Origin of the sequence: Streptomyces sp. GESEQ-35, from assembly GCF_017948485.1 — a bacterium.
GTDB lineage: Bacteria > Actinomycetota > Actinomycetes > Streptomycetales > Streptomycetaceae > Streptomyces.
Map to the genome: position 1 here is coordinate 228,949 of NZ_JAFFSX010000009.1, position 57,101 is coordinate 286,049.

General features: G+C 69.9%; 52 protein-coding genes and 1 pseudogene (2 of these 53 only partly in view). 31 read left to right on the top strand and 22 right to left on the bottom strand.

The window, feature by feature from the left end:
* From KCH87_RS19940 to KCH87_RS19950, 3 genes are all read right to left on the bottom strand, one after another.
* On the bottom strand, window positions 1–507 hold the 5' portion of the coding sequence (locus KCH87_RS19940) for an ABC transporter ATP-binding protein (protein ID WP_247196504.1). The gene continues 1,350 nt to the left of window position 1, outside the view; the window shows 507 of its 1,857 coding nt (coding positions 1–507); it begins with the start codon at window positions 505–507; the stop codon falls past the left edge of the window.
* 190 nt (window positions 508–697) lie between these two features.
* Entirely contained in the window at window positions 698–1,141 is a 444-nt protein-coding gene (locus KCH87_RS19945) for a hypothetical protein (RefSeq protein ID WP_210587517.1), read from the bottom strand.
* On the bottom strand, window positions 1,132–1,812 hold the full coding sequence (locus KCH87_RS19950; RefSeq protein ID WP_210587518.1) for an ATP-binding protein: 681 nt from the start codon (window positions 1,810–1,812) through the stop codon (window positions 1,132–1,134). Before KCH87_RS19950 ends, KCH87_RS19945 begins: the two co-directional genes overlap by 10 nt.
* Window positions 1,813–2,015: 203 nt before the next feature.
* On the opposite strand from KCH87_RS19950, the gene KCH87_RS19955 reads away from it, so the two are divergent.
* The 3 genes and pseudogenes from KCH87_RS19955 (at window position 2,016) to KCH87_RS19965 (ending at window position 3,784) form a co-directional block, all read left to right on the top strand.
* Entirely contained in the window at window positions 2,016–2,876 is an 861-nt protein-coding gene (locus tag KCH87_RS19955) for a helix-turn-helix transcriptional regulator (protein WP_210587519.1), read from the top strand.
* Entirely contained in the window at window positions 2,877–3,152 is a 276-nt protein-coding gene (locus tag KCH87_RS19960) for a DUF397 domain-containing protein (RefSeq protein ID WP_210587520.1), read from the top strand.
* A gap of 85 nt (window positions 3,153–3,237) precedes the next feature.
* Window positions 3,238–3,784: pseudogene (locus tag KCH87_RS19965) on the top strand (SAM-dependent methyltransferase).
* Window positions 3,785–3,800: 16 nt separating this feature from the next.
* Here the strand turns inward: KCH87_RS19965 and KCH87_RS19970 are convergent.
* The 4 genes from KCH87_RS19970 to KCH87_RS19985 all read right to left on the bottom strand — a co-directional run bounded on the left by KCH87_RS19970 (window position 3,801) and on the right by KCH87_RS19985 (window position 7,521).
* Entirely contained in the window at window positions 3,801–4,409 is a 609-nt protein-coding gene (locus KCH87_RS19970; RefSeq protein ID WP_374199009.1) for a dual specificity protein phosphatase family protein, read from the bottom strand.
* Between the two features lie 85 nt (window positions 4,410–4,494).
* Window positions 4,495–5,982 carry a glutamate synthase subunit beta gene (locus KCH87_RS19975; protein WP_210587522.1) on the bottom strand — a complete coding sequence of 496 codons (1,488 nt, stop codon included), beginning with the start codon at window positions 5,980–5,982 and terminating at the stop codon, window positions 4,495–4,497.
* A gap of 144 nt (window positions 5,983–6,126) precedes the next feature.
* Window positions 6,127–6,609: a DUF1772 domain-containing protein gene (locus KCH87_RS19980; protein WP_210587523.1), complete on the bottom strand. Its 483-nt coding sequence runs from the start codon at window positions 6,607–6,609 to the stop codon at window positions 6,127–6,129.
* Window positions 6,610–6,834: 225 nt separating this feature from the next.
* Window positions 6,835–7,521, bottom strand: coding sequence for a DUF2293 domain-containing protein (locus tag KCH87_RS19985; protein WP_210587524.1), 687 nt, complete (start codon window positions 7,519–7,521; stop codon window positions 6,835–6,837).
* Between the two features lie 414 nt (window positions 7,522–7,935).
* On the opposite strand from KCH87_RS19985, the gene KCH87_RS19990 reads away from it, so the two are divergent.
* The 3 genes from KCH87_RS19990 to KCH87_RS20000 all read left to right on the top strand — a co-directional run bounded on the left by KCH87_RS19990 (window position 7,936) and on the right by KCH87_RS20000 (window position 9,658).
* On the top strand, window positions 7,936–8,568 hold the full coding sequence (locus KCH87_RS19990) for a uridine kinase (RefSeq protein ID WP_210587525.1): 633 nt from the start codon (window positions 7,936–7,938) through the stop codon (window positions 8,566–8,568).
* Between the two features lie 48 nt (window positions 8,569–8,616).
* Window positions 8,617–9,069 carry a PPOX class F420-dependent oxidoreductase gene (locus KCH87_RS19995; protein WP_210587526.1) on the top strand — a complete coding sequence of 151 codons (453 nt, stop codon included), beginning with the start codon at window positions 8,617–8,619 and terminating at the stop codon, window positions 9,067–9,069.
* A gap of 160 nt (window positions 9,070–9,229) precedes the next feature.
* Window positions 9,230–9,658, top strand: a complete 429-nt coding sequence (locus KCH87_RS20000) for a CBS domain-containing protein (protein WP_210587527.1) — start codon at window positions 9,230–9,232, stop codon at window positions 9,656–9,658.
* A gap of 93 nt (window positions 9,659–9,751) precedes the next feature.
* Here KCH87_RS20000 and KCH87_RS20005 read toward each other — a convergent pair whose 3' ends face one another.
* Window positions 9,752–10,879 (bottom strand): magnesium and cobalt transport protein CorA, encoded by a 1,128-nt coding sequence (locus KCH87_RS20005; RefSeq protein ID WP_210587528.1) that lies wholly within the window; start codon window positions 10,877–10,879, stop codon window positions 9,752–9,754.
* A gap of 243 nt (window positions 10,880–11,122) precedes the next feature.
* Here KCH87_RS20005 and KCH87_RS20010 point away from each other — a divergent pair, with 243 nt between their 5' ends.
* Window positions 11,123–11,917, top strand: coding sequence for a methyltransferase domain-containing protein (locus KCH87_RS20010; protein WP_210587529.1), 795 nt, complete (start codon window positions 11,123–11,125; stop codon window positions 11,915–11,917).
* Window positions 11,918–11,966: 49 nt separating this feature from the next.
* Here the strand turns inward: KCH87_RS20010 and KCH87_RS20015 are convergent, their stop codons facing one another.
* Window positions 11,967–12,881: a carbohydrate kinase family protein gene (locus tag KCH87_RS20015; RefSeq protein ID WP_210587530.1), complete on the bottom strand. Its 915-nt coding sequence runs from the start codon at window positions 12,879–12,881 to the stop codon at window positions 11,967–11,969.
* Window positions 12,878–13,786, bottom strand: coding sequence for a pseudouridine-5'-phosphate glycosidase (locus KCH87_RS20020; RefSeq protein WP_308298867.1), 909 nt, complete (start codon window positions 13,784–13,786; stop codon window positions 12,878–12,880). The genes KCH87_RS20015 and KCH87_RS20020 overlap by 4 nt, the downstream gene beginning before the upstream one ends.
* 98 nt (window positions 13,787–13,884) lie before the next feature.
* Here KCH87_RS20020 and KCH87_RS20025 point away from each other — a divergent pair, with 98 nt between their 5' ends.
* On the top strand, window positions 13,885–14,313 hold the full coding sequence (locus KCH87_RS20025; RefSeq protein WP_210587531.1) for a VOC family protein: 429 nt from the start codon (window positions 13,885–13,887) through the stop codon (window positions 14,311–14,313).
* Window positions 14,314–14,362: 49 nt separating this feature from the next.
* Here the strand turns inward: KCH87_RS20025 and fdhA are convergent, their stop codons facing one another.
* From fdhA to KCH87_RS20040, 3 genes are all read right to left on the bottom strand, one after another.
* Entirely contained in the window at window positions 14,363–15,589 is a 1,227-nt protein-coding gene (gene fdhA, locus KCH87_RS20030) for a formaldehyde dehydrogenase, glutathione-independent (RefSeq protein WP_210587532.1), read from the bottom strand.
* Window positions 15,590–15,755: 166 nt separating this feature from the next.
* On the bottom strand, window positions 15,756–16,310 hold the full coding sequence (locus tag KCH87_RS20035) for a methylated-DNA--[protein]-cysteine S-methyltransferase (protein ID WP_210587533.1): 555 nt from the start codon (window positions 16,308–16,310) through the stop codon (window positions 15,756–15,758).
* A gap of 49 nt (window positions 16,311–16,359) precedes the next feature.
* Window positions 16,360–17,238 carry a glycerophosphodiester phosphodiesterase family protein gene (locus KCH87_RS20040; RefSeq protein WP_210587534.1) on the bottom strand — a complete coding sequence of 293 codons (879 nt, stop codon included), beginning with the start codon at window positions 17,236–17,238 and terminating at the stop codon, window positions 16,360–16,362.
* 282 nt (window positions 17,239–17,520) lie between these two features.
* On the opposite strand from KCH87_RS20040, the gene KCH87_RS20045 reads away from it, so the two are divergent.
* The 7 genes from KCH87_RS20045 (at window position 17,521) to KCH87_RS20075 (ending at window position 26,192) form a co-directional block, all read left to right on the top strand.
* Window positions 17,521–18,387: an MHYT domain-containing protein gene (locus KCH87_RS20045; protein ID WP_210587535.1), complete on the top strand. Its 867-nt coding sequence runs from the start codon at window positions 17,521–17,523 to the stop codon at window positions 18,385–18,387.
* A gap of 40 nt (window positions 18,388–18,427) precedes the next feature.
* Window positions 18,428–20,560, top strand: a complete 2,133-nt coding sequence (gene uvrB / locus KCH87_RS20050) for an excinuclease ABC subunit UvrB (protein WP_210587536.1) — start codon at window positions 18,428–18,430, stop codon at window positions 20,558–20,560.
* A gap of 185 nt (window positions 20,561–20,745) precedes the next feature.
* Window positions 20,746–21,324: a TerD family protein gene (locus KCH87_RS20055; protein ID WP_210587537.1), complete on the top strand. Its 579-nt coding sequence runs from the start codon at window positions 20,746–20,748 to the stop codon at window positions 21,322–21,324.
* Window positions 21,325–21,370: 46 nt separating this feature from the next.
* Window positions 21,371–23,332 (top strand): TerD family protein, encoded by a 1,962-nt coding sequence (locus tag KCH87_RS20060; RefSeq protein ID WP_210587538.1) that lies wholly within the window; start codon window positions 21,371–21,373, stop codon window positions 23,330–23,332.
* A 223-nt stretch (window positions 23,333–23,555) separates the two neighbouring features.
* Window positions 23,556–24,557: a TerC family protein gene (locus KCH87_RS20065; RefSeq protein WP_210587539.1), complete on the top strand. Its 1,002-nt coding sequence runs from the start codon at window positions 23,556–23,558 to the stop codon at window positions 24,555–24,557.
* Between the two features lie 131 nt (window positions 24,558–24,688).
* Entirely contained in the window at window positions 24,689–24,991 is a 303-nt protein-coding gene (locus KCH87_RS20070; protein WP_210587540.1) for a hypothetical protein, read from the top strand.
* 100 nt (window positions 24,992–25,091) lie between these two features.
* Window positions 25,092–26,192, top strand: coding sequence for a calcium:proton antiporter (locus KCH87_RS20075; RefSeq protein WP_210587541.1), 1,101 nt, complete (start codon window positions 25,092–25,094; stop codon window positions 26,190–26,192).
* A gap of 83 nt (window positions 26,193–26,275) precedes the next feature.
* Here KCH87_RS20075 and KCH87_RS20080 read toward each other — a convergent pair whose 3' ends face one another.
* Together KCH87_RS20080 and KCH87_RS20085 are read right to left on the bottom strand one after the other, a co-directional pair.
* The gene (locus tag KCH87_RS20080) at window positions 26,276–27,580 is read right to left on the bottom strand and encodes an MFS transporter (protein WP_247196447.1); all 1,305 of its coding nucleotides are present in this window, start codon (window positions 27,578–27,580) and stop codon (window positions 26,276–26,278) included.
* A 62-nt stretch (window positions 27,581–27,642) separates the two neighbouring features.
* Window positions 27,643–28,689: a S66 peptidase family protein gene (locus tag KCH87_RS20085; protein ID WP_210587542.1), complete on the bottom strand. Its 1,047-nt coding sequence runs from the start codon at window positions 28,687–28,689 to the stop codon at window positions 27,643–27,645.
* A gap of 103 nt (window positions 28,690–28,792) precedes the next feature.
* On the opposite strand from KCH87_RS20085, the gene aroQ reads away from it, so the two are divergent.
* Window positions 28,793–29,266: a type II 3-dehydroquinate dehydratase gene (aroQ, locus tag KCH87_RS20090; RefSeq protein ID WP_210587543.1), complete on the top strand. Its 474-nt coding sequence runs from the start codon at window positions 28,793–28,795 to the stop codon at window positions 29,264–29,266.
* 411 nt (window positions 29,267–29,677) lie between these two features.
* On the opposite strand, the gene KCH87_RS20095 is transcribed toward aroQ, so the two are convergent.
* Entirely contained in the window at window positions 29,678–30,334 is a 657-nt protein-coding gene (locus tag KCH87_RS20095; RefSeq protein WP_210587544.1) for an MBL fold metallo-hydrolase, read from the bottom strand.
* Window positions 30,335–30,378: 44 nt separating this feature from the next.
* Window positions 30,379–31,065: a maleylpyruvate isomerase family mycothiol-dependent enzyme gene (locus KCH87_RS20100; protein WP_210587545.1), complete on the bottom strand. Its 687-nt coding sequence runs from the start codon at window positions 31,063–31,065 to the stop codon at window positions 30,379–30,381.
* Window positions 31,066–31,290: 225 nt separating this feature from the next.
* Between KCH87_RS20100 and uvrA the strand changes: the two genes are divergently transcribed.
* Window positions 31,291–34,320, top strand: a complete 3,030-nt coding sequence (uvrA, locus tag KCH87_RS20105; RefSeq protein ID WP_210587546.1) for an excinuclease ABC subunit UvrA — start codon at window positions 31,291–31,293, stop codon at window positions 34,318–34,320.
* A gap of 71 nt (window positions 34,321–34,391) precedes the next feature.
* Here the strand turns inward: uvrA and KCH87_RS20110 are convergent, their stop codons facing one another.
* The 4 genes from KCH87_RS20110 to KCH87_RS20125 all read right to left on the bottom strand — a co-directional run bounded on the left by KCH87_RS20110 (window position 34,392) and on the right by KCH87_RS20125 (window position 38,048).
* Window positions 34,392–35,303, bottom strand: a complete 912-nt coding sequence (locus tag KCH87_RS20110; protein ID WP_210587547.1) for a carbohydrate kinase — start codon at window positions 35,301–35,303, stop codon at window positions 34,392–34,394.
* Complete coding sequence (locus tag KCH87_RS20115) at window positions 35,300–36,352, bottom strand: LacI family DNA-binding transcriptional regulator (protein WP_210587548.1); 1,053 nt, start codon at window positions 36,350–36,352, stop codon at window positions 35,300–35,302. The genes KCH87_RS20110 and KCH87_RS20115 overlap by 4 nt, the downstream gene beginning before the upstream one ends.
* Before the next feature lie 137 nt (window positions 36,353–36,489).
* Complete coding sequence (locus tag KCH87_RS20120; RefSeq protein ID WP_210587549.1) at window positions 36,490–37,464, bottom strand: hypothetical protein; 975 nt, start codon at window positions 37,462–37,464, stop codon at window positions 36,490–36,492.
* Window positions 37,465–37,676: 212 nt separating this feature from the next.
* Complete coding sequence (locus KCH87_RS20125; protein WP_210587550.1) at window positions 37,677–38,048, bottom strand: response regulator transcription factor; 372 nt, start codon at window positions 38,046–38,048, stop codon at window positions 37,677–37,679.
* Between the two features lie 171 nt (window positions 38,049–38,219).
* Between KCH87_RS20125 and KCH87_RS20130 the strand changes: the two genes are divergently transcribed.
* The gene (locus KCH87_RS20130; protein ID WP_210587551.1) at window positions 38,220–39,632 is read left to right on the top strand and encodes a sugar ABC transporter substrate-binding protein; all 1,413 of its coding nucleotides are present in this window, start codon (window positions 38,220–38,222) and stop codon (window positions 39,630–39,632) included.
* Window positions 39,633–39,811: 179 nt separating this feature from the next.
* Window positions 39,812–42,511, top strand: a complete 2,700-nt coding sequence (locus KCH87_RS20135) for a nitrate- and nitrite sensing domain-containing protein (RefSeq protein WP_210587552.1) — start codon at window positions 39,812–39,814, stop codon at window positions 42,509–42,511.
* Window positions 42,512–42,621: 110 nt separating this feature from the next.
* Here KCH87_RS20135 and KCH87_RS20140 read toward each other — a convergent pair whose 3' ends face one another.
* Window positions 42,622–42,783 (bottom strand): hypothetical protein, encoded by a 162-nt coding sequence (locus KCH87_RS20140; protein WP_210587553.1) that lies wholly within the window; start codon window positions 42,781–42,783, stop codon window positions 42,622–42,624.
* 200 nt (window positions 42,784–42,983) lie between these two features.
* On the opposite strand from KCH87_RS20140, the gene KCH87_RS20145 reads away from it, so the two are divergent.
* The 12 genes from KCH87_RS20145 to KCH87_RS20200 form a co-directional block, all read left to right on the top strand.
* Window positions 42,984–43,655 (top strand): response regulator transcription factor, encoded by a 672-nt coding sequence (locus KCH87_RS20145; RefSeq protein ID WP_210587554.1) that lies wholly within the window; start codon window positions 42,984–42,986, stop codon window positions 43,653–43,655.
* Window positions 43,656–43,708: 53 nt separating this feature from the next.
* Window positions 43,709–45,751 (top strand): excinuclease ABC subunit UvrC, encoded by a 2,043-nt coding sequence (gene uvrC, locus KCH87_RS20150; RefSeq protein ID WP_210587555.1) that lies wholly within the window; start codon window positions 43,709–43,711, stop codon window positions 45,749–45,751.
* Window positions 45,748–46,755, top strand: a complete 1,008-nt coding sequence (gene rapZ, locus KCH87_RS20155; RefSeq protein ID WP_210587556.1) for an RNase adapter RapZ — start codon at window positions 45,748–45,750, stop codon at window positions 46,753–46,755. Before uvrC ends, rapZ begins: the two co-directional genes overlap by 4 nt.
* Window positions 46,752–47,819 carry a uridine diphosphate-N-acetylglucosamine-binding protein YvcK gene (gene yvcK / locus KCH87_RS20160; RefSeq protein WP_210587557.1) on the top strand — a complete coding sequence of 356 codons (1,068 nt, stop codon included), beginning with the start codon at window positions 46,752–46,754 and terminating at the stop codon, window positions 47,817–47,819. The genes rapZ and yvcK overlap by 4 nt, the downstream gene beginning before the upstream one ends.
* Window positions 47,810–48,793 carry a DNA-binding protein WhiA gene (whiA, locus tag KCH87_RS20165; RefSeq protein ID WP_210587558.1) on the top strand — a complete coding sequence of 328 codons (984 nt, stop codon included), beginning with the start codon at window positions 47,810–47,812 and terminating at the stop codon, window positions 48,791–48,793. The genes yvcK and whiA overlap by 10 nt, the downstream gene beginning before the upstream one ends.
* 152 nt (window positions 48,794–48,945) lie before the next feature.
* Window positions 48,946–51,897 (top strand): M14 family metallopeptidase, encoded by a 2,952-nt coding sequence (locus KCH87_RS20170; protein WP_210587559.1) that lies wholly within the window; start codon window positions 48,946–48,948, stop codon window positions 51,895–51,897.
* 235 nt (window positions 51,898–52,132) lie between these two features.
* A complete protein-coding gene (gene gap / locus KCH87_RS20175; protein ID WP_210587560.1) occupies window positions 52,133–53,140 on the top strand; it encodes a type I glyceraldehyde-3-phosphate dehydrogenase in 1,008 nt (335 codons plus the stop codon).
* Window positions 53,141–53,283: 143 nt separating this feature from the next.
* Window positions 53,284–54,495 (top strand): phosphoglycerate kinase, encoded by a 1,212-nt coding sequence (pgk, locus tag KCH87_RS20180; RefSeq protein ID WP_210587561.1) that lies wholly within the window; start codon window positions 53,284–53,286, stop codon window positions 54,493–54,495.
* Between the two features lie 5 nt (window positions 54,496–54,500).
* Window positions 54,501–55,277, top strand: a complete 777-nt coding sequence (tpiA, locus tag KCH87_RS20185; protein WP_210587562.1) for a triose-phosphate isomerase — start codon at window positions 54,501–54,503, stop codon at window positions 55,275–55,277.
* Window positions 55,278–55,379: 102 nt separating this feature from the next.
* Window positions 55,380–55,610: a preprotein translocase subunit SecG gene (gene secG, locus KCH87_RS20190; RefSeq protein ID WP_210587563.1), complete on the top strand. Its 231-nt coding sequence runs from the start codon at window positions 55,380–55,382 to the stop codon at window positions 55,608–55,610.
* 199 nt (window positions 55,611–55,809) lie between these two features.
* The gene (locus tag KCH87_RS20195; protein ID WP_003957010.1) at window positions 55,810–56,145 is read left to right on the top strand and encodes an RNA polymerase-binding protein RbpA; all 336 of its coding nucleotides are present in this window, start codon (window positions 55,810–55,812) and stop codon (window positions 56,143–56,145) included.
* 133 nt (window positions 56,146–56,278) lie between these two features.
* Window positions 56,279–57,101, top strand: the 5' portion of a protein-coding gene (locus KCH87_RS20200) for an MFS transporter (RefSeq protein WP_210587564.1). It continues 446 nt past the right edge of the window; 823 of the gene's 1,269 nt are visible here — the first part of the coding sequence; the start codon lies at window positions 56,279–56,281; the stop codon falls past the right edge of the window.

Here is a 57,101-nt window from a genome sequence, read left to right on the forward strand (position 1 = left end):
CGAGATCATCGCGTTCACCACCCGGGTGCTGTACGAGATCATGCGCCGGGCCGACTGGGCGCCGTACTTGGCGGTGTCCAGCAGCTTGTGGAAGGTGTGGTCCTCGATCGCGGCCAGCTCCACGGCCGCCGCCCGTTCCAGATACCGCTCGGTGGCCACCCGCTCCACCTTCGGCTCAAGACGCCCGGTCGCATACGTGGACGCCGCCCGCAGCAGTGCCGATACGAACATCACGGCGGCCACCGTGACCAGCGCGGGCACGGCACCGCGCAGCCGGTCCCCGATGGCGCCGCCCGACAGTAGCCGGCCCAGCACATTGTTGACCGCGAGCAGACTCACCGCCTGCGCCAGGCCCCGGCTCACCTCGGCGGTCAGTACGGTCCGCGCCGCCCGCCGGTCGGCCTGCCAGGCCAGCCGGAAACTGGATGTCAGCATGCCGGGCAGCCGGGCCACCATGGCGCGGAAGTTCAGCTCCAGGAACGCGTCGCGATGCTGGTTCCAGCCCATGTCGTAGCGCAGCGGGCCGCCGAAGAGCAGCTGCTCCGACTCGGAGACCCCGGGTTTTTCCGCATCGCGCTTGTTGCTGACCACCGTGGACCTCCCCCGGACGTGGACGACGGCCACTATCGCGGGACGTATGCCTACGGGGGAGAGCGCAGACGAGAGAGGCAGGAGCGCGCGGGCGTACGCCCTGTGCCTACGCGGTCACCGACCGCGACCAGACGGGGGTCGTGCCCGTCACCCGGCACAGGGCCAGATACAGCGGGATCGGCGGGGTGTACGGCAGCTTGCCGTCCGGCCGGTGGATCAGGCCCGGCGCCTGCGGGGCGTCCGGGATCAGCGCGCCCGTGGCATACCGCACGGGGGCCGGCCACTCCAGGGCGTAGTCGGAGTCGGACGGGACGATCCACCACCAGTGCGCCTCGTCGGCGTAGACGCAGCCCACGCGGGGCAGCCGGGGCAGCACCAGCGGGCCGAGGCGGGCGGGTACCGCCACCGCGTCGCAGCCGAGGGGGGCGGTCATGCCCTCGGGGACGAGCAGCCGCCGGGGTGCGTTGGGGGTGTGCAGCCCGCGTTGGAGGCGGACCAGCGTGTCCAGGGTCAGCGCCCGGCCGGCGCCGAACCCAGCGCCTACAGCCATTCGGCACCCGCCCCGTATCCGTCGTGGGGACGCGCCGTGAGGCCGTGGCGCTGTTGCGCTTCGTGTCCGTCGCACCTCTCGTGCCGGTCGGCCTTCTCCTCGCCGCCGGTCGAGCCGCCGGACGGGCCCGGCTTCGGAGGGGCTCCCCAGCCGAGGTCGTTGCGCGGTCCCGGGATGTCCTCGGGGGTCTCGCGCGGCAGTTCCGCCCAGACCAGCAGGCCGAGGCCGTGTTCCTGGGCGCCCCAGGCCCGGCACAGCGCGTCGACGAGGAACAGTCCCCTCCCGTGCTCCTCCTCGGACCGCCCGCAGGCCGGGTGGGGCTCACTCGGAGCGCAGCCCTCGTCGCGGACGGCTATGCGCACCAGGTCCTCGCCGTCGTGCAGTTCGCACACTATGTGGGTGCTCGCGGTGTGCACGATCGCGTTGGTGACCAGCTCGGAGACCACCAGGACCGCCGAGTCGCAGGTGTCCTCACCCACCGACCAGCCGGTCAGCCGGGCGCGCGTCAGACGTCTCGCCTGTGCGGGAGAACCCGGATGTGCGGCCAGCTCGAAGCGGAACCGGCGCTCGGCAGCGGCCCCACCTGGACCGACTCCCGCGGCACCGCCCAGCCCGAGAGGGCCTGTGGCGGCGTCTGTTCCTAAAGGCGCGGACGGAATCACGCTTGCCACTATCGCCCCGCCGTGAACACTTGGCAAGTGTCACTCTGAAAATTGCAGAGTGCTGTGTGACGCCGTCGAGGGCCGTGGCACACTGCTCGCAACAGCACGTTGAGCGGCGCCACTTGAGACCACCGCAGGTCTGACCAGATCTTCGAATAGGTCTTCGAATGGCGCCGCCGGGCTGTCAGGATTCTTTTTTGTGGAGGTGGAGCGTGAGCGAGCCGCGGTCCGCGCCGACGGTCGGCCAGGTCGTCCTCGGCCGGCGCCTCCTCGACCTGCGGGAACGTGCGGGCCTCAAGCGTGAGGAAGCCGCCCGTGTCCTCCGCGTCGCCCCCGCCACCGTCCGCCGCATGGAGATGGCCGAGGTCGGGCTCAAAATCCCGTATCTCCAGCTGCTGCTGAAGTCGTACGGCGTCTCCGAGGAGGAGGCGGACGCCTTCGTGCAGTTGGCCGAGGAGGCCAACAAACCCGGCTGGTGGCAGCGCTTCCACGACATCCTGCCCGGCTGGTTCTCCATGTACGTCAGCCTGGAGGGCGCGGCCGCCCTGATCCGCGGTTACGAACCGCACTTCGTCCCCGGTCTGCTCCAGACCGAGGACTATGCCCTCGGGGTCCTGAAATCGGGCGCCATCGGCCAGACCCGGCCCGAGGACATCGAGCGCCATGTCGCGCTGCGCATGCAACGCCAGGATCTGCTCACCCGTCCCGACGCCCCTCGCTTCTGGGCGGTGATGGATGAGACCGCCCTGCGTCGCCCCATCGGGGGCCCGGAGGTGATGCGTGCTCAGATCGACAAGCTGCTCGAGGTCACGAAGCTGCCCAACGTGACGCTTCAGGTCGCCCCGTTCTACAGCGGGCCGCACCCCGGCACGTACGGGCCCTTCGTGCTGTTCCGATTTGCCATGCCCGAACTCCCGGACATGGTCTACAGCGAGTACCTGACCGGCGCCGTCTATCTCGACGCGCGTGAAGAGGTGGCGACCCACCTCGAGGTCATGGACCGCATGGCGGCGCAGGCCGCTACGGCACATCGCACGAAGGAGATCCTCCGGGATTTCCGCAAGGAGCTGTGAATGGAACGCATCAAGTCCCAGCCCAGGCCGCGGATCCGCGCTGAGCGGATCTACAACGGCATGCCCGCCCGGGAGCTGGGCAGCGAGGGCTGGCACAAGCCGTGGAGCGGCGGCAATGGAGGCAACTGCCTGGAAGCGATGAAGCTCGCCGACGGCCGGATCGCCGTACGGCAGTCCACCGACCCCGACGGGCCGGCACTGATCTACACCTCCGACGAGATGACGGCGTTCATCGAGGGCGCGAAGGCGGGGGAGGCGGATTTCCTGTTGTCCTGACTTTGTCTTGTGATTTGGTTCATCAACTTCCCTAAATTGGTACTGACTTGATTACTTTCTGTCCCACATGCTTACGGGGTGCCGTATGACCGGCCAGGACACCGGCCGCAACGCCGTCGAGATCGACACCGGCAGACCGCATCCCGCGCGGATGTACGACTGGTATCTCGGCGGCAAGGACAACTACCCGGTCGACGAGGCCATGGGCCGCCAGATGCGCTGGCCCAGCACGGCATACGGCAGTTCCTGGACGTCGGCACCGGCATCCCGACCGAGCCGTGCTCGCTCACGCCGGGGCCCTGCTGCACTTCGTTCCGGACGAGGACGGCGCCCACGAACTGGTCGGCCGGCTGCTGTCCGAGCTGCCGTCCGGCAGCTTCCTGACGGTCACTCATGCCACCGCCGACTTCGCCCCGGAGGAGTCGAAGGCGGCGGTGGAGAAGCTGGGGGCCGCGGGCGTGACGCTGGCCCTGCGCTCACGCGAGGAGTTCGGCCGCTTCTTCGACGGTCTCGAACTGGTCGAGCCCGGCATCGAGTTGCCGCATCAGTGGCACCCCGAGCTGGGTGAGCCGGTGCCCGGGCAGGACGACGGGGTCATTCCCGGGTACGGGGCGGTGGGGCGTAAGCCGTAGCAGGCTGGGGAGTTGCTCAGAACAGGGAAGCCATGCGACGCGGCGCGTCCACCAGACGGCTGACGACCACCGCCGGCACCGGCGGCTGCTCCGCCTTGTCGGGGCTGAGGTTCAGCCCGTAGTGGATCTGCTCGATCGACGGCGGTCCGACCGCGAGGTTGCGCCGGACCGCCTGCGTCGACGACTCCTCACCGGTCTGCACGAGGTAGGCCGCCGCCATCGTGCCCGTACGGCCGGCTCCCGCGGCGCAGTGCACGAACACCGGCCCGGACGCGTTCGCGACGATGCTGAGCAGATGCTGGACCTGCTTGGGCGCCGGCGTCTGCCCGTCACGGATGGGAAGGTGTACGGCGTTCAGCCCGGCCTTGCCGGGTGCGGCGAGCTGGGCCGCGCTCAGGTCCTCGGCGCGCAGGTCGATGACGGTGGTGAAGCCCATGCTCGCCAGCGCCCGGTACCCGGCGGGGGAGGGGGCGGCGCCCCGCCACAGCTCTCCGTCGGGGTCGACCGGCTGGAAGTTGTGGACGCCCTGGACGGTACGGGTTCCCGCAGGTGCCGGGGTCTCCGCCCGAGAGGAGCCGGTCGCGGAACTCCCCGTCGTAGTCGTCCTCCAGAACCACCCCGCCACGCGCGCGTGCCAGATATCCGGTGAGCGCCTCCCGCAACTCGCGCCGCCCGGCCGGATCGCCTGAACCGCACCCCAGGTCCAGCCTCTACACGACCATCGGCCGGTCATACGGCCCGATCGGCGCCGGCAGCCGCGAACTCCCCGTCAGATGACGGTCGACGGCCGCCGCCACCGCCCGTCCCTCCGCGATCGCCCACACGATCAACGACTGCCCCCGCGCAGCGTCCCCGGCGGCGAACACACCGGGGACGTTCGTGGCGAAGTCGGCATCCCGTGCGACCGTGCCCCGAGGCTCCATCGCCAGCCCCAACTGGTCGACGAGCCCGTCTCCCCGATCGGGCCCGGAGAAGCCGAGCGCGAGCAGCACGAGGTCGACGGGCAGCGCCCGCCCGGTCCCCGACAGCGGCCGCCGCTCCGCGTCCACCTCGACCAGATGCAGCGACCGCACATGCCCACTGTCGTCGCCGGTGAAGCGGAGCGTGGACGCCGCGAACAGCCGCGCGTCCGCATCCGCCGCCGGCGCCGTCCGCAGCTCACCGGCCTCCTCGTGCGCGGCCGACAGCCGGTAGATCTTCGGATACGTGGGCCAGGGCTCGGCGTCGTCGTCCCGCTCGCCGCCGGGCTGTGCGTAGATGTCCAACTGCGTGACGGACGCGGCGCCTTCTCGCACCGCCGTGCCCAGACAGTCCGCCCCGGTGTCACCACCACCGACGATGACGACATGCTTCCCGGCCGCCGACATCGGCGAGGACTCCAGATCCCCCTCGCACACCCGGTTGGCCAGCGGCAGATACTCCATGGCCTGCTGAATTCCGGCCAACTCCCGCCCCGGCACGGTAAGTTCTCGCCACGCGGTCGCTCCCGTGGCGATCACTACGGCGTCGTACCGTGCCCGCAGCTCCGCGGCACCGATGTCCCGCCCGGCCGCCGTCGACGTACGGAACTTCGTGCCCTCGGCCCGCATCTGCTCCAGCCGCCGCTCCAGATGCCGTTTCTCCATCTTGAACGCGGGGATGCCGTACCGCATCAGCCCGCCCAGCCGGTCGTCCTTCTCGTACACGACGACCGTATGACCCGCCCGGGTCAGCTGCTGTGCGGCGGCGAGCCCGGTGGGCCCCGAGCCGATCACCGCGACCGTCCGCCCGGAGAGCCGGTCCGGCGGCCGCGGCGGCGCGAACCCCTCCTCCCAGGCCCGGTCGGCGATGGCGCACTCGACGTTCTTGATGGTGACCGCGGGCTGGTTGATGGCCAGCACACAGCCGGCCTCGCAGGGCGCCGGACACAACCGGCCGGTGAACTCGGGGAAGTTGTTGGTGGCGTGCAGCCGGTCGGCTGCCGCCCGCCAGTCCTCCCGGGAGACGAGGTCGTTCCACTCGGGGATCAGATTCCCGAGCGGACACGCCTCGTGGCAGAACGGGACCCCGCAGTCCATACACCGGTCGGCCTGCTTGCTGATGATGGGCAGCAACGCCCCCGGGACATACACCTCGTCCCAGTCCCGGACCCGCTCCTCGATGGGCCTGCGGGGCCATTCCTCGCGGGGCGTCGTCATGAAACCCTTGGGATCGGCCATGGCCGTCTTCCTCAGATACGCGTGCGACAGGCCGTGCGTCATCGGGCGGCACTCTTTCGGCCACGATACGTCCCTCCGGCCACACCCGCAGAGTGCGGGACAGCGCTTTCTCCCGGGGTTCCGTGCGGCATGGCACGGGCTGCCTCAGGCGATGGCCAGCACGTACGACACCGCCGCGGCGGCCGAGGCGACCGTGCGGACGTGATTCCACGCGGTCCACTCGCGCACATACGTCGTCCAGTACGCGGCCGCCTCCGGAGTGCCCGCGTCCAGTTTGAGCAGGGCGTCGTTGCGCGGCACGTTCGCGACCATCGTCAGCCCGAACGAGCCGAACAGATACAGCCCGCTGCCCAGCAGCAACTCCACGGTGCCCTCGTCCGGCCACAGCACGAACGTCACCACCGCGATCACCGCGCACAGCACGGCCGAGCCGATGAACACCAGCATGAAGGGCGGCCGCAGCGCGGCCACGTTGATCGCCTTCATCGCGGCGACACCCTGCGCGGGCGGCAGCGCGGCCAACCCCCGCATCACAAAGGTCGAGAACGCGCAGAAGACCCCGGCCACCAGCCCGGTCCCCACCACACCCAGCGCCGTCAGCACGAAGTACGGCCCGTCGATCGCCATCTCAACATCAACTCCCGCGTCGGCCGAGATCCTGCCCGGCACCATCCGTCACCACAAGTGAAACCCCGTACGAGATCAGTGACCATGGCCGATCCGCGCGACGACATACGCGAGAGTCCAGAGCCCGATCCCACTCTGAGCCGTCGGCCGACCCCCGGCTCGTCGACACCTGCTCACCGGCAGTGGGAAGGCGCCGAACGACCGCACCCCCACTCCCACCCGACCTCAAGCCACCTCCGCCCGCCAAGCCCCCAGCCTCTCCTCCACGACCGCCGCGATCCGCCGCCGCGCCTCATGTCGCGGAACCCCGCTCATCAGCAGTTGGTCGTACGGCGTGTCCACATGCCGCACGGACGCCACGACCGCCGACGTCACCGCCCCCTCGGACAGCGCCCGTCCCGCCGCACTCCGCCCCACCCGTCCGCTGCCGCGCACGGACGCATGTGCCGCGACCTCCCACGTCCGCTCCTGAGGGCAGCCGGGAAACAGCCGCCGTATCTCGGCCGCGAACGCCGCTGTGAACCGCAGGTCCTCCGCCGCCCGCCGCGCGGCGTCCCGCACCCGTCGCCGCCGCCGTGCCTCCGCGTCCACCAGGCACCGCTCCTCGGCCCGGGCGAGCGCCTCCTCCTCGACCAGGACGCCCTGCCGCTCGTACCGACTCCTGCGCCGGTTGAACCGCACGACCACCGCCGACAGCCCACTCTCCTCCCGCGACCTACGCGTCAACGCCGTGTCACCGCGCGGCAGAAATACCAGATGCCCGAGGTCGGCACAGTCGAGACAACGTGGCGCACCCTCCTCCAGGACGAGCAGAGGCAGTGGCCCGCGGTGACATGCCGAGCAGCTCCGTCTCTTGATCGGCTGGAAGACCAGAAGCCCGGCGCGGCGCACGGGAGTTGCAAGGGGTGCCATATGCGGTTCATTCCCTCTGATGCCCCGCGACCCACGCCGGATTTCCGCCCGTCGTCACCGTTCCTACGCGCTGTGCCCAAATGCCTCCCCGGGGTCTGTGACCGTGCCACCCCGCAGGCCGCGACCATGCCACCCCGCCTCGCGAAGCAGCCGCAATACGGCGGTGGGTGCCGACGCGAACGGCCGCATCTCCGCCGGAAGACGCGAGTCTCCGCCAGGCCCCACTTCTCCCGGAAACCCCGACAAGAATCCGCCGCGCCTTCCACGTGCCCGCACCTCCCGCGGCCGCCCCCTGATCCCCCTCCTGAAAGCCGCCCACACCAGGGGCGAACCCCACCTCCCGCACCTGCTCCCTGCCCATCCGGGCCCATGAGGCCCACGTATCCTGACCGGGAACTGGCGCATCATGGCCGTGTGCGACTCGAAGCGATCACCTGGGACCGGCTCGGCGACCTCCTGGCCGAGCGGTTGCTCGACCTGAAGACGGCCGACGGCAGCCCGTGGCCGCGCATCGCTTTCGACGGCGCCTCTGCCGCCCGCCCGGGAGACCTCGCCGAGCGCGTCTCCGAAGCGCTGCGCATTCGCGGTCGCCCCTCGCTCGTCGTGAGCATGGAGGGCTTCCTGCGCCCCGCCTCGGTGCGCCTGGAGTACGGGCACCGGGACGTCGAGGCCTATTACAACGGCTGGTTCGACACCTCGGCCGTATGGCGCGAGGTCTTCGGCCCGCTCGAACCCGCCGGCGACGGCCGCGTCCTGCCCGACCTGTGGGACCCGGTCACCGACCGCGCTACCCGCAGCTCCTACGTCCAACTCCCGCCCGGCGGCGTCCTGTTGCTCCACGGCCCCCTCCTGCTGCGCCACTGGTTCCCCTTCGACCTGTCGATCCATGTCCTCCTCTCCTCCGGCGCCCTACGCCGCCGTACTCCCGAAGCCGAGCAGTGGACCCTCCCCGCCTTCGAGCGCTACGACGACGAGACCGACCCCGCCGGCACGGCCGACGTACTGGTGCGCGCCGACGACCCCCGGCATCCGGCCTGGAGCGGCTGACTCGGCAAACCGCTTTTGTATGCGTGTGCATTTAATTAGGGTGGTGTCATGACGACCTCCACCGGAGATTCCGCAGCCGCAGCCGCATCGGCTGCATCGCCTTCCCCTTTCCCCTCCTTCGACGAATCGGTCCGCACCCTCCTCGACGGCAGGAACTTCGCCAGCGTCGCCACCCTGGGTCCCGACGGAGCCCCGCAGAACTCGGTGGTCTGGATCAAACGCGAGGGCGACACCGTGCTGTTCTCCTCCACCGACGGACGTCAGAAGGTGCGCAACCTCCGTCGCGACCCCCGGATCAGCCTGTCGGTCTTCGAGCTCGCCAACCCCTACACCTCGGTCGAGATCCGCGGCACCGCCGAGATCCTCCCCGACGAGGACAAGCGGCTCCCGCACGAGCTCTCGCACAAGTACCTCGGCACCTACCCGCCCGCGGAGAAGGACGACGAGGTGCGCGTGATCATCCGGGTCGTCCCGCGAAAGATCGTGGGCTTCTCCGCCTGAGACCCTCCTGAAGCCATCGGTCCGAGGCCCGCCTCTCGCCCTCGAACGTCATCCCGACGTTCCGGGTGCATCCGCCGGGCGACACGGCGAGAATGAGGGACGCCGGGACTAGCGGTGCGTCCTGCGCCGCGCCGGCCGTCCGGCACCGGGAGGTACGCCCATGACCACCGCCGGAGACATCATGCACCGCGGTGCCCAGTGGATCCCCGCCCACGAAACCCTCGACCGCGCCGCCCAGCTGATGCGTGAGCTCAACGTCGGAGCCCTGCCCATCGGGGACCAGGACGACCGGCTCTGCGGCATCCTCACCGACCGCGACATCGTCGTCGGCTGCGTGGCCATGGGTCGCGACCCGGCCAAGGTCACCGCAGGGGAGATGGCCCAGGGCACCCCGCGCTGGGTTGCGGCGGACGCCGACGTCAGCGACGTACTCCACGAGATGCAGGAGCACCAGATCCGCCGGCTCCCCGTCATCGACAACAAGCGCCTGGTCGGCATGATCAGCGAAGCCGACCTGGCCCAGCACCTGACGGAGGACCAGATCGCCACCTGGGCCGGGTCCGTCTACGCGAGGACCACGACGCGCTGACCCCGCACGATCACCCCGATCGATCCACTCACACCGCTCCCGTCCGGACGACGGCGCCGGATGGGAGCGGCCCCCGGTCGGCCATGACGCCGATCAGAGCCAGCCGTTGCGCCGGAAGCCGCGGTACAGCGAGAAACAGGCGACGGATATCACGGCTATGACCAGCGGGTAGCCGAACTGCCAGTGCAGTTCCGGCATGTGATCGAAGTTCATGCCGTACACCCCGCAGACCATCGTCGGTACGGCGACGATCGCGGCCCACGCCGTGATCTTCCGCATGTCCTCGTTCTGCGCGACCGTGACCTGCGCGAGGTGCGCCTGAAGGATCGAGTTCAGCAACTCGTCGAAGGCGGCTATCTGTTCCTTGGCACGCAGCAAGTGATCGGAGACGTCGCGGAAATAGGCCTGTATCTCGGGATCGACCACCCGTATCGGCCGGGTGGCGAGGTCTTCGAGCGGGCGGCCGAGCGGGGCCACGGCACGCTTCAGTTCGAGGAGTTCGCGCTTGAGCTGGTAGATGCGCCCCGGGTCGACCCGCGCGCCGTTCTCCGCGAACACCGCCGTCTCGACCTGGTCGATGTCCGCCTGCACCGAGTCGGTGACGTTCACATAGTCGTCGACCACATGGTCCGCGATCGCGTGCAGCACCGCGGCCGGGCCCTTGGCGAGCTGCTGGGGGTCGGACTCCAGCTCCTCGCGGAGCGGGCCCAGCGAGCCGTGCCGTCCGTGCCGCACCGTGATCACGAATTCCCGGCCGACGAACACCATGATCTCGCCGGTGTTCACCACCTCGCTCGTCGCCGTGAGTTCCTCGTGCTCGACGTAGCAGACCGTCTTGAACACCGCGAACAGCGTCTCGCCGTAGGGCTCCAGCTTGGGGCGCTGGTGAGCCTCGATCGCGTCCTCGACCGCCAGCGGATGCAGGTCGAAGAGCTCCGCGATGCCCGCGAACTCCTGGTCCGTCGGCTCGTGGAGGCCGAGCCAGACGAAACCGTTCCCGTGCTTGCGCACCCGCTGCACGGTGTCGACCAGATCGCCGCCCGCGAGGTCCCGGGCGCCGTCCCGGTAGGTCACGCAGTTCACCACCGAGGAGCCCAGCGGAGACCGGGCAGGATGGCTCAGGTCGACGCGCGGGCGCCGCCGGGCCAGCCGTGCCACTCTGCGGAGACCGCCGACCCTGCCGAGGCCCGTGACCTTCCGCAGATTCCCTGCCATCGCCATCTGGATCTCCTTGCGTGGATCTCCGTGCCGCATTTCTGCGCCCTGGCGGCCAGTTTGCCAGTTCCGTCGGATCGGCGGGCGGGCCTGTGGGAACAGCGAATTCCGCTTTGTTCCCGGCTGTGGACAAGGGTTGGCGTCGCCCGCGACGCGGTGGAGAAGATGGACCACGGCCGTCTCTGAACTGATCGTCGCACCGGAGCGTCGACCGGTCCGGGCAAGTGGAACAAATGGGATGATCGCGGCATGACACGAAGCGATGGATATCTTCTCGACAACCGGCAGACCGAGGCGGCAGAGCGCTTCGACGCCTTCGCCACCCTCTTCGACCCCACGACGTTCCGGCATCTCGAGGGGTTCGGCGTCGGACCTGGCTGGCGCTGCTGGGAGGTCGGCGCCGGTGGCACCTCCGTGGTGTCCTGGCTGGCGAAGAAGGCCGGTCCGACCGGAAAGGTCGTCGCGACCGACATCGACACCTCGCGGCTCGCCCCGGCCGCCCGGCCGCCGGTAGAGGTCCGCGTCCACGACGTGGGCGCCCACGAGCCACCGGGGGAGGGGTTCGACCTGGTGCACGCCCGGCTCGTCCTCGTCCATGTGCCGGACCGGGAACGGGCGTTGGACTCGATGGTCAGGGCCCTGCGCCCCGGCGGACGGCTGCTGATCGAGGACGCCGACCCGGCCCTGCAGCCCTTGACGTGCCCCGACGAGTACGGCCCCGACCAGCAGCTGGCGAACCGGCTGCGGGGCGGCTTCCGTCAGCTGCTCGCCGACCGTGGCGCCGACCTCGCCTACGGCCGCAGGCTCCCGCGCCTGCTGCGCGAGGCCGGCCTGCGCCGCGTCGAGGCCGATGCGTACTTCCCGGTCGCCTCGCCCGCCTGTGCCGCCCTGGAGTCCGCGACGATCCGTCAGATCCGCGACCAGCTCGTCACCGCGGGCCTCGCCACGGACGCCGACATCGACCGCCACCTGGCGAACGTGGGCTCCGGCACCATGGATCTGACCACGGCCCCGATGATCTCTGCGTGGGGGCGCAGGGCGTAGGACTGGCAGCGGGGCAGCAGGAGCCATGACAAGGGAAGGTGGCCCGTCGTCAGTCGCGCACCGGCGGTCTGCCACCCACCCGTTCGACCGCCAGCGCACCCGCCCGGCACCCTGCCGCCGCCGCGTCTTCGGGCTCGGCGCCCGTGAGCAGCGTCGCGAGGAAGGCGCCTGTGAAGGCGTCTCCCGCTCCCGTGGTGTCCCTCGGTGTGGCCGACGCGGCGGGGACGTGGGCGAGCACGGAGCCGGACCGGGCCACCAGTGCGCCCTCCGCACCTTGCTTGGCGATCACCAGTGGGACTTGACGGCTCAGTTTGGCCGCCGCGTCCGCCACTTCGGGCAGCCCCGTGAGGAGGCACGCCTCGTCCCGACTGGGCAGCAGGACGTCCACACCCTCCACCAGCGCCAGGAACCGGTCGACGCCCAGGTTCACAAGAAATCCGGCGGACGCCGGATCCAGGCTCACCGGCACGCCACGCGCGCGAGCCGTCTCCAGGGCCACCTTCACCAGCGCCCGGCTCGGTTCGGAGAACAGCAGGTAGCCCGACAGATGCAGCCATGCGACGCCGTCCAGCAGCGCCTCCGACCAGTCCCGGGGCTCAAGCCGCAACGATGCTCCGCTGTCGGTGAGGAACGTCCGCTCGGCCGCGGCATCCGTGTCGACCAGGCAGATCACCGTTCCGGTCGGGGCCTGCGGGTCAATGACGAGGTGGGGCCGTACGCCGCAGCCGACCAGCTCCTCTTCGTGCCACGCGCTCGCGTCCGCACCCACCCGACCGAGCAGCCGCACCTCAGGACAGCCCCAATGAGCTGCCCAACAAGCCACATTGGCGCCCGCGCCGCCCGGCACCGTCCGGATCGTCGCGGTCGTGTCCGTACCGGAGGCGAGCGGCCCCTGGTGGCGGGCGACAACATCCGTGACGACATCCCCGACGACCAGTAGCGCGCCGTGCGCCCGCGCGGTCACGCCCCGGCCCAGGCCGCCGCGATCCGCGCCGCCAGCCGTACGTTGCCGCGTACCGCCGCCAGATTGGCGCGCAGCGAGGCACCGTCCGTGTGCCGCACCAGGTAGTCGAGCAGGAACGGCGTGACCGCCTGACCGCTGACCCCCTCCTCCTCGCACGCGTGCAGCGCGTCGGCCAGCACGCGCGCGTGCAGCTCGGGATCCAGCTGCTCGTCCTCGGGCACCGGATTGGCGACGATCAGCGACGACGCGGGCCCGTCGAGCGCGTCCTGCGCTCGCATGACGTCCGCCACCTGCTCCGGCGTCCGAAGCGCCCAGTCCACCGGATGCCCCGAGTCGGACAGATAGAAGCCGGGAAAGCGGTCCGTGCCGTACCCCGCCACGGCGACGCCCAGCGTCTCCAGCCGTTGCAGCGTCGCCGGCACGTCCAGGATCGACTTCACGCCCGCACACACCACGGTGATCCGCGTCCGCGCCAGCAGCCCCAGGTCGGCCGACTCGTCCTGCGTCGCCGTCCACTCCCGGTGCACTCCGCCCAGACCCCCCGTCGCGAACACGCGGACACCGGCCAGGGCCGCCAGCAGCGCCGTCGCCGACACCGTGGTCGCGCCACTCGCCTCCGCCGCCACGGCGAGCGGCAGGTCGCGATGGCCGAGCTTGCGGATTCCGTCCTCGTTGGCGACCCGCTCCAGCTGCTCCTTGTCCAGGCCGACATGGGGCCGCCCGTCCAGCACGGCGATCGTCGCCGGTACGGCCCCCTGCTGCCGTACGACGTCCTCCAGCTCCAGCGCCACCTGTAGATTGCGTGGGCGCGGCAGCCCGTGCGCGATGATCGTGGACTCCAGGGCCACCACCGGTCGACGCGCGTCGATCGCCTCGCGCACTTCCTCGGACACCGTCAGCACCACGCGCCTGCCTCCTGTCGTTCGGTCTTCCCTCATCTCTGGCGGGCGGCACACCCGGTCAAACCCTTGCGGCCTGTGGGGGACGACACCAGCCTGGGTGCATGACGGACAACACCACACGTCTCGACCATGTCGTCCTCTGGGTGAACGACCCGATCGGTTCGGCCGACTTCTACGAGAAGACCCTCGGCATGGAGCCCCTGAGGCTCACCGACTTCGCCACCGGCCAGGTGCCCTTTCCCTCCGTACGCCTCAACGAGGAGACCATCCTCGACCTGATGCCGCAGACCATGGCGGAACGCATGAAGATGCTCCCCGGCGCTGCGGACAGCGCCGGACATCCGGTCAACCACGTCTGCGTCGCCCTGTCCACGGACGACTTCGACGCCCTCCGCGGCCGTCTGGAAGAACGCGCCGTTCCCGTGTCGGACATCTCGTACGACTCCTTCGGCGCCCGCGGCCTGGCGAAGCGCAGCTTCTACTTCCGCGACCCGGACGGGAACGTCTTCGAGGCCCGCCACTACGACTAGGACCGCAAAAGGGGTGCCCACGCGTGCGTGGGCACCCCTTGCCGGACGCTCAGACCGGTCGTACGTCCTTCAGCGCCCCGTGCGGATCGAGCACGTACTTGCGGCTTGCGCCCTGGTCGAACTCGGCGTAGCCGCGCGGTGCGTCCTCAATACCGATGACGGTCGCGTTGACGGCCTTGGCGATGTGCACACGCTCGTGCAGGATCGCCATCATCAGGCTCCGGTGGTACTTCATCACCGGGCACTGCCCGGTCGTGAACCGGTGGCTCTTGGCCCAGCCGAGGCCGAGCCGTACCTTCAGCGTGCCGGACCTCGCGTCCTCGTCGACTCCGCCCGGGTCGTCCGTGACGTACAACCCGGGAATGCCCAGGGCACCGCCTGCGCGCGTGATGCCCATCAGCGAGTTGAGGACCGTCGCCGGCGCCTCAGGGGCATCCGGACCGTGGGCCCGGGCTTCAAAGCCGACCGCGTCTACCGCGACGTCCACCTCGGGCTCTCCGAGGATCTGCGTGATCTGTTCGTCCACGCTGCCGCGCGAGACGTCGACGGTCTCGCAGCCGAAGCTCCTCGCCTGGGCGAGACGCTCGGCATTGAGATCGCCCACGATGACCACGGCGGCACCCAGCAGCTGTGCCGACGCGGCCGCCGCCAGCCCGACCGGGCCCGCCCCGGCGACGTACACCGTCGATCCGACCCCGGCGCCCGCGCTCACGGCGCCGTGGAAGCCGGTCGGGAAGATGTCCGACAGCATGGTCAGGTCGAGCAGCTTTGCGCGTGCCTGGTCCCGGTCCGGGAACTTCAACAGGTTGAAGTCCGCGTACGGGACCATCGCGTACTCGGCCTGCCCGCCGACCCAGCCGCCCATGTCGACATAGCCGTAGGCGGCACCGGGGCGGGCCGGGTTGACGTTCAGACAGATGCCCGTTTTGCCTTCCTTGCAGTTGCGGCACCGCCCGCAGGCGATGTTGAACGGTACGGAGACGATGTCGCCGACGTCGATGTATTCGACGTCCGGACCCCGTTCGACGACTTCGCCGGTGATTTCGTGTCCGAGGACCAGCCCTTCGGGCGCGGTCGTCCGCCCGCGCACCATGTGCTGGTCGCTTCCGCAGATGTTGCTGGCGAGCACCTTGAGGATCACTCCGTGCCGGCACTTGCGGCCGACGTTCTCGGGTGCGACCCCCGGCCCGTCCTGGAGTTCAAGCGTCGGGTAATCGATGGTCCTGACTTCCACCGCGCCCGGCTTGAGATACGCGACTGCCCTGTTTCCGCTCATGCGTGATCGCCGTCCCTTCGGCTCCGAGCTTCTCGGATGCCAGTGGCTGTGCGCATGTTCGAGTCTGCTACTGGCTCAGCCTTCCGGCCAGCCTTCGCGCGGGACCGCAGCAGCGGACTCGACGCCTTCGCCTCGACCCCTTGGAAACGGCTACCTGCCCGGACCCTCAGAACAGCGGCTCGGGCAGCACTCCCTCCAGCGCCAGCAGCTTCCGCTTGGTCTCCAGGCCACCTCCGAACCCTCCGATGCCGCCGTCGCTCTCCACGACCCGGTGGCAGGGCACGACGACCGGCAGGGGATTGGCGCCCATCGCCAGCCCGACCGCCTGGGCGGCGCCGGGCTGACCGACCCGCCCGGCCAGATCGCCGTAGCCGACGACCGAGCCGTACGGCACGCCGGAGGCCAGCTCGCGCAGCACCTGTCGGTTGAACCCCGAGATCAGCGACCAGTCCAGCGGCAGCTCGAAGGCGCGCCGCTCACCCGCGAAGTACGCCTCGACCTGACGTATCACCTCGGTCAGCAAGGGGGAGTCCGGTGCCTCGACGGGCTCGCTGCCCAGCCGGGACCCGAGCCGGTCGAGGGCCTTGTCGCGCACCGCCTCCGTGGCGTGGAACACGACGTTCACCAGGCCGTCGCGGGTCGCGGCCAGCAGCAGCGGACCGATGTCGGTGCCGACCACGGTCCACACGGCCTGCTGCTCGTACTGCCCATGGCTGTCCATGCGCCCCACCGTACGGCCCGCCACTGACAACGCCCGGGCAGCGCGGTACTCAGGACCCCGCGACCGCGTCCCGCACCACGTCGGGCTTGTTGGTGATGATGCCGTCGACTCCGAACCCCGCGACCCGTCGCGCGGTCTCCGCGTCGTCGACCGTCCATGTGAAGACCTCCAGGGGCCGGCCGTGCGGCCCGGTGAAGGTGTGGACGGTGGAGACATAACCCGTCGAAACGGTGCTGTAGGAAGGGTTGATCTGGTCGGCGAAGCGCGCGTACTCCGGCAGGTCCGTCACGGAGGGCGTACCGAGAAAGCCGGTCTTGACTCCCGGCTTCAGCCCATGGACGGTCCGCACGCTGTCCGCACTGAAGCTCTGGACGATCAGCCGCCCCGTGAGGTGCTGCCGGTCCAGCCAGCCCTCGTTGCTGAGGACCTTGAGGGTCTGCTGCTCTATGCCGGGGTACAGCCCGGGGTTCTTGATCTCCAGGAGCAGCTTCTGATGGTGGTGCTCGACACGCTGTGCGTACTGTTCCAGCGTCGGCACGCGCGCGCCCGCGTATGCGGGGCCGAACCAGCTGCCCGCGTCGAGACGTGCGATCTCCGCCGCGGTGAAGTCCTTGACCTTCCAGGGAGCCCGGCCGGGAAAGACCTCCTCGACGTCGGTCGTGCGCGCCAGACTGTCGTCGTGCAGGACGACCAACTCGCCGTCCTTGGTGCGCTGGACGTCGTTCTCGACCCAGTCGATGCCCAGTTCGGCCGCCTTGTCGATCGCGGCCAGGGTGTTCTCGGGGGCGTAGGCGGAGGCGCCCCGGTGGGCGATGACCGTGGGCCGTTCAGCGGCTTGGTCGGCCCGCGCACCGGGGGTGGGGAGCAGGAGGGCGGCGGTGCCCAGGACCAGCGCGGTGGTCGCGGTGGCAACTGCGCGCGCGTGCATGCGTACTCCTCGCGTCGAGGGATCACAGACAGGTCGACTGTGGCAGCGGAGGGTCAACAGCGGAGGGGTGCAGAATGGCCACAGGTTGAATGAAGTTGCTCGGCCCCGCTCACTGGTGCCGCACAAGTGCGGCAAGGGCGTGTTTCTTTGCCGGATAATCGTTCGACCGTTCCGGGGGGAGACATACTCTCTGCCACAACCTTGACCGCTCGTCGGTGGTCCTGGGAGGGGGGGCTTGTTTCATGTAGGTCCGGGACGTAAGAGGGTGGAGGGCAGCCGCGCATGCAGGGCACGGTCGACGGATTCAGCTACGGACTCGTCACACCGCTGGTGGCCTACCTGATGGCCTGCCTCGGCGGTGCACTCGGTCTGCGCTGCACCACACGGTCCATGCTGGTCTCGAAGTCCTGGAGACCGGGATGGCTTGCCCTGGGCTCGGCGGCGATCGGCTCCGGCATATGGACCATGCACTTCGTCGCGATGATGGGCTTCACTGTCGTGGGCGCGCCGATCCGTTACGACATGGCGATGACGTTCGCCAGCCTGGGCGTCGCGATCGTGATGGTGGGCATCGGGATCTTCATGGTCGGCTACAAGGGCGCGCGCGGAACGGCTCTGTTCACCGGGGGCACCATCACCGGCCTGGGCATCGCCTCCATGCACTATCTGGGCATGGCCGGAATGCGCCTCAACGGAAACCTGGAGTACAACACCGTCACCGTCGCCGCGTCCGTCGTCATAGCGGTGGCCGCGGCCACCGCCGCCCTGTGGGCGGCCGGGCAGGTCAGAGGCTTCATGTGGAGCGTGGGTGCGAGCCTCGTCATGGGACTCGCCGTCAGCGGCATGCACTACACGGGCATGGCAGCCCTCAACGTGCACGTCCACACCATGAGCGCCCCCGTCTCGGGAGACTCGCCGGCCGGCATCATCGCGCCCATCATGGTCGGCCCGCTGGCCTTCCTCCTCCTCGCGGGCGTCGTGGTGATGTTCGACCCGCTGATGGTCATGGGGAAGCCCGCCAGGGTCCCTGTCGAGAACAAGCCCGGTATCCCGGCCCACTCCGCCGTCGCGCACACCACCCGCCGCCCCGTGATCCGCGCCCGCCGCAAGGTGGGCGACCGGGGCTCCCGCACCCCGCAGAACAGGTGATCGGGCCGCGTTGTCAGTGGGGGGTCGTACGGTGGATTCCATGCGGCCCGTTTCCAGCATCGAACGCACGGTGGCGCCCTTCGAGGTCGTCAGCCCCTACCAGCCCAGCGGTGACCAGCCGCAGGCCATCGCCGAGCTAGCCCGGCGCATCGAGGCCGGTGAGAAGGACGTCGTCCTCCTCGGCGCGACCGGCACCGGCAAGTCCGCCACCACCGCGTGGATGATCGAGAAGCTTCAGCGGCCCACCCTGGTGATGGCCCCGAACAAGACGTTGGCCGCCCAGCTGGCCAACGAGTTCCGGGAGCTCCTGCCGAACAACGCAGTCGAATACTTCGTCTCGTACTACGACTACTACCAGCCCGAGGCCTACGTCCCGCAGTCGGACACCTACATCGAGAAGGACTCCTCCATCAACGAGGAGGTCGAGCGGCTGCGCCACTCCGCCACCAACTCGCTGCTCACCCGCCGCGACGTCATCGTGGTCGCCTCCGTCTCCTGCATCTACGGCCTCGGTACTCCGCAGGAGTACGTGGACCGCATGGTCCCCCTCAAAGTCGGCGAGGAGTTCGACCGCGACCAGCTGCTGCGCCGCTTCGTGGACATCCAGTACACGCGCAACGACATGGCCTTCACCCGCGGCACCTTCCGCGTCCGCGGCGACACCATCGAGATCTTCCCGGTCTACGAGGAGTTGGCCGTCCGCATCGAGATGTTCGGCGACGAGATCGAGGCACTGTCCACGCTCCACCCGCTCACCGGCGAGATCATCAGCGACGACGACCAGCTGTATGTCTTCCCGGCCTCCCACTACGTCGCGGGACCCGAGCGCATGGAGCGGGCCGTCAACGACATCGAGAAGGAACTCGGGGAGCGCCTGGCCGAGATGGAGAAGCAGGGCAAGCTCCTGGAGGCGCAGCGCCTGAGAATGCGCACCACGTACGACCTCGAGATGCTCCGCCAGATCGGCTCCTGCTCCGGCGTGGAGAACTACTCGATGCACTTCGACGGCCGCCTGCCCGGCTCCCCGCCGAACACCCTGCTGGACTACTTCCCGGACGACTTCCTGCTCGTCATCGACGAGTCGCACGTCACCGTGCCCCAGATCGGCGCGATGTACGAGGGCGACGCCTCCCGTAAGCGGACCCTTGTCGACCACGGCTTCCGGCTGCCCTCCGCGCTCGACAACCGGCCCCTGAAGTGGGAGGAGTTCCAGGAGCGCATCGGCCAGACCGTCTATCTCTCGGCGACCCCAGGGCAGTACGAACTCTCCCGCTCCGACCGCCAGGTCGAGCAGATCATCCGCCCCACCGGCCTCGTCGACCCGGAGGTCGTCGTCAAGCCCACCGAGGGCCAGATCGACGACCTGGTGCACGAGATCCGCAAGCGCACCGAGAAGGACGAACGGATCCTGGTCACCACGCTCACCAAGAAGATGGCCGAGGACCTCACCGCCTACTTCCTGGAACTGGGCATCCAGGTGCGCTATCTGCACAGCGACGTCGACACCCTGCGCCGCGTCGAGCTGCTGCGCGAACTGCGCGCCGGTGAGTACGACGTCCTGGTCGGCATCAACCTCCTGAGGGAGGGCCTCGACCTGCCCGAGGTCTCACTCGTGGCGATCCTTGACGCCGACAAGGAAGGCTTCCTGCGCTCCGGCACGTCCCTGATCCAGACCATCGGCCGCGCGGCGCGCAATGTGTCCGGGCAGGTCCACATGTACGCCGACAAGATCACCCCGGCGATGGAGAAGGCCATCGACGAGACCAACCGCCGCCGCGAGAAGCAGGTCGCTTACAACAAGGCGAACGGCGTCGACCCCCAGCCGCTCCGCAAGAAGATCAATGACATCGTCGCGCAGATCGCCCGCGAAGACGTCGACACGGAGCAGCTGCTCGGCTCGGGCTACCGCAAGATGAAGGACGGCAAGGGTGCCAAGGCCCCCGTACCCTCGCTCGGCGGCAAGGCGGCCAAGGGCGGCAAATCCGCCAAGGGCAAGGAGACGGTGCCGACCGACCGTCCCGCGGCCGAGCTCGCCGGGCAGATCGAGGAGATGACCGAGCGCATGCGCGCCGCCGCCTCGGACCTTCAGTTCGAGATCGCGGCCCGGCTGCGCGACGAGGTCTCCGAAATGAAGAAGGAACTGCGCCAGATGCAGGAGGCAGGCCTGTCATGAGGGCCCGCGGGCGCCGGTCCACCACCAGGGACTGGCGCCCCGGTGACCTCGGGTCGAATGCGGTGTGTTGCAAGACCGACACAAAGTGCGGACCGGGGTACGTCACTGTCAGTGGCCCTGCGTAGGGTTCAGGTCATCCGCGGACTCCGCGGCAACAGGGGACAGCTCGAGAGGGGAATCAGCGCGTGACCGTCAACATGACCAAGGGTCAGGCCATCAGTCTGCAGAAGAACGACGGCGGCAGCCTGACCGCGGTGCGCATGGGTCTCGGCTGGCAGGCGGCTCCCCGGCGCGGCCTGTTCGGCTCGCGCACCCGGGAGGTCGACCTCGACGCCTCCGCCGTGCTGTTCGCGGACAAGCAGCCGGTCGACGTCGTCTTCTTCCGCCACCTGGTGAGTGACGACGGCTCGGTGCGGCACACCGGTGACAACCTGGTCGGCGGCGTCGGCCAGGGTGGCGACGACGAGGCGATCCTCGTCGACCTGGCGCGCATCCCGGTCCACATCGACCAGATCGTCTTCACCGTGAACTCCTTCACGGGCCAGACCTTCCAGGAAGTACAGAACGCGTTCTGCCGCTTGGTCGACGAGACCAACGGCCAGGAGCTCGCCCGCTACACGCTCGCGGGCGGCGGCGCCTACACCGCGCAGATCATGGCGAAGGTGCACCGCACGGGCCCCGGCTGGTCGATGACGGCCCTCGGCACGCCGACCAACGGCCGCACCTTCCAGGACCTGATGCCGGCGATCCTGCCGCACCTGTAAGGCCGCCCGGCGAGCGGCACACGACGAAGCACAGGGGGACGAAGGGATGACGGCCGAGCTGGTGCGGGGGCAGAACCACCCGCTCTCCCAGGCCCGCCTCGAGATCCGGGTCTCGGCCGGCAAGCCGATCGTGGCCGTAGCCACGCTCAGCGACGAGCACGGCAAGGTGCACGGCGTCGAGTGGGTGGCCCACCCGGGCACACCCACGCTGCCGGGCCTGGAGGTCTCCCGGCAGGCGGCCGCAGACCATCGCCTCGCCGTGGACCTCGGCGCCATGCCGGAGGCCGTGCACCGCGTCAGCGTGCTGCTCGCCCTGCCCTCTGGGGCGGGCGGTCCCGTCCGGTTCGGCGCCGTCGCCGCCCCCTTCGTCGCGGTCACCGGTCTCGACGGCACCGAGATCGCCAGCTACACCATCACCGGCCTGGAGGCCGAGTCGGCCGTCGTCGCCCTGGAGCTCTACCGCAGGCAGGGCGCCTGGAAAGTGCGTGCCGTCGGCCAGGGGTACACCGGCGGCCTCGCCGAGCTCCTCGCCGACCAGGGCCTGCCCCAGGCCCACCAACTCGCCGGCGGTATCAACGAGGCGGTGGCCCAGGGCCTGGCCCGCTCGGTTCAGGCCCCGCGCACCCCAGACGGCGACCGCTCCCGGCAGGCGGCCGCACCGGCGCTCGGCCCGGACCAGACCGGCTCTCCGTACAGCGCTCAGGGCGCCCCGGAGCCCCGGCAGGGCTACCCCTCCGGGCAGGCGGACCCAGCGGCTGTCACTCAGCCGTCCGCGCCCGGCTCCGACGGCCCGATCGATTACAGCCACCCACGCCGGCAGAACGCCGCTCCGCCGCCGCCCCCGCCGACCGCACCCCCGGCCCAGCCGGGGCAGCCCGCACGGCCCGTCGCGGGTGACGCGACCGGCTGGTCCATGGAGGAGCGGCTCTACAACCAGGTGTGGGGCATGTTCGAGGACTTGGCCCGCACCATGGCCGCCTACCGCAGCGCCGTCGACTTCGCCGACTCGCGGATGGAGAAGGAGCTCGACCAGGTCTTGTCCGACCCGCGCAGTCGGATCGGGGGACAGGGCGACGCCGCCCGCGAGAGCGCCCGGGACAAGTACACCCAACTCGTCGATCAGGCCAGGTCGGCACTCGACCGGGACCTCGCCCAGCTCACCGCGGAAGCCGAAGTCGTCGAGCCGGCGCTGCCTGCGGCGTTCGCCCGCTGGGACAACCCCGCGTGGCACGCCTACCGGGTGCCGATGGAGATCCCCATGGCCTTGCGCCTGGGCGACCTCCATCTGCCGGAGTGCGCCCAGCTCCGCATACCCATGCTGGTTCGGCTGCCGCTGGAGCGGGGTCTGTGGATCGACAGCGGGCGTGCCGGATCGCTCGACGGCGCGTTCACCGACTCGCACGACTTGCGGCTGCTGGCCATGGAGACGGCGGTGGCGCACGCGGCCCGGCTGCTCGCCGTCTATCCGGCGGGTGAGTTCACGGTGCACGTCATCGACCCCGCCGGTTCGGGGGCACAGGCGCTCGCACCACTGGTGCAGACCGGCGTGCTCGCGGCCCCGCCCGCCATCGGGGCGGCCGGTGTGTCGGACGTCCTCGCCCGGCTCACCCAGCGCGTCGACCTGGTGCAGATGGCGGTGCGCGCCGGCGCGGCCGACTCGCTACCGCCCGGCCTGGACACCTCCGAGCAGCTGCTCATCGTCAACGACTTCCCGCACGGCTTCGACGACCGGGCCGTGACCCAGCTGCGCTACCTGGCGGACGAGGGCCCGGCCGTCGGCGTTCACCTGATGATGGTCGCGGACCGCGAGGAGGCCGCCGCTTACGGCCCGTTGCTCGACCCTCTGTGGCGTTCGCTGATGCGACTCACCCCGGTACCCGACGACCATCTCGCCGACCCGTGGGTCGGCCATGCGTGGACGTACGAGCCGTGCCTGGTGCCGCACGGCAGTCAGGTGCTTCAGCAGGTGCTCACCCAGGTCGCCATCGCTCGCACCAAGCAGAGGTAAAGGGACGCTGACCAGGTAATTTGTCCTTTCTTTTGCCAATCACTTTACCTTTCCTTGGTGATTGGGGTACTGTTTTCCGTACGGAGGGGAGTACTCCCTGTCTACTGCGGCGTTCCCGTCAATACGGATCAGGCCAGATCCCGGGGCGTCGGCCCACTTGGGTGGAAGAGACCTCCGGCAGCGACGACGCTGACATTTGCCGTTACGTACTGCCGGAGGCGCAGTGGATGTTTCCCTGACCCTGTGGGTCCTGACCATCTTGGGGCTTGCCGCCCTGATCGCGGTCGACTTCTTCATCGGTCGCAAGCCGCACGACGTATCCATCAAGGAAGCCGGTATCTGGACGGTTGTCTGGATCGTCCTGGCCGGCCTCTTCGGCCTCGGCCTGCTCGTCTTCGGCGGCGGGCAGCCTGCCGGTGAGTTCTTCGCCGGGTTCATCACCGAGAAGTCGCTGAGCGTCGACAACCTCTTCGTCTTCGTCCTGATCATGGCGAAGTTCTCGGTGCCCTCGCAGTACCAGCAGCGAGTGCTGCTCGTCGGCGTGCTCATAGCCCTGGTACTGCGCGCGATATTCATCGCCGCGGGCGCCGCCGTCATCGCCAACTTCGCCTGGGTGTTCTACATCTTCGGCGCCTTCCTGATCTGGACCGCCTGGAAGCTGATCCAGGAGGCACGGTCCGACGAGGAGGACGAGGAGTTCGAGGAGAACAAGCTCCTCAAGGCCGCCGAGCGCCGCTTCGGTGTGGCCGACCGCTACCACGGCACCAAGCTGTGGATCCAGCAGAACGGCAAGCGGGTCATGACCCCGATGCTGGTCGTGATGCTCGCCATCGGCTCCACGGACGTGCTGTTCGCGCTCGACTCGATCCCCGCGATCTTCGGTCTGACCCAGGACCCGTACATCGTCTTCACGGCCAACGCCTTCGCGCTGATGGGTCTGAGGCAGCTGTACTTCCTCATCGGCGGCCTGCTGAGGAAGCTGGTCCATCTCAGCTACGGCCTGTCGATCATCCTCGGCTTCATCGGCGTCAAGCTGGTGCTGCACGCACTGCACGAGTCCGGGGTCCACGTCCCCGAGATCTCCATCCCGGTGTCGCTCGGCGTGATCTGCTCGGTCCTCATCGTGACCACGATCACCAGTCTGCGGGCGTCTCGGAAGCAGGCGGCGGTCGAGAAGGCGCAGAAGGAGACCGAAGGCGCTCCGAAGGCCGATATCGAAGCCTGACCGTTTCGGGCGTAGAAGGAACCATCACCGGGAGCGGTGCGCGGCGAATTGCCGGGCACCGCTCCCGGTGCTTGCTTGGTCTTGAGCGTGTTCCCCGGACCGGGGACGCCGCGTACGGGTGGAGGCACCCCATGAAGTTCGTGCAGATCATCGACTTCGAGACCGAGCGCCTTGAGGAAATGGAGCAGCAGCTCCAGGAGTTCGCCCAGCGCAACGCGGACAAGGGTGGTGGCCCCACACATCGCATGCTCCTGAAGGACCGCGACAATCCTCGCCGCTACCTCGCCCTGATCGAGTTCGAGTCACACGACGAGGCCATGCGCAACAGCGACGACTCCGAGACGACCAAGCTGGCGGAGCGACTGGGCGCGCTGTGCATCGGTGAGCGCACCTACACCAACTGCGACGTGCTGGACATGAGCGAGCTCAAGTAGCCCGGAGGCCCCGGACGGGCGCCGCAGGGCGGGAGCGCGGCGCTCGGGCGGCCGGCCGGACCGGAATGCGATGCCTGTACCGGTCTGCGACGATCACCGCATGATCGCTCGGCTCAGGTCGCTCACGACCCAGTGGACGCTCCTCGTGCCGTTGCTCGCCGCGATCCTCCTGATACTCACGTGGGGGCGAGACCTGCCCGGCGCGGTTGTCGCCGTGGTGACAGCGGTGCTCGCCGGAGCCGTACTGGCCGCCGTCCACCACGCCGAAGTCGTGGCCCACCGGGTCGGAGAGCCCTTCGGCTCCCTCGTTCTCGCCGTCGCTGTCACGATCATCGAGGTCGCCCTGATCGTCACCTTGATGGCGGACGGCGGCGACAAGAGTTCCACACTCGCCCGTGACACGGTCTTCGCGGCCGTGATGATCACCTGCAACGGCATTGTCGGCCTGTGCCTGCTGGTTGCCTCACTGCGTCACGGCACGGCCGTCTTCAACCCCGAGGGCACCGGCGCCGCCCTCGCGACGGTCGCCACCCTGGCCACGCTCAGCCTGGTGCTGCCGACGTTCACCACGAGCAAGCCCGGCCCGGAGTTCTCCAGCGTCCAGTTGACCTTCGCCGCGCTCTCCTCGCTGATCCTGTACGGCCTGTTCGTGACGACCCAGACCGTGCGGCACCGCGACTACTTCCTCCCGATCACCCGGCAGGGCGAGGTGATCACCGCAGACGACCACGCGGACGCGCCCTCCGCCCGCACCGCCGGGATCAGCCTGGGGCTGCTCGGCCTCGCCCTGATCGGCGTGGTCGGCCTGGCCAAAGGAGTGTCGCCGACCATCGAGTCCGGCGTGGAGGCCGCCGGACTGCATCACGCGGTCGTGGGTGTGATCATCGCGTTGCTCGTGCTGCTCCCCGAGACCATCGCCGCGCTGCGCTCCGCCCGTCGCGACCGGGTGCAGACCAGCCTGAACCTCGGGCTCGGCTCGGCGATCGCCAGCATCGGCCTGACGATCCCCGCCGTCGCGCTGGCGTCGGTCTGGCTGTCCGGGCCGCTGGTCCTCGGCCTCGGCTCCACCCACATGGTGCTGCTCACGCTGACCGTGGTGGTCAGCTCGCTGACCGTCGTGCCGGGACGCGCCACCCCACTCCAAGGAGGGGTTCATCTGGTGCTGTTCGCGGCGTACTTGGAGCTGGCGATCAATCCATAAGACGATTCATCGACCGAAGGGGCGCGTAAACGCTCGCGCGAGCGCTTGCGCAAACGCCTACGCAAGCGTTTACGCGCCAGCCGTCATCCCGCCGCCGGCTCCGTCGCCACCACCCGCACCGGGTGGGTCTCCGGCAGCAGCGCGAAGCATCCCAGACTGAGCAGTGCGATCCCCGTCAGATATGCGGCCACACCCCAGGGGACACGACCGCCCTGCTCGGCGAGTGCCGTTGCCACGATCGGCGTGAGTGCGCCGCCGAGAACGCCGCCGAGGTTGTAGCCCACCGCGGCGCCCGTGCAGCGCACCCGCGGCTCGTACAGCTCCGGCAGATACGCGGCGATCACGGCGAACATCGTGATGAACGCCAGCATCGCCCCCAGGAAGCCGAGGAACATCAGCAGCGGTGCGCCCGTGGCGAGCAGCGCGACCATCGGGAACATCCACAGGGCGGCAGCCGCGCACCCCACCAGGCACAGGGGCCGTCGGCCGTAGCGATCGCCCATCAGCGCCGCCACGGGTGTGAGCGAGCCCTTCACCAGAACCGCGGCCATGATGCAGGTCAGCATGACGGTACGGCTCACCCCGAGTCGCTCCGTCGCATAGGCGAGGGACCAGGTCGTCACGGCATAGAAGATCGCGTATCCCGCCGCGAGCGCACCCGCGGTCAGCAGCACGAGCCTCCAGTGGTCGCGTGCCACCTCGGCGAGCGGCACGCGCGCGTGGTCGTCGATTTCGAGGAAACGGGGACTCTCCGTGAGGGACGACCGCAGCCACAGCCCCGCCACGGCGAGCACCCCGGCTGCCCAGAACGGCACGCGCCAGCCCCAGGCCGCGAACTGTGCGTCGGTCAGTGTCGCCGACAGAGCCAGCATCACGCCGTTGGCGAGCAGGAACCCCACCGCGGGCCCGACCTGCGGAAAGCTGGACCACAGCCCGCGCTTCTCGGGGGGTGCGTGCTCCGCGGTCAGCAGCACCGCCCCGCCCCACTCCCCGCCGAGCCCCAGCCCTTGGAGAAACCGCAGAACGAGGAGCAGCACGGGAGCGGCCACCCCGATCGTGTCGTACGTCGGTACGCAGCCGACCGCGACCGTGGAGGCCCCGGTGAGGAGCAACGAAGCGACGAGGACGGGCCGTCTGCCGTGCCGGTCCCCGATGTGCCCGAACAGCACCGAGCCGAGCGGCCGGGCGAGGAAGCCCACGCCGAACGTTCCGAAGGCGGCCAGTGTCCCTGCCACCGGTGAGAACGTCGGGAAGAACAGCGGCCCCAGGATCAGCGCCGCGGCGGTCCCGTAGACGAAGAAGTCGTAGAACTCGATGGCCGTCCCGGCGAGCGAGGCGGCCGCGAGCCGCAGCATGGAGGGGGCCCTTACGGTGCGTACGTCGTGCATGCCGCGTCAACTACCCACGGTGATCAACGGTTACGGGAGCGCGCGGGGGCGCGGGACGCGCGTCAGTACGTCACGGTGATGCGCCGGGCCGGGCCGTCGACGCGGATGGCGCCTCCGTAAGGGACGACGAGTTGGGGATCGGTGTGTCCGAAGTCCACATCGAAGACGACCGGGATGTCGAGGGCGTAAGCCTCCAGCGCGCGCACCACGGCCTCGCGCTGTCTCCCGGCGTAACGCGCGCTCTCCTCAGGGCTGTTGGGGCGCTCGAACGACCACGTCTTGGGGCGGCCCACCAGGAGCGAGGCGAACCGCTGGAGCAGCCCGCGCTCGCCCATATTCCGCAGGGTGCGGAAGACCTCGTCGCTGCTCGGCAACTCCTCCGAGGTCTCCAGAAACAGCACTGCGCCGTCGTACTCCGTGAGGTCGCGTGAGATCTCGCGGTCGGCCATCAGCAGCCGGCCGAGGATCTCCAGGCAGCCGCCCCAACTGCGGCCCTCGATCACCTGGTCGGCGTTCCGCCAGGTCCATCCGGTGCCGGGCCGGGTCTCCGGTTCGGCGTCGAAGGTCGCCGGATCGGCCCAGTCGCGGTCGACGTCGCGCCAGTGCTCGGCGGGCCGCAGCTCGTACTCGCCCGAGGTGAAGAGCGCCGCCCGCAGGGAGTCGGCGGTCTGCGGATGCATGGCGCCGGGACGGCCCAGTTCGACCATCACGGACGCACCGTGGTAGCCGACGATCCCCGTGTTGCGCAGATACGCGAGCAGATTCGTGTTGTCACTCATCCCGAAGAACGGCTTCGGGTTCGCCCGGATCAACTCCCGGTCCAGCAGCGGCAGCACGGTGATCTGGTCGTCGCCGCCGATGGCCGCGACGACGGCCTTGATGTCCGGGTCGGCGAAGGCCGCGTGGATGTCGGAGGCCCGCTCCTGGGGCGTCGAGCCCATCTTCCGGGTCGCCGGGTACTCGACCGGTTCGAGGCCGAACTCCTTGCGCAGCCGCTCCAGGCCCAGCTCGTACGGGCGCGGGAAGAGCCCAGGGAGACCGGCGGACGGCGAGATCACGGCGATACGGTCACCGGGCGACGGCTTGGGTGGGTACGCGATCGTCGTCATCCGAGGAGGGTAGGGCCCCTCGGGCCGTCGGCGCACCGTGATAAACCGGGTCTGAGCAGCGGTCCTCCACGGATCGCCCCACCCGCAACGGACCGGAGGAACCGTGCCCCGCACCCTGGCCAACGCCCCGATCATGATTCTCAACGGCCCCAACCTGAACCTCCTCGGTCAGCGCCAGCCGGAGATCTACGGCTCCGACACACTCGCCGACATCGAGGCGCTGTGCGCCAAGGCAGCGGCGGCGCACGGCGGCACGGTGGACTTCCGGCAGTCCAACCACGAGGGTGAGTTGGTCGACTGGATCCACGAGGCGCGGCTGAACCACTGCGGCATCGTGATCAACCCCGGCGCCTACTCGCACACGTCGGTGGCGATTCTGGACGCACTCAACACCTGTGACGGCATGCCCGTGTTGGAGGTCCACATCTCCAACATCCACCAGCGCGAGTCGTTCCGTCACCACTCGTACGTCTCGCTGCGCGCCAACGGGGTCATCGCGGGCTGCGGGGTCCAGGGGTACGTGTTCGGCGTGGAGCGGGTCGCCGCGCTTGTCGGCGCGGCGCAGGCCCAGGCGTAAGGCCCGCCGACCAGGCGCCCGCCCCTTACGGCCACCCCGCCTCCAGGAACCGCGGCACCTCTTTGGGCACACGCCGGGGCCGCCGGCCGAGGGCGGGGATCGAAGGACCGGCGGCCCGTGCCACGCAGGAGCCGTCATCCTGCGCGGGGCTGCTTCCAGTTGACCGCGCAACCACGTACCCCGGGAGCGTGCGCGTGGCTCCGGCGTGTGTGAAAGGTTCACACGGGGCGCGTACGAGGCGCCGACACACGGCGTGCGGAGGCGTGGTGCGTGCGGGGGGGGGGCTCGCAATGCAGTGCCTGCTCGGCGCGCATTCACGGCGTCTGCGCCGTGCGGCACGCCATGATTCACGCCCCGCGCGCCGAGGCTCACCACCGTCGCTCACTCGCCACGGCGGTCACCGCCTCGCGCTCACCACCCGCGCGCGTGCCACTCCGGCAGATGCGGCCGTTCCGTGCCCAGCGTTGTGTCATTGCCGTGCCCCGGGTAGACCCAGGTCTCGTCCGGGAGAGCGCCGAAGATCTTCGTCTCGACGTCGTGGATCAGACTGGCGAACGCCTTCGGATCCTTGCGGGTGTTGCCCACGCCGCCCGGGAAGAGGCAGTCGCCGGTGAAGACGTGCGGATGCCCGTGCGGGTCGTCGTAGACGAGGGCGATGGAGCCCGGTGTGTGCCCGACCAGGTGGCGCGCGGTGAGTTCCACGCGCCCCACCCGGATGGTGTCGCCGTCGTCGACCAGGACGTCGGTCGGCACGGGGATGCCGTCGGCGTCCTCCCGGCCGGCGTAGGTGCGGGCGCCCGTGGCCGCGACGACCGCGGCGAGCGCCTGCCAGTGGTCTCCGTGCTGATGTGTGGTCACGACGGACGCGATGCCGTCGCCACCGATCATGCCGAGCAGCGTCTCCGCGTCGTTGGCGGCGTCGACCAGCAGCTGCTCGTCCGTGGCCCGGCATCGCAGCAGATAGCAGTTGTTGTTCATCGGACCGACCGCGATCTTGGTGATCATCAGGTCCTTCAGCTCGTGCACGTCAGCCGGGCCGCCGACCGTCACCTCTCCGCTGTACGTCATGGCGGCAGCCTATAGCGGTGAGGTGCCCCGAGAGCCGCGCGCCCCTACAGCGGGGGCAGTGCGGGCAGCGGGCCACCGTCCGTGGTCAGTCCGGATCCGTCGCGCCGCCCGGCGAGCCAGCCGAGCAGGTCGGGCCGGCTCCCCGTGACGGTGACTGCTGGGGCATCCGCCTCCCGGCCCGTGCTCCACGCGTGCGTGCCGTCCGTGAGGCGCGTGGACGGTACGTCGGGGTGACCACCGAACCGCACTGCGAGGAAGTCGATCTCCCGCTCGACGAACTCCTCCGGCAGCTCCTCCAGCTCGTACCCGATCCCGAGGTCCACGTGGTGCAGCTCCAGCTCGACCCACCGCCGGAACGGCACCCGGGACGCGGAGTCAGTGACGCCGTTGCGCAGCTCCACCGTGCGGGACCAGTCCGCTGGAGCCGCGCCGGTGTCCTGGAAGCGGGCCGCGCTGTCACGGACGTCGGCGAGCTGGACGTCCAGCGGGCGTGCGGCGTCCCGCTCGATGTCCGCGTCCCTGGCCCCGGCGGAGACGTACATGGGCCGGCCATCGAGGACGTTCACAAGGGCGTCCGCGTTGCGGGCGAGGTGGGCGAGGATGTGGCCACGGGTCCAGCCGGGGAGCCGTGACGGCTCGGTCACCACCGTGTTGTCCAGTTTGGCGGCTGCGGTGAGCAGCCGTTCCGTCGCGTCATGTACAGACACCAGGTCACGAGCGTGATCAATCATGGTGCTGACCCTAGCCTCGCCACACCTTTGGGTGAAGGTGGTGAACGAGTGCCGTAAATCGAATGGGCGTGCTATATCGTCGGGGGCGGCGTCGGGCATGCTGGATGGCCCGGGATTGTTAACCCTTCGGGAATCCGACCCGGCGTTGTCAGTGGCTCCCCCTACTCTGAGAAATCGATGGGGGCCCCGCCCCTGTCACTTCTCTCAAGAAAGGTGCGGACCGGCGTGGCCGACCGTCTCATCGTCCGTGGCGCGCGCGAGCACAATCTCAAGAATGTCTCGCTCGACCTGCCGCGCGACTCGCTCATCGTCTTCACGGGCCTGTCGGGGTCGGGCAAGTCCTCGCTGGCCTTCGACACCATCTTCGCGGAGGGCCAGCGGCGCTACGTGGAGTCGCTGTCCTCGTACGCCCGCCAGTTCCTCGGCCAGATGGACAAGCCGGACGTCGACTTCATCGAGGGCCTGTCCCCGGCGGTCTCCATCGACCAGAAGTCGACCTCGCGCAACCCGCGCTCGACGGTCGGCACCATCACCGAGGTGTACGACTATCTGCGGCTGCTCTTCGCGCGCATCGGCAAGCCGCACTGCCCCGAGTGCGGCCGCCCGATCTCGCGGCAGTCGCCGCAGGCCATCGTCGACAGGGTCCTGGAGCTGCCGGAGGGGAGCCGCTTCCAGGTGCTGTCGCCGCTGGTGCGCGAGCGCAAGGGCGAGTTCGTCGACCTCTTCGCCGATCTCCAGACCAAGGGTTACAGCCGCGCGCGGGTGGACGGCGAGACCGTCCAGCTCTCCAACCCGCCCACACTGAAGAAGCAGGAGAAGCACACCATCGAGGTGGTCGTCGACCGCCTCACGGTGAAGGACTCCGCCAAGCGCCGCCTCACCGACTCCGTGGAGACCGCTCTCGGCCTGTCCGGCGGCATGGTGGTGCTCGACTTCGTCGACCTCCCGGAGGACGACCCCGAGCGTGAGCGCATGTACTCGGAGCACCTGTACTGCGCGTACGACGACCTGTCCTTCGAGGAGCTGGAGCCCCGCTCCTTCTCCTTCAACTCGCCCTTCGGCGCCTGCCCGGAGTGCACCGGCATCGGCACGCGCATGGAGGTCGACGCCGAGCTGATCGTCCCGGACGAGGACAAGTCCCTCGACGAGGGCGCCATCCACCCCTGGTCGCACGGCCACACCAAGGACTACTTCGGCCGCCTGATCGGCGCCCTCGCGGATGCGTTGGGATTCCGGACCGACATCCCCTTCGCCGGTCTCCCGCAGCGCGCCAAGAAGGCACTGCTCTACGGCCACAAGACGCAGATCGAGGTCCGCTACCGCAACCGGTACGGCCGCGAGCGGGTGTACACGACGCCCTTCGAAGGTGCCGTTCCCTTCGTGAAGCGCCGGCACAGCGAGGCCGAGAGCGACGCCAGCCGTGAGCGCTTCGAGGGCTATATGCGCGAGGTGCCCTGCCCCACCTGTGAGGGCACGCGCCTGAAGCCGATCGTCCTCGCGGTCACGGTCATGGAGAAGTCGATCGCGGAGGTCTCCGCGATGTCCATCAGCGACTGCGCCGAATTCCTGGGTGAACTGAAGCTCAACGCGCGCGACAAGAAGATCGCCGAGCGCGTACTGAAGGAGGTCAACGAGCGGCTGCGGTTCCTGGTCGACGTCGGGCTGGACTACCTCTCGCTGAACCGCGCGGCGGGCACGCTCTCCGGCGGCGAGGCCCAGCGCATCCGCCTGGCCACCCAGATCGGCTCCGGCCTCGTCGGTGTCCTGTATGTCCTCGACGAGCCGTCCATCGGCCTGCACCAGCGCGACAACCACCGGCTCATCGAGACCCTGGTGCGGCTGCGCGACATGGGCAACACGCTCATCGTCGTCGAGCACGATGAGGACACCATCAAGGTCGCCGACTGGATCGTCGACATCGGCCCCGGCGCCGGTGAGCACGGCGGCAAGGTCGTGCACAGCGGCTCCCTGAAGGAGCTGCTCGCCAACGCCGAGTCGCAGACCGGGCAGTACCTGTCCGGCAAGAAGTCCATCCCGCTGCCCGACATCCGGCGTCCCCACGACCCGTCGCGCCGGCTCACGGTGCACGGCGCCCGGGAGAACAACCTCCAGGACATCGACGTCTCGTTCCCGCTGGGCGTGTTCACCGCCGTCACCGGTGTGTCCGGCTCGGGCAAGTCGACGCTGGTCAACGACATCCTGTACACACACCTGGCCCGCGAACTGAACGGCGCGAGAAGCGTTCCGGGGCGGCACACGCGCGTGGACGGCGACGACCTGGTCGACAAGGTCGTGCATGTCGACCAGTCGCCGATCGGCCGCACGCCGCGCTCGAACCCGGCGACGTACACCGGTGTCTTCGACCACATCCGCAAGCTGTTCGCCGAGACGACCGAGGCGAAGGTCCGCGGTTACATGCCCGGCCGCTTCTCCTTCAACGTCAAGGGCGGCCGCTGCGAGAACTGCTCGGGCGACGGCACGATCAAGATCGAGATGAACTTCCTCCCGGACGTGTACGTCCCGTGCGAGGTCTGCCACGGCGCCCGCTACAACCGGGAGACCCTGGAGGTCCACTACAAGGGCAAGTCCATCGCCGAGGTCCTGAACATGCCGATCGAGGAGGCCCTGCACTTCTTCGAGGCCGTCCCCGCGATCGCCCGCCACCTCAGGACGCTGCACGACGTCGGCCTCGGGTACGTCCGTCTCGGCCAGTCCGCGACCACCCTGTCCGGCGGTGAGGCCCAGCGTGTGAAGCTCGCCAGTGAGCTCCAGAAGCGTTCCACCGGACGCACGGTGTACGTCCTGGACGAGCCGACCACCGGCCTGCACTTCGAGGACATCAGTAAGCTGCTGACGGTGCTGGGCGGCCTGGTCGACAAGGGCAACACCGTGATCGTCATCGAGCACAACCTCGATGTGGTCAAGACGGCCGACTGGGTCGTCGACATGGGTCCCGAGGGCGGTGCCGGCGGCGGTCTCGTCGTTGCCGAGGGCACACCCGAGGAGGTCGCAGGAGTCGCCACCAGCCACACCGGCAAGTTCCTGCGGGAGATCCTCGGCGCCGACCGCATCAGTGACGCGGCCGACGTCAAGGCCCCGCGCAGGACGGTGGCCAAGAAGACGGTCGCGGCCAAGTCGCCCGCGAAGAAGACGGCCACGGCCAGGACCGCCAACAGCGCGGCGACCAAGAAGGCGGCAGGCGTCACCAAGAAGACCCCAGCCGCGAAGAAGACGACGCGGGCCCGCAAGGCCTGAGCGGATCCGCACTCAAGTGCCTCAGCCCCGCAGGGAGTCCCTGCGGGGCTGAGGCACACCGGAAACGTCGTCTACAGATCGCCCAACTCAGAGGCATACGGCGGCTCCGCCCCCGCCCGTGAGCAGGTGATCGCCGCCGCCCGCGCAGCGAACCGCAGCAGCCGGGTCCAGCCGTCGGCGCCCAGCTTCGCGAGCGCCTCCGGAGACAGGGCGTCCCACGCGGACAATCCATGCAGCAGGGCCGCGTTCACGGTGTCGCCGGCGCCGATCGTGTCCACGACGTCGACCTCCTCGCCCGGCACGGAATGCACGCCGCCGTCCCGGGTGAAGGCGGACAGCCCGTCGCCGCCCTGCGTGATCACCACGGCCGAGGGCCCCGCGGCCAGCCACTCGCGCGGGGTGCCGCCCAGCCACAGGGCGTCCTCCTCGGAGAGCTTGAGCAGTGACACCGAGGGCAGCCAGCTCTTGAAGCGGGCGCGGTACGCGTCCGCATCGGGGATCAGTCCCGTTCGGATGTTCGGGTCCAGCGTGGTGAACACGCCCTGCGCGGACGCGGTCCGCATCAGCTCCTCATACGCGGTCGCGCCCGGCTCCAGGACGAGCGAACAGGTACCGAAGGACACCGCGCGGGCCGACTGGGGAAGCCGGCCGGGCGCGGCGAAGAGCCGGTCGGCGGTGCCCTCGACGTAGAAGGAGTAGGCGGCCGAGCCGTTCCCGTCGATCGTGGCCACGGCGAGGGTGGTCGGTTCGGCGCCGCGCTGCACGGCCGAGACATCCACGTCCGCCCGCCGCAGCCCGTCGAGCAGGGCCTCGCCGAAAGCGTCGTACGACGTCCGGGAGCAGAAGGCCGTGGGAGAGCCGAGGCGGCCGAGGGCGACCGCCGTGTTGTACGGGCCGCCGCCGAGCGCCGGCTTCAGGCCCGCGAGGGCGCCCCGGCCCTGCGGTACCAGGTCGATCAGGGCCTCACCGGCGACGACGATCACGAGACGGTTCCTTTCTCGGGTGTGCGGGGCTGTCCGGGCTGCTCGGCGCAGCCGCACGAGGTGCGGTGGACGAAGGTGCAGTCGAGCCGTACGGTCCGGGCGGGCCGGTCCGGGGAGGCGAGGCGGTCCAGGAGCACCCGGACCGCCTGGGCGCCGATCTCCCTGCTGGGCTGGGCGATCGCGGTGAGCCGGGGCGAGAACAGGTCTGCCCAGGCGAAGTCGTCGAAGCAGCACAGCGCGATGTCGTCGGGTACGGACCGGCCGTGGGCGCGCAGGGCACGCAGGGCGCCGAGCGTCATCGCGTTGTTGGCGGTGACCAGTGCGCTGGGTGGTGCGGCGAGGGAGAGCAGGGCGGTGGTGGCCCGCTCGGCGCCCGCGGACTCGGAGTCGCCGTGCACGACGAGGCGCTCGTCGTACGGGAGACCGGCGGCCGCGAGGCCGTGCCGGTATCCGGTGATCCGCTCGGCGGTGGTGCTCAGCCCGGCCAGGCCCGCGACCAGGCCGATCCGCCGGTGGCCCAGCTCGGCGAGATGTCTGACCAGCTGTGTCGTCGGTGCCGCGCTCTCGGCGCAGACCTGGTCGAAGCACGGCGCCCCGGGTGCGTCGACCACCCGGTCGAGGAGCACGGTCGGTACGGCGTGCCGGTCGAGGTATGCGATGAGTTCGCGCGGGTCCGCCGAGGGGGCGACGATCATGCCGTCCACGCGTCGCTCGTGCAGGAGTTGGACGACCTTGCGCTCGTGGCCGGGGTCGTCGTGCGGGTCGGCGATGAGCAGGCTGTAGCCGTGTTCCAGGGCGCCGGCCTCGACGCCCTGGAGGATCTCCGTGAAGTACGGATTGCTGATCGCCGACACCGCCAGCCCGATGGACCGCGTGCGGGAGGTGACCAGGGAACGGGCGAGGCTGTTCGGCGTGTAGCCGAGTTCCTCTATGGCGTCCAGGACCGCCTGGCGGGTGTGGGGCAGCACGGGCCGGGTGTCGTTCAGCACATGCGAGACGGTCGCGACGGAGACCCCGGCGCTCCGTGCGACATCTGCCATGGTGGGCACTTCCCGTTCCCCTCCCCGGGCCGGCGCGGGCCCTCTGGCCGGGAACGTATCCCATTCAACGCCAGACGTAAACGCTTGCGCAAACGTTTACGAGCGACCGAACAGCCGCCCGATCGACCGCCCGATCGGCCGCCCGGTCAGAGTGCGTCCTCAGGAGCGACCGTGCCCTCCCAGTCCCACCCGATGCCCACCAGCCCCGTCCGCACCCGCGGTTCGACGATGTGAACGGATTGGTGCCGTCCGCTGAGCGCCAGCTCCTGGCGGCCGCTGCGCGGTGCGGCCGCCGAGTGCTGGGTGAAGCGGTGGCAGCGCACCGGCAGGGCGTGCTCGTCGAACCGCACCTGGAGGGCGTACTGGCCGCCCGCGGGCCCGAATCCGCGGACGTACTCACGGGACACGCCGGCGGTGCCGTCCTCGACGCCGTACCGGAAGAGGAAGGTGTCGCCGGCCCGCAGCCGGGTGTCGAAGAGCAGCTCGGCCACGAGCACGCCCGTGTCGTGATCCCAACGGACGTGGCCCGTGCGGCAGTTCTCCAGCGCGTGCACGGTTATGCGCTCCGGTGCGCACCCCTCGTCGCCGTGGTGGACGGCGACGAAGCGGTCGACGCCGTCCCGGTGGGCACGCACGATGTGGTGCGACTCGCGGCCCTGGAGTTCGCGGCGTGACCCGATCCGGACCCGCTCGTGGTGCCCGAGGGCGTGCAGTCCGCCGTCGGGCGGCGAGTCGAGCTCGGCAAGCAGCCGTTCCAGGACGCCCGAGGCCTCGACGAAGGAGCGGTAGGAGCGGCCGGCGGACCGCTGCGCCGCCGAGGGTTCGTCGGTGTCGGCGAGCAGCCGGATCAGCGACTCCTCCGGCAGCTGGAGGATCTCCTCCAAGGCCCGGACGGCTCGTAGCGACTCGGGGCGCTGCGGGCGCCGGGCGCCCTGCTGCCAGTAACTCAGGCTCGTCACACCGACCTTGACGCCGTAGCGGGACAGATGATGCTGCACACGCTGCAGCGGCAGCCCACGGGCGGCGATCGCGGCGCGCAGCGCGACATGGAACGGACCGCCCCGCAGGGCCGTGTCCAGTTCGGCGGCGGCGACGTCCGCGGCTTGGGTGGCGTGCGGCATGCAGGGGCCTTTCTGTCGAATGTTCAACGGCTGGTCAGACCGTTCGCGCGTGCTGTCAGGGGCCACCCCCGTCGGCGCCGGGGACGTCCTCACATCCGTACGCCTACGCTCACGGCCCCGAGTTCCCACGCATTGAAGCGTGTTGACCAAGTCCCGACAACACCTCATGCGGAACGGGCGGTGCACTCCTGGCCGTATCGTCGCCCGCGAAGTCAAGTCGGCGCGCCCGGCCCGTCGTCGCCGAGAAGCTCCCGGATCGCGCGGGCGGACAGCGCGGACTTGTGCAGGAACCCGCGCGCGGGGCTGGCCGAGATGAGCTCCTCCAAGTCCTCCCGGAAGTGAGTCGAGACCAGGATCACCGCGGGCACAGTGCCGGTCAGCCGCCGGGCCACGTCGAAGCCGTTCTCGCCGTCGAGGTCGAGATCGACCAGGGCTACCTCCGGTGCCGTCCGATGGGCCAGCGCGACCGCTTCAGGGCCCGTCGTGGCGAGCCCGACGACGCATACACCACCCCGCTCCAGCAAGGCGCGTGCCGCCTCCAGGAACCGGGCGCTGTCATCGACGAGAAGACAGCGCAGGGTCATGGGCACAGATTGCCAATCAGGGGGCGGCTCCGCCTTCCTGCTACCCGGAAAGTGCTGAAGTCCCGTGCCATAGGAGACGGTTCGGACTCACCCAGCGCAGTCGCCCGCCGACCGGCGGTAGCATTGCGACGCCCTGGGGAGGCCCGTGTCGCCCGGTCTGGGGGGTGCGTCATGAACGCCACGAAGGTGTCGCACGAGAGCACGGCCACGCGCGCGTGGCCCCTCGTCCGCCGGGCCCGGGGCGTCGTGGTCCCGGGGGCGTTGTGCGCCGCGCTGCTGATGGCCGCCTGCGACAGCGGGGGCGGCGGCAGGTCGGGCGACGGGCGCGCGGTGCGCCAGGACACCACCTGTGACGGGAAGATCGACGGCACCGTGCACCTCAAGGTGTGGTTCCACGCCGGACCGAGCGGTGAACTCAGCACACTCAAGGCGCAGGTCCGCGAGTTCAACAAGGTGCAGCGACAGGTGCGGGTCGAGCTGGTGACGCTGCCCGAGAACCGCCCGTACACCGACCTGGTGCTGTCCGCCGCGGCCAGCGGAGACCTGCCCGACCTGCTCGACTTCGACGGGCCGAACCTCTACAGCTACGCCTGGTCGGGAAATCTCAAGTCGATCGACTCCTGTGTGCCACGGAGCGTCCGCGACGATCTGCTGCCCTCGATCCGCCGACAGGGCAGCTACGCGGGCCGGTTGTGGGGCGTCGGCACCTTCGACTCGGGCCTCGGCCTGTTCGTGCGTACGTCGGCCCTGAAGGAGGCCGGGGCACGCATCCCGACCGGCCCCGGCGACGCCTGGACGGCCACCGAACTCACCGGCATCCTCCGCGAACTCCGCAAACAGGGCTACGACGCCCCGCTCGACCTCCGGCTCGTGTACTCGTCGCCGGGCGAGGAGTGGAACACGTACGGCTTCGCGCCCGCCGTATGGTCGGCGGGCGGCGACCTCGTCGACCCCCGGCACGGACGCACGGCCGACGGCTACTTGAACGGCCCGGAGTCGGTCAAGGCGCTGACCACCATGCAGAACTGGGTCGAGGAAGGGCTCGTCGACCTGGTCAAGGACGACCGGGCGTTCGTGGCGGGCCGCAGCGCGATCAGCTGGTGCGGGCACTGGGTGTACGGCGAGTTCGACAAGGCGTTTCCCGGTGACGTCACGATCGTTCCGCTGCCCGACTTCGGCGCGGGCACGGTCACCGGCATGGGCTCCTGGCAGTGGGGAATCCCGGCGGGCGCCACCGACGGCGACGCGGCCTGGCGGTTCCTCTCCTACCTGCTCGAACCCGCGCAGGTGCACCGGATGACCGTGGCCAACGGGGCGATCCCGGCCACGAAAAGCGCGCTGAAGCTCTCCACGAGGTACGCCCCGGGCGGCGGCGAGCACCTGTTCATCGAGCAGTTGCAAGGAGGATTCGCCCGCCCCCGGCCGCAGACCCCCGCGTATCCGACGATCACCGACGCCTTCTCCCGCGCCTTCGCGAAGATCATGCTCGACGGGGCTCCCGTCAGGTCCTCCCTGGACGCGGCGGTCAAGCGGATCGACAAGGACCTGGCCGCACACGACGGCTATCCCACGAACGGGCCGTAGACCGACCCCTGCTGCCCGTGGGACGCCCGTGGACGGCCGCCGAGCCCGGCGGCATGCTGAAGGGGCTGCGCAAGCAGGGCCTTCATGCGGCCGCGGATGCTGCGCAAGCCGGGCCACCGAACCGTTCGGTCTTCCCGCGGAGTTCGCGGGGATCCGCCCCTGGAACCTGAGAGCCGGCCATGCTCCGCCCCCGACCACTCACCCCGCCCCGCATCCCCTTCTTCGCCCGTCTACGTATCGGCCGCAAGCTGATGCTCCTCGTACTGCTGCCGGTGACCACCATGCTGGTCTTCACCCTGGTCGGCGGTGTGAGCCAGTGGCGGGAGGCACGGGCCCTGGGGGAGTTCCGCAGCGCGACACAGGTGTCGTTCGCGACGACCGCGCTCACCGATGCCGTCGCCCGGGAGCGCATCGCAGCCGTCCAGGCCCGGCTGCGACCCGGCTCGACCACACTGCGGGAACGGTCCGCCGCCCAGCGGGCCACCGAGACCGCCCTCCACAGGACCCTTGAGGGCAGCGGCTCCTGGACCGGTCAACCCGACGTCCCGGGCCGGCTCGACGCGGCCGACCGCAAGCTCCACGCGCTGCGCATCCAGACCCGGACCGGCTCGCTCACCGCCCCGCAGCTCGCGGGCCAGTACGACACGATCGAGCACGACCTGCTCAGCACCGTCGCCACCCTCGAATCCGGCCGACCCACGCGGGAGTCGGGCCGTGCCGCCGACGCCCACCTCGCGCTGCTGGACGCCATCGAGGCCGCCGAACGCGAACGCGTCGAACTCGCCGTCCTCTTCCACGCGCCGCCCGCCCGGACCACCGCCACGAACCGCTGGTCGGCCCTGGAGCAGTCCCGCCTTGACGCCTTCCAGCAGACCGCCTCCGACGCCCTCAAGAGCCGCCTCTACGCCACCCTTCTGGAGAACCCCGGCCTGGTCGTGCGCAAGACCCGGGACACACTGGCGGATCCGGACGCCAGACGGAACTGGCCGTCGTACGACCGCTGGACGGCCGCCTCCACGGCCCGAATCGACGCCCTGCGCGGCATCCAGGAGCGGGCCGCGGCCGAGCTGGGGCGCACCGCCGTCGACGACCTCGACGCCGCCGAGCAGCGCGAGATACGCGACCTCGCCGTCTCCCTCGGTGTCCTCGCCGCGGTCACCGCCCTCGCGTTGACGCTGCGACGCTCGATCACCCGGCCGCTGAGCGAGGTCTCCGCGGGCGCTCGGGCGCTGTCGGAGGGCGATCTGTCGTACGACATCCGGTACGCCGGCCGGGACGAACTCGGTGATGTCGCCGACACGTTCCGCGAGCTGCGGGTGACCACCGAACGGCTCGCCGCCGAGATCCATGCCATGAACGAGGCGATCGACGACAACCGGCTCCAGCACCGGACGGACGTCGGCGCGTTCCAGGGGACCTGGGCGCGACTGCTGGGCGGCATGGACGGCACCATGGCGTCCTTCGCCGCGGCCCATGGGCGGCGCCACCAGGCGGAACAGGAGCTGGCGAGCATCTTCCACCTCTCCCTCGACCTGCTGTGCATCGCCGGACTCGACGGCTTCTTCAAACGCGTCAACCCCGCCTTCGAAAGGACCCTCGGCCACACCACCGAAGCCCTCCTCGCCACGCCCTGGCTGGAGTTCGTGCACCCGCACGACCGGGCACGCACGCGTGCCGCACTCGAACGACTCGCCGATGGTGTCGAGCTGGCCGAGTTCGAGAACCGCCTCCTGCGGCCCGACGGCACCGAACGCTGGCTCCAGTGGAGCGCGCGCCCGGTCACCGACGAGGGCCTCATCTACGCCGCCGCACGCGATGTCACCGAGAGCCGCCGCACGGCCCGTGAGCAGGCGGCGCTGCGCCGCGTCGCCACCCTCGTGGCCCGCAGCGCGCCGCCGCAGCAGGTGTTCTCCGAAGTCGCCGACCAGGTCGGGACGGTCCTGGGCAGCGGCTCCGTCGCCGTCCTGCGGTACGCCGCCGACGGCACCGCCACCGTCATCGGCACCGCCCGCGGCCCCGCAGCCGAGGGCGAGGCGGTCGCGGCCGAGGTGGCGGCGACGCGGCGCCCCGCGCGCGTGGAGCGTGCCGTCGGCGCGCCGATCGTCGTCGACGGCCGCCTGTGGGGCGCCGTCGTCGCGGCCGCCGCCGGCCTCGAACCGCCGCCCCCGGGCACCGAGTCGAGGCTCGCGGACTTCACGGAACTCGCCGCCACCGCCCTCGCCAACGCCGACAGCCGGGCCCAGCTCACGGCGTCACGCGCGCGCGTGGTGGCCGCCGGCGACGCCTCACGGCGCCGTATCGAACGCGATCTGCACGACGGGGTCCAGCAACGGCTGGTCTCCCTCCAGCTGGACCTGAGGACAGCCCAGTCGATGCTGGAGGAGCAGCCCGACGCCCTGCCCGAGCAGCTCGACCACATCGTCAAGGGGCTCGACGACGCCTTCACGGACCTGCTCCAGGTCGCCCGCGGCATCCACCCGGTGATCCTTTCGAAGGGTGGCCTCGGCCCGGCCCTGCGCGCGCTGGCCCGGCGCTCCTCCGTCCCCGTCGAGCTGGACCTCCGCCTGCCGCCGGACCGGCTCGCCGAGCAGACGGAGGTCGCCGTCTACTACGTCACCTCCGAATGCCTCACCAACGCCGCCAAGCACGCGCGCGCGAGCCTCGTACAAGTGACGGCGCGGACGTACGACGACGCCCTGGAGGTGACGATCGTCGACGACGGGACGGGCGGAGCCGAGCCCGGGCGGGGTTCCGGACTGATCGGCCTCATCGACCGCGTCGAGGCGATCGGCGGCAGGCTGACGGTCAGCAGTCCGTCGGGTCAGGGCACGACCCTGACCGTGAGACTGCCGCTGAACGGGGCCGAGAGGGATACGTGACCGCCCGGAACGCATGCGAGGGGAGTCGTCCGGGACGGGGTACCCAGGACTCTGTGACGTGCGCATACGCTCCGGGCGGCCTCTTCGGACGGTGGGCCTGCCGTCCGGCTCTAGAGGCGGTCGGTACCGCCGTTCTCAGCGAGCCGCAGACGCTTGGCGCGCACGATGTCGGGGTCCCTGGGGTCCAGGGCCTCGCTCGGCGCGTACAGGTCGTCCGCGTCGCGGCGGGCCCGGGCCGGCCGCCGTGCTTTCTCGATCCGCGTCCGCCGCATCCGCCGCGCCCTTCGCCGTGACCGGCTGCCTCCTGGCGGAGGCGGCCGGTCCGTTTGCAACCGCTGTTTCGAGCATCGCCCGCCGATGTCCCCGTGTCGTCACGGGCACCCTCCAGTTCCGCTTCCGGCTAGCCGTAACCCAGGCGGTCGGGCAGGCTGTTGGGGCGCAGTACACCGGTCGGGCAAGGGGAGCCGGGACCATGGACGCATCGCAGCAGCCCGCGCGGGGACGGGTCGTCCTCGCCGACGACGACGTCCTGCTGCGCGAAGGGCTGGCCAGCCTCTGCGAGCGAGTCGGATACGAGGTGGTGGGCCAGGCGGGTGACGCGGAACGCCTCCTGGAACTGGTCGCCGAGCAGAGCCCCGACGTCGCGATCGTCGACATAAGGATGCCGCCGGACCACTCCACCGAAGGCCTGAAGGCGGCCCGTACGATCCGCGAGCGCCACCCCGCCACCGGCATCCTCGTTCTGTCCGCGTACGTCGAGGTCGAGGACGCCCTGGAGCTGCTGGCGAGCGGCCGCCAGGTCGGCTACCTCCTCAAGAGCCGGGTCACGGTGGTCGACGATTTCATCGAGGCACTGGAACGGATCCGCCGGGGCGGCTCGGTCGTCGACCCGTCCCTGGTGCACGAGCTGTTCTCCGCCCAGCGCCGCGACGATCCGCTGTCCCACCTCAGCGCCCGCGAGCGGGAGGTGCTCGCCCTCATGGCCGAGGGCCGCTCCAACGCGGGCATCGGCCGCCGCCTGTGGGTCACCGAGGGCACGGTCGAGAAGCATGTGCGCAGCATCCTGGGCAAGCTGAACCTCCAGGAGGACACCGACGCCCACCGCCGTGTCCTCGCGGTGCTGACCTTCCTCGAGACCAGATAGGCGTTGTCCACAGGCTCGTCGCTCTGTCACCCCTCGCCAGTAGGGTGTGAAGCATGGCCGACCCCTCCAGCTACCGCCCCAAGCCGGGACAGATCCCGGACTCTCCCGGGGTGTACAGGTTCCGCGACGAGCACCGCCGGGTGATCTACGTCGGAAAGGCGAAGAGCCTGCGCCAGCGCCTGGCGAACTACTTCCAGGACCTGGCGGGCCTGCACCCGCGCACCCGCACCATGGTCACCACGGCCGCGTCCGTGGAGTGGACCGTGGTGTCCACGGAGGTCGAGGCGCTCCAGCTGGAGTACTCCTGGATCAAGGAGTACGACCCCCGGTTCAACGTCAAGTACCGCGACGACAAGAGCTACCCGTACCTCGCGGTGACGATGAACGAGGAGTTCCCGCGCGTGCAGGTGATGCGCGGCCAGAAGAAGAAGGGCGTGCGCTACTTCGGGCCGTACGGGCACGCGTGGGCCATCCGCGACACCGTCGATCTCCTGCTCCGCGTCTTCCCCGTGCGCACCTGCTCGGCCGGCGTCTTCAAGAACGCCGCCCGCACCGGCCGCCCCTGTCTGCTCGGCTACATCGGCAAGTGCTCCGCCCCTTGCGTCGGCCGGGTCTCCGCCGAGGAGCACCGCGAACTCGCCGAGGAGTTCAGCGACTTCATGGCCGGCCGTACGGGCACGTACCTGCGCCGCCTGGAGAAGCAGATGACGGCGGCGGCCGAGGAGATGGAGTACGAGCGGGCGGCCCGTCTGCGCGACGACATCGAGGCCCTGAAGAAGGCCATGGAGAAGAACGCGGTCGTGCTCGCCGACGCGACCGATGCCGACCTCATCGCGGTCGCCGAGGACGAGCTGGAAGCGGCCGTACAGATCTTCCACGTCCGTGGCGGACGGGTGCGCGGCCAGCGCGGCTGGGTGACCGACAAGGTCGAGGAGATCACCACCGGCGCCCTCGTGGAGCACGCCCTCCAGCAGCTCTACGGGGAAGAGACGGGGGACTCGGTCCCCAAGGAGGTCCTCGTCCCGGCGCTGCCCGACCCGGTCGAAGCGGTCCAGCAGTGGCTCACCGACCGCCGTGGCTCGATCGTCTCCCTGCGCATCCCGCAGCGCGGCGACAAGAAGGCCCTCATGGAGACGGTGCAGCGCAACGCCCAGCAGGCACTCGTCCTGCACAAGACCAAGCGCGCCTCCGACCTCACCACGCGCTCGCGCGCCCTGGAGGAGATCGCCGAGGCCCTCGACCTGGACAGCGCCCCGCTGCGGATCGAGTGCTACGACATCTCGCACCTCCAGGGCGACGACGTGGTGGCCTCCATGGTCGTCTTCGAGGACGGCCTCCAGCGCAAGGGCGAGTACCGCCGCTTCCAGATCAAGGGCTTCGAGGGCCAGGACGACGTCCGCTCCATGCACGAGGTGATCACCCGCCGCTTCAAGCGGTACCTCGCAGAGAAGGAGAAGACGGGGGAGTGGGGCGAGGAGGACAGCCTCATCGAGGAGAACGGACGGCCCAAGCGCTTCGCCTACCCTCCGCAGCTCGTCGTCGTCGACGGCGGCCGGCCCCAGGTCGCGGCAGCCAAGCAGGCCCTGGACGAGCTGGGCATCGACGACATCGCCGTGTGCGGCCTGGCCAAGCGCCTGGAGGAGGTCTGGGTGCCGGCCGAGGACGACCCCGTCGTCCTGCCCCGCAGCAGTGAGGGCCTCTATATGCTCCAGCGTGTCCGGGACGAGGCCCACCGCTTCGCGATCACCTACCAGCGCAGCAAGCGTGCCAAGCGCTTCCGGTCGAGCCCCCTGGACGATGTGCCGGGCCTCGGCGAGACACGCAAGCAGGCACTCATCAAGCACTTTGGATCAGTGAAAAAGTTGCGATCCGCGACAATTGACCAGATCTGCGAGGTTCCAGGCATAGGTCGCAAGACCGCCGAGACCATCGCCGTGGCCTTCGCCCAGGCGGCCCCGGCGGCACCCGCCGTGAACACGGCGACCGGAGAGATCATGGATGACATGGAAGACGGGGCGCCCGAGACGACGGCGGGCACCCTGGGGGAGCCCGTGTCCGCGGGCACCCCGGACGAGCGACGGGGGATGGAGAGATGACCGAGCAGGACAAGCAGCCCACAGCCGAGCGAGATCAGACACACAGGGAAACAGGCGAGGATCCCGCACAGCAGGGCCAGGAGAGCCAGAACGACGGAGATCAGGTGAGTGCGGCCATCGACGCAGCCGGGGTCCCGGAGGCGGCCATCCCCGAGCTGGTGATCATCTCCGGCATGTCCGGGGCCGGCCGCTCGACGGCGGCCAAGTGTCTGGAGGACCTCGGCTGGTTCGTCGTCGACAACCTCCCACCCGCGCTGATCCCCACCATGGTGGAGCTCGGCGCCCGCTCCCAGGGCAATGTCGCCCGGATCGCGGTCGTCGTCGACGTACGCGGCCGCCGCTTCTTCGACAACCTCCGCGAGTCCCTCGCCGACCTGGCGGCCAAGCACGTCACGCGGCGGATCGTCTTCCTGGAGTCCTCCGACGACGCCCTGGTCCGCCGCTTCGAGTCGGTGCGCCGCCCGCACCCCCTCCAGGGCGACGGCCGCATCGTCGACGGCATCGCCGCCGAGCGCGAGCTGCTGCGCGAGCTGCGCGGCGACGCCGACCTGGTGATCGACACCTCCAGCCTCAATGTGCACGAGCTGCGCGCCAAGATGGACGCCCAGTTCGCCGGCGAGGAGGAGCCGGAGCTGCGGGCCACCGTCATGTCCTTCGGCTTCAAGTACGGCCTCCCGGTCGACGCCGACCTGGTCGCGGACATGCGCTTCCTGCCCAACCCGCACTGGGTCCCGGAGCTGCGCCCGTACACCGGTACCAACGAGGAGGTGGCCGCGTACGTCTTCAACCAGCCCGGCGCCAAGGAGTTCCTCGACCGGTACGCCGAGCTGCTGCGCCTGATCGCCGCCGGATACCGCCGTGAGGGCAAGCGCTATGTGACGATCGCCATCGGCTGCACCGGCGGCAAGCACCGCTCGGTCGCCATGTCGGAGAAGCTCGCCGCGCGGCTCGCGGCCGAGGGTGTGGAGACGGTGGTCGTACACCGGGACATGGGACGGGAATGACAGCACGTACACCGCGGCTGAGCAGGCTGCGCCGGGCCGTGCCCGAGGCCCGGGCCGGCCGGCCCGCCGAGGCCCGCGGCGGCCGTGCACGCCGCCGCGGTACCCAGCCCAAGGTCGTCGCCCTCGGCGGCGGCATGGGCCTGTCCGCCTCGCTCGCCGCACTGCGCCGGATCACCGGCGACCTCACCGCCGTCGTCACCGTGGCCGACGACGGCGGCTCCAGCGGGCGCCTCCGCGACGAGTTGGGCGTACTGCCGCCCGGCGACCTGCGCAAGGCCCTGGCCGCGCTGTGCGGCGACGACGACTGGGGTCAGACCTGGGCCCGCGTCATCCAGCACCGCTTCCAGTCCCAGGGCGACCTGCACGAGCACGCGGTCGGCAACCTGCTGATCGTCGCCCTGTGGGAGCAGCTCGGCGACCATGTCCAGGCCCTCGACCTGGTCGGCAAGCTGCTCGGTGCGCACGGGCGCGTGCTGCCCATGTCGGCCGTACCGCTGGAGCTCCAGGCCCTGGTCAAGGGCCACGACCCGGACCGGCCCGAGGACATCGACACCGTCCGTGGCCAGGCCACCGTCGCGCTCACCCCCGGCGAGGTGCAGTCCGTGCACCTCGTACCGCACGACCCGCCCGCCGTCCCCGAGGCCGTCGCGGCGGTCCTCGACGCGGACTGGGTGGTGCTCGGCCCCGGCTCCTGGTTCTCCTCGGTCATCCCGCATCTGCTCGTGCCCGAGCTGCTGGACGCCCTCACCCAGACGAAGGCACGCCGGGTGCTCTCCCTGAACCTCGCGCCGCAGCCCGGAGAAACAGAGGGCTTCTCCCCGCAGCGTCATTTGGAGGTTTTGGGACGACACGCCCCTAAACTCGCCCTGGACGTGGTGCTGGCCGACGAGGCCGCCGTGCCCGACCGCGATGTACTCACCGAGGCCGCCAAGCGGCTCGGTGCGGCGGTCGAGCTGGCGCCGGTGGCCCGGAGGGACGGGAGCCCCAGGCATGACCCGGAGCTCCTGGCCGCCGCGTACGACCGTATTTTTCGGATGCATGGAAGGATCGGCCCATGGCGATGACGGCAGCGGTGAAGGATGAGATCTCCCGGCTCCCCGTCACCCGGACCTGCTGCAGGAAGGCGGAGGTCTCGGCCGTTCTGCGGTTCGCCGGCGGCCTCCACCTGGTCAGCGGTCGCATTGTGATCGAGGCGGAGCTGGACACCGCAATGGCGGCCCGCCGGCTCAAGCGGGACATCCTGGAGATCTTCGGCCACAGCTCTGAGCTGATCGTGATGGCGCCCGGCGGGCTGCGCCGCGGTTCGCGCTACGTCGTCCGGGTCGTCGCCGGTGGTGACCAGCTGGCCCGGCAGACCGGCCTGGTCGACGGCCGTGGCCGCCCGATCCGCGGCCTGCCCCCGCAGGTCGTCTCGGGGGCCACCTGCGACGCCGAGGCAGCCTGGCGCGGCGCCTTCCTGGCGCACGGCTCGCTGACCGAGCCCGGCCGCTCGTCCTCACTCGAAGTGACCTGCCCGGGTCCCGAGGCCGCGCTCGCGCTCGTCGGTGCCGCCCGCCGCCTGTCGATCGCCGCCAAGGCCCGCGAGGTGCGCGGTGTCGACCGGGTCGTCGTCCGCGACGGCGACGCCATCGGCGCCCTGCTCACCCGGCTCGGCGCCCATGAGTCCGTGCTGGCCTGGGAGGAGCGCCGGATGCGCCGCGAGGTCCGCGCCACGGCGAACCGGCTCGCCAACTTCGACGACGCCAACCTCCGCCGCTCCGCGCGCGCGGCCGTCGCCGCCGGCGCCCGGGTCCAGCGCGCCCTGGAGATCCTCGCCGACGACGTGCCCGAGCACCTCGCGGCGGCCGGCCGGCTGCGCATGGACCACAAGCAGGCCTCCCTCGAGGAGCTCGGCGCGCTCGCCGACCCGCCACTGACCAAGGACGCCGTGGCGGGCCGTATCCGTCGTCTGCTCGCGATGGCCGACAAGCGCGCCCAGGATCTCGGCATCCCGGGCACCGAGTCCAGCCTCACGGAGGAGATGGCCGACGCCGGCTGACCCGGACGCGCTCTCCACACGCACGTGCCGACACCCAACTGGGTGTCGGCACCTGCGTGTTGCCTGTACTTGAGGCGCCCTTGACTCGATCATGAACTGTCATGAGCCTGGCATCTATTCGCTGCTGAGGCGAATCATTGCTAGGGGGGTTCATGAGACACAGAGCGAGATCGATCCTCGCTGTCGGCGCGCTCCTGATCGGTGGAGCGGCCATCGCACCCATCGCCCAGGCACAGAGCGCAAGTCCGTCCTCCGACCAGGACGAGGTCAAGGTCTTCCGCGCCGACGTCACCAAACAGCAGGTACCCCTGCTGCTGGCCACCGGACAGGACAGCCACGAACTCGGCGAGCAGGTGCCCGACAAGGGCACGGCCACCGTCGAGGTCTACCTCACCGACAAAGAGGCCGACAAGCTGGAGAAACAGGGCGTCGACCTCACCCAGCACACGCTCTCCGGCAAGGCCCGGGCCCGCGTCAAGGCCGCGGCCGAGGGTGTGTTCCGCCCGTACAGCGGGGACGGCGGACTTCAGCAGGAGATCCTCGCCACCGCACAGGCCAATCCCGGCCTGACCAAGGTCGTCTCCATCGGCAAGACCATCAAAGGCCAGGACATCCTGGCGCTGAAGCTCACCAAGAACGCCAAGAAGACGAAGGACGGGGCCAAGCCCTCCGTCCTCTACGCGTCCAACCAGCACGCGCGCGAGTGGATCACGCCGGAGATGACCCGGCGACTGATGCACTACTACGTCGACAACTACGCCACCGACAAGCGCATCAAGAAGATCGTCGACACGACCGAGGTGTGGTTCTTGCTCTCGGCCAACCCGGACGGCTACGACTACACCTTCCAGAGTTCCGACAACCGCCTGTGGCGCAAGAACCTGCGGGACGTCAACGGCGACGGCGCCATCAGCACCGGCGACGGCGTCGACCTCAACCGCAACTTCGCCTACAAGTGGGGCTACGACGACGAGGGTTCGTCCCCCAACCCCACCAGCGAGACCTACCGCGGCGCGGCCCCCGGCTCCGAGCCCGAGACCCAGGCGCTGGACACCTTCGAGCGGCGGATCGGCTTCGAGTACGGCATCAACTACCACTCCGCCGCCCAGCTCCTCCTCTACGGCGTCGGCTGGCAGGTCGCCACACCCACCCCGGACGACGTGCTGTACGAGTCCCTCGCCGGCACGCCGGAGAACTCCGCGATCCCCGGCTACCACCCGCAGGTCTCCTCGGAGCTCTACACGACCAACGGCGAGGCCGACGGCCACGCGGCGAACGTCAACGGCATGGCGATGTTCACCCCCGAGATGTCGACCTGCCAGACCGCATCGAACGTCGACCCCGACGACGAGTGGAACGCGGCCGACTGCCGGTCGATCTTCACCTTCCCGGACGACGAGACGCTGATCCAGCAGGAGTTCGCCAAGAACGTCCCGTTCGCGCTCTCCGTCGCCGAGTCCGCCGCCCACCCCGACCAGCCGTCCTCCTCGGTCGGCCTGAAGGCCGCCGACTTCACCCCGGCCCCGTTCGCGACGTCGTACTCGCGCGGCGCCGACCAGGAGGTCTCCGTCGTCGTACGGAAGTCGGTGCGCGACAAGGAGCTCAAGTACCGCGTCAACGGCGGCCGTACGTGGGACATGGCGCTGCGGCCCTGGAAGGGCGGCGAGACGTACGGCGGTGAGGACAACATCCACTTCGACGAGTACCGGGCCAAGGTCCAGGACGGCGAACCCGGCGACAAGGTCGAGGTCTGGTTCACCGGCGAGACCAGGAGCGGAAAGCCCACCTCCAGCGAGCACTTCACCTACACCATCGCCGAACGGCCCCGGGCCGACACGCTCGTCGTCGCCGAAGAGGGCGCGGCCGCCACTCAGGCACAGACCTACGTCGACGCGCTGAAGGCCAACGGCCGCAGGGCGCTCGTCTGGGACGTCGCCACGCAGGGCGCGCCCGACGCGCTCGGCGTGCTCGGTCACTTCGGCACGGTCGTGCACTACACGGGCGCCGGCGTCCCGGGCAACGCCACCCAGCTCCAGCTGCGTGCCTTCCTCAACGAGGGCGGCAAGCTGATCGAGGCGGGCGAGCAGGCCGGCGGCTCCGTCGACCTCGGCGGCGGCACCCTGTCGAACGACTTCAGTCAGTACTACCTGGGCGCCTACACCCGTACGTCCCTGCCGGACGCCACGTCCTTCGAGGGCTCGGGTCTTCTCGCGGGCGCCACCACGCCGTTGGGCGGCGCTCCCGGCAACCCCCTGAACGCGGCCGGGTCGTACAGCGTCACCTCCGACACGCTGTCCGTGGACACCTACCCGCAGTTCGAGAGCGCGGGAGCGGGCGCCTACCCCGGCACCGTCAACCCGTACGGCCCGTACCAAGGCGCCTACATGGCGGCCGTCACGCACAGCGACTACGCCTGGAACCGCCTCACCCGCACCGTCGACCTCACCTCGGTGAGTGCGTCCGAAAATCCAACTCTGCGCACCAGGCTGCTCTGGGACACCGAGGAGGGCTACGACCACGCCCTCCTGGAGGCGCACACAGTCGGTGCCGACGACTGGACCACGCTCCCGGAGGCAGGCGGCGCGACCAGCACCGCGGTGCCCACCGAGTGCGAGGCCGGGTACTTCATCCAGGCACATCCCGCCCTCAAGCGGTATCTGACGCTCGCCGGAGGCGCCTGCACACCCACCGGCACGTCCGGCTCCTGGAACAGCTTCACCGGGGCGTCGGCCGGCTGGCAGGAGGTCTCCTTCGATCTCTCCGCGTACGCAGGGAAGACGGTCGAGGTCTCCCTCGGCTACGTCACCGACCCCGGCAGCGGTGGCCGCGGCGTCCTCGCCGACAACGCGTCCGTCGTGATCGGCGGCAACGCCGTGGAGACGGAGGGCTTCGAGACGTCGCTGGGCGCCTGGAGCACTCCGGGACCGCCCGCGGGCAGTCCCGCCGTGGTCAAGGACTGGGGGCGCGCGGGCCAGCTGTTCCAGACGTACGGCGCGGTCACCACGGACGACACCGTGCTGCTGGGCTTCGGCCTGGAGCACGTCACCGCGCCCATCGGCCGTACGACTCTGATCGGCAAGGCGCTGGAGGCGCTCGACGGGTGAACCGACCGGTCAACGCGGACCGGCCGTCCGTAGTCACAACGGGTGATCCGTGAGTCATCACGCCTCGTGGGCGGGGCGGTCCGTACCCCTACTGGCGGGTACGGACCGCCCTGCCGTGTATGGGGCATCTCGATGTCACTCCCGAGGCCTCAGGGAGGTAGGGTCGTAGGCGGTCGGGGACATCCCATACAGCTCGCCGGTCTCGAAACCGGCGTACCAACGAGGAGATCGGTTCGTGACGATCCGCGTAGGCATCAACGGCTTTGGCCGCATCGGTCGTAACTACTTCCGCGCGCTGCTGGAGCAGGGTGCAGACATCGAGATCGTGGCTGTCAACGACCTGGGTGACACCGCGACCACCGCTCACCTGCTTAAGTACGACACGATCCTGGGCCGCCTGAAGCACGAGGTCACCCACACCGCCGACACGATCACCGTCGACGGTCACACGATCAAGGTGCTCTCCGAGCGCAACCCCTCCGACATCCCGTGGGGCGAGCTGGGCGTCGACATCGTCATCGAGTCGACCGGCATCTTCACGAAGAAGGCCGACGCCGAGAAGCACATCGCCGGCGGCGCCAAGAAGGTCCTCATCTCGGCTCCGGCCAAGGACGAGGACATCACCATCGTGATGGGCGTCAACGAGAACAAGTACGACGCGGCGAACCACCACGTCATCTCCAACGCCTCCTGCACCACCAACTGTGTGGCGCCGATGGCCAAGGTCCTCGACGAGAACTTCGGCATCGTCAAGGGTCTGATGACGACCGTCCACGCGTACACGAACGACCAGCGCATCCTGGACTTCCCGCACAAGGACCTGCGTCGCGCGCGTGCCGCCGCCGAGAACATCATCCCGACCACCACCGGTGCCGCCAAGGCCACCGCCCTGGTCCTGCCGCAGCTCAAGGGCAAGCTGGACGGCATCGCGATGCGCGTCCCGGTCCCGACCGGCTCGGCCACCGACCTCGTCGTGGAGCTGTCGCGCGAGGTCACCAAGGACGAGGTCAACGCCGCCTTCAAGAAGGCCTCCGAGGGCGAGCTTCAGGGCTACCTGACCTACACCGAGGACGAGATCGTCTCCTCGGACATCGTCGGCGACCCGTCGTCCTGCACCTTCGACTCCTCCCTGACCATGGTCCAGGAGGGCACGTCGGTGAAGATCCTCGGCTGGTACGACAACGAGTGGGGCTACTCCAACCGCCTCGTCGACCTCACGGTCTTCGTCGGCAACCAGCTCTGATCCACAGAGCAGGCATCTCGATGTGAGAGCAGGGCTCGGGCGGCGCACGCGCTGTCCGAGCCCTGACTCACGTACAGCGAGCCCGCTCGCGTGCAGATCGACCAGCCCTCTTACGATCAAGAGCCCCGTTCCAGGAGTCCCTCATGAAGACGATCGACGAACTTCTCGCCGAAGGCGTGGCCGGCAAGCGGGTCTTCGTCCGTGCCGACCTCAACGTGCCGATGGCCGACGGCCTCATCACCGACGACGGCCGTATCCGCGCGGTCCTGCCGACCATCAAGGCCCTCGCCGACGCGGACGCCAAGGTGGTCGTCGCCTCGCACCTGGGCCGCCCCAAGGGCGCCCCGGACCCGGCGTTCTCCCTGCTCCAGGCCGCCGAGCGGCTCGCTGAACTCCTCGGCGCCCCGGTCGCGTTCGCCCAGGACACCGTCGGCCCCGCCGCCCACGACGCGGTGAACGGTCTCCAGCCCGGCCAGGTCGCGGTCATCGAGAACCTGCGCTTCAACGCCGGCGAGACCTCCAAGGACGACACCGAGCGCGGCGAGTTCGCCGACCAGCTGGCGGCCCTCGTGGACGTCTACGTCGGCGACGGTTTCGGCGCGGTCCACCGCAAGCACGCCTCGGTATACGACCTCCCGGCCCGTCTGCCGCACTACGCCGGCTACCTCATCGCCACCGAGGTCGGCGTCCTGAAGAAGCTCACCGAGGACGTCCAGCGTCCGTACGTCGTCGCGCTGGGCGGAGCCAAGGTCTCCGACAAGCTCGCCGTCATCGACCAGCTGCTCGGCAAGGCGGACCGTCTGCTCATCGGTGGCGGTATGGCGTACACCTTCCTCAAGGCCAAGGGCTACGAGGTAGGCATCTCCCTCCTCCAGGAGGACCAGATCCCGACCGTCAAGGAGTACATCGAGCGTGCGGAGAAGAGCGGCGTCGAGCTGGTCCTCCCCGTCGACGTGCTGACCGGCTCCGAATTCCCGGACCTGAAGACCAAGGCTCCCGCGAACCCCACCACCGTCGCCGCGGACGCGATGCCCGCCGACCAGATGGGCCTGGACATCGGTCCGGAGTCCCGCAAGCTGTACGCCTCGAAGCTCACCGACGCCGCCACCGTCTTCTGGAACGGCCCCATGGGCGTCTTTGAACACCCCGATTACGCCGAGGGCACCAAGGCGGTCGCCCAGGCCCTCCTCGACTCCCCGGGCTTCACTGTCGTCGGCGGTGGCGACTCCGCCGCGGCCGTCCGCATCCTGGGCTTCGACGAGACCGCATTCGGCCACATCTCGACCGGTGGCGGCGCCTCCCTCGAATACCTCGAGGGCAAGACGCTCCCCGGCCTCGCCGCACTGGAGGACTGACCTTAATGAGCACGCGCACGCCGCTGATGGCGGGCAACTGGAAGATGAACCTCAACCACCTCGAGGCCATCGCCCACGTCCAGAAGCTCGCCTTCGCCCTCGCGGACAAGGACTACGAGGCCGTCGAGGTCGCCGTCCTGCCGCCCTTCACCGACCTGCGCTCCGTGCAGACCCTGGTCGACGGCGACAAGCTCAAGATCAAGTACGGCGCCCAGGACATCTCGGCACACGACTCCGGCGCCTACACCGGCGAGATCTCCGGCCCGATGCTGGCCAAGCTGAAGTGCACGTATGTGGCGATCGGTCACTCCGAGCGCCGTCAGTACCACGCCGAGACCGACGAGATCGTCAACGCCAAGGTCAAGGCCGCCTACAAGCACGGGCTGACGCCGATCATGTGCGTCGGCGAGGAGCTGGAGATCCGCGAGGCGGGCAACCACGTCACGCACACCCTCGCCCAGGTCGAGGGCGGTCTGAAGGACCTCCCGGCCGAGCAGGCCGAGGCCATCGTGATCGCCTACGAGCCCGTCTGGGCCATCGGCACCGGCAAGGTCTGCGGCGCCGAGGACGCCCAGGAGGTCTGCGCGGCCATCCGGGGCAAGCTCGCCGAGCTGTACTCCCAGGAGCTGGCCGACCAGGTCCGCATCCAGTACGGCGGCTCCGTCAAGGCGGGCAACGTGGCCGAGATCATGGCCCAGGCCGATGTCGACGGTGCGCTGGTCGGCGGGGCGTCGCTGGACGCGGACGAGTTCGTCAAGATCGTGCGCTTCCGCGACCAGTGAGTATGCGGTAGCGGCGGAACGTCGTACCCTTGCGGGGGCGCAGCCCAGTGGCTGTGCCCCTGTCGTCCATCCAGATCCGAGGAAGTTGGTCCAGCCGTGGTTATGGGGTTCTCGATCGCCCTGATCGTCTTCAGCGGGCTGCTGATGCTGCTGGTGCTGATGCACAAGGGGAAGGGCGGCGGCCTCTCCGACATGTTCGGTGGCGGCATGCAGTCGTCCGTCGGTGGCTCCTCGGTCGCCGAGCGCAACCTCGACCGCATCACCGTGGTGGTCGGTCTGCTGTGGTTTGCCACCATCGTCGTGCTCGGCATCATGATGAAGGTGAACAACTGAACGGCACGCACAATCCGTACGTAAGGCCCCATGTTCGGTACGCGCAGCTGAGCGCCACCTATCATGGGGCTTGCGTCTAGGTGTGAGGGCTGTAACTCCAATCACTGGACGCGCGTTGGGCCTTACGTAGACTGAGGCGCTCGCAGCGAAGCGAAACGCCGACTCGCTTCGCGGCACCATCACGCAGGGAGTTACGACCGTGGCAAGTGGCAACGCGATCCGAGGAAGCCGGGTCGGGGCGGGGCCGATGGGCGAGGCCGAGCGGGGCGAGTCCGCGCCCCGGCTGCGCATCTCCTTCTGGTGCTCCAACGGGCACGAGACGCAGCCCAGCTTCGCCAGCGACGCGCAGGTCCCCGATACCTGGGACTGCCCGCGCTGCGGCTTCCCCGCAGGACAAGACCGGGACAACCCGCCGGACCCGCCGCGCACCGAGCCGTACAAGACGCACCTCGCGTATGTACGGGAGCGGCGCAGCGACGCGGACGGCGAGGCGATCCTCGCCGAGGCACTCGCCAAACTGCGAGGCGAAATCTAGAGGTTGAGGACCGGCCGGGTACCGAGAGGTGCCTGGCCGGAGCTGTTTTGCGGCCGCCGGGCTCCCGCTCCCGGACCGATTGTCAGTGGTGCCCTCTACGGTTTGTGCATCGGGCGAATCGTGAGGGGGAGACGTGGCGACGGTCGAGGCGGGGGACGAGTGCGCTCCGGTGTGGCGTGGAGGGTTCGGGCGGCTGTGGAGCGCCGCCGTGCTCTCCAGCTTCGGTGACGCATTGCGTACGGCCGCGCTGCCGCTGCTCGCCGCGACGCTGACCGACCGGCCGCTGCTCATCGCCGCGGTGACGGCCTGTGGCTATCTGCCCTGGATCGTCTTCGGGCTGCTGGGCGGCGCCGTGGCCGACCGCGTGGACCAGCGGCGCGCGATGTGGATGGTCGATGCGGTACGAGGCCTGCTGGTCGCGTGTTTCGCGGCGGCCGTGGCTCTCGGACACGCCTCGATCGCCCTGCTGATCGCGCTGGCCTTCGCCCTGACCACCCTCCAGACACTCTTCGACAACGCGTCGACGGCCCTGCTGCCCGCCCTGGTGGACCGCGCGGCGCTCGGCGGCGCGAATGCGCGCCTGCTGACCGGCCAGCGCGTCGCGGGCGGTCTGCTGGGCGCGCCGGTCGTGCCCCTGCTGATCGCGGCCGGAGCGGCGGTGCCCTTCGCGGCCGACGCGGTCACGTTCCTGTTGGCGGCCGCGCTGGTCGCCTCCCTGCGGACCCCGCCGCCCGAGCGGAAGCCCGGACCGGCGGGCAGCACCCTGCGCCGGGAGATCGCGGAAGGGCTGCGCACCCTGTGGCGGGACCGGGCCCTGCGCGGCCTGTGCGCCGCCACCGCCCTGTGCAACATCGGCATGGGCGCCCTCATCGCCATGCTGGTGCTCCTGGTGACGGGCTGGCTGGACGCGGGCACCACGGGCTACGCGATGGCCATGACGGCATTCACCGTCGGCA

Bases quoted from the DNA above. Each gene is read 5' to 3' on its own strand.
- tpiA (WP_210587562.1), top strand. From the start codon at position 54,501: ATGAGCACGCGCACGCCGCTGATGGCGGGCAACTGGAAGATGAACCTC.
- KCH87_RS20130 (WP_210587551.1), top strand. From the start codon at position 38,220: ATGAACGCCACGAAGGTGTCGCACGAGAGCACGGCCACGCGCGCGTGG.
- KCH87_RS20145 (WP_210587554.1), top strand. From the start codon at position 42,984: ATGGACGCATCGCAGCAGCCCGCGCGGGGACGGGTCGTCCTCGCCGAC.
- secG (WP_210587563.1), top strand. From the start codon at position 55,380: ATGGGGTTCTCGATCGCCCTGATCGTCTTCAGCGGGCTGCTGATGCTG.
- KCH87_RS20095 (WP_210587544.1), bottom strand. From the start codon at position 30,334: ATGACGTACAGCGGAGAGGTGACGGTCGGCGGCCCGGCTGACGTGCAC.
- KCH87_RS20135 (WP_210587552.1), top strand. From the start codon at position 39,812: ATGCTCCGCCCCCGACCACTCACCCCGCCCCGCATCCCCTTCTTCGCC.
- fdhA (WP_210587532.1), bottom strand. From the start codon at position 15,589: ATGAGCGGAAACAGGGCAGTCGCGTATCTCAAGCCGGGCGCGGTGGAA.
- uvrC (WP_210587555.1), top strand. From the start codon at position 43,709: ATGGCCGACCCCTCCAGCTACCGCCCCAAGCCGGGACAGATCCCGGAC.
- KCH87_RS20060 (WP_210587538.1), top strand. From the start codon at position 21,371: ATGACGGCCGAGCTGGTGCGGGGGCAGAACCACCCGCTCTCCCAGGCC.
- KCH87_RS20040 (WP_210587534.1), bottom strand. From the start codon at position 17,238: ATGCACGCGCGCGCAGTTGCCACCGCGACCACCGCGCTGGTCCTGGGC.
- KCH87_RS19960 (WP_210587520.1), top strand. From the start codon at position 2,877: ATGGAACGCATCAAGTCCCAGCCCAGGCCGCGGATCCGCGCTGAGCGG.
- KCH87_RS20075 (WP_210587541.1), top strand. From the start codon at position 25,092: ATGATCGCTCGGCTCAGGTCGCTCACGACCCAGTGGACGCTCCTCGTG.
- KCH87_RS19945 (WP_210587517.1), bottom strand. From the start codon at position 1,141: ATGGCTGTAGGCGCTGGGTTCGGCGCCGGCCGGGCGCTGACCCTGGAC.
- KCH87_RS20125 (WP_210587550.1), bottom strand. From the start codon at position 38,048: ATGACCCTGCGCTGTCTTCTCGTCGATGACAGCGCCCGGTTCCTGGAG.
- KCH87_RS20080 (WP_247196447.1), bottom strand. From the start codon at position 27,580: ATGCACGACGTACGCACCGTAAGGGCCCCCTCCATGCTGCGGCTCGCG.
- KCH87_RS20120 (WP_210587549.1), bottom strand. From the start codon at position 37,464: ATGCCGCACGCCACCCAAGCCGCGGACGTCGCCGCCGCCGAACTGGAC.
- KCH87_RS19995 (WP_210587526.1), top strand. From the start codon at position 8,617: ATGACGACCTCCACCGGAGATTCCGCAGCCGCAGCCGCATCGGCTGCA.
- KCH87_RS19980 (WP_210587523.1), bottom strand. From the start codon at position 6,609: ATGGCGATCGACGGGCCGTACTTCGTGCTGACGGCGCTGGGTGTGGTG.
- KCH87_RS20025 (WP_210587531.1), top strand. From the start codon at position 13,885: ATGACGGACAACACCACACGTCTCGACCATGTCGTCCTCTGGGTGAAC.
- KCH87_RS20070 (WP_210587540.1), top strand. From the start codon at position 24,689: ATGAAGTTCGTGCAGATCATCGACTTCGAGACCGAGCGCCTTGAGGAA.
- KCH87_RS20005 (WP_210587528.1), bottom strand. From the start codon at position 10,879: ATGGCGATGGCAGGGAATCTGCGGAAGGTCACGGGCCTCGGCAGGGTC.
- KCH87_RS20140 (WP_210587553.1), bottom strand. From the start codon at position 42,783: ATGCGGCGGACGCGGATCGAGAAAGCACGGCGGCCGGCCCGGGCCCGC.
- KCH87_RS20170 (WP_210587559.1), top strand. From the start codon at position 48,946: ATGAGACACAGAGCGAGATCGATCCTCGCTGTCGGCGCGCTCCTGATC.
- KCH87_RS19975 (WP_210587522.1), bottom strand. From the start codon at position 5,982: ATGGCCGATCCCAAGGGTTTCATGACGACGCCCCGCGAGGAATGGCCC.
- KCH87_RS20000 (WP_210587527.1), top strand. From the start codon at position 9,230: ATGACCACCGCCGGAGACATCATGCACCGCGGTGCCCAGTGGATCCCC.
- pgk (WP_210587561.1), top strand. From the start codon at position 53,284: ATGAAGACGATCGACGAACTTCTCGCCGAAGGCGTGGCCGGCAAGCGG.
- KCH87_RS19985 (WP_210587524.1), bottom strand. From the start codon at position 7,521: ATGGCACCCCTTGCAACTCCCGTGCGCCGCGCCGGGCTTCTGGTCTTC.
- KCH87_RS20045 (WP_210587535.1), top strand. From the start codon at position 17,521: ATGCAGGGCACGGTCGACGGATTCAGCTACGGACTCGTCACACCGCTG.
- KCH87_RS20035 (WP_210587533.1), bottom strand. From the start codon at position 16,310: ATGGACAGCCATGGGCAGTACGAGCAGCAGGCCGTGTGGACCGTGGTC.
- whiA (WP_210587558.1), top strand. From the start codon at position 47,810: ATGGCGATGACGGCAGCGGTGAAGGATGAGATCTCCCGGCTCCCCGTC.
- uvrB (WP_210587536.1), top strand. From the start codon at position 18,428: ATGCGGCCCGTTTCCAGCATCGAACGCACGGTGGCGCCCTTCGAGGTC.
- rapZ (WP_210587556.1), top strand. From the start codon at position 45,748: ATGACCGAGCAGGACAAGCAGCCCACAGCCGAGCGAGATCAGACACAC.
- KCH87_RS20010 (WP_210587529.1), top strand. From the start codon at position 11,123: ATGACACGAAGCGATGGATATCTTCTCGACAACCGGCAGACCGAGGCG.
- yvcK (WP_210587557.1), top strand. From the start codon at position 46,752: ATGACAGCACGTACACCGCGGCTGAGCAGGCTGCGCCGGGCCGTGCCC.
- KCH87_RS20085 (WP_210587542.1), bottom strand. From the start codon at position 28,689: ATGACGACGATCGCGTACCCACCCAAGCCGTCGCCCGGTGACCGTATC.
- KCH87_RS20100 (WP_210587545.1), bottom strand. From the start codon at position 31,065: ATGATTGATCACGCTCGTGACCTGGTGTCTGTACATGACGCGACGGAA.